Annotated in this window: 47 protein-coding genes and 8 tRNA genes (1 of these 55 cut by a window edge); 13 read left to right on the top strand and 42 right to left on the bottom strand. The window is 60.4% G+C overall.

Annotated features, from left to right (window positions below; translation table 11 throughout):
• From QMK54_RS10270 to QMK54_RS10250, 5 genes are all read right to left on the bottom strand, one after another.
• Positions 1 to 609, bottom strand: partial view of an XdhC family protein gene (locus tag QMK54_RS10270; protein WP_320402447.1) — the 5' portion only. 363 nt of this gene lie to the left of the window's left edge; 609 of the gene's 972 nt are visible here — the first part of the coding sequence; the start codon lies at positions 607 to 609; its stop codon lies off the left edge, out of view.
• A gap of 1 nt (position 610) precedes the next feature.
• Entirely contained in the window at positions 611 to 1,849 is a 1,239-nt protein-coding gene (locus QMK54_RS10265; RefSeq protein ID WP_320402446.1) for a cytochrome c, read from the bottom strand.
• A gap of 2 nt (positions 1,850 to 1,851) precedes the next feature.
• Positions 1,852 to 2,391, bottom strand: coding sequence for a (2Fe-2S)-binding protein (locus tag QMK54_RS10260; protein WP_007982256.1), 540 nt, complete (start codon positions 2,389 to 2,391; stop codon positions 1,852 to 1,854).
• Positions 2,384 to 5,215, bottom strand: a complete 2,832-nt coding sequence (locus QMK54_RS10255; protein WP_320402445.1) for a xanthine dehydrogenase family protein molybdopterin-binding subunit — start codon at positions 5,213 to 5,215, stop codon at positions 2,384 to 2,386. The genes QMK54_RS10260 and QMK54_RS10255 overlap by 8 nt, the downstream gene beginning before the upstream one ends.
• A gap of 176 nt (positions 5,216 to 5,391) precedes the next feature.
• Positions 5,392 to 6,333 carry a LysR family transcriptional regulator gene (locus QMK54_RS10250; RefSeq protein WP_320402444.1) on the bottom strand — a complete coding sequence of 314 codons (942 nt, stop codon included), beginning with the start codon at positions 6,331 to 6,333 and terminating at the stop codon, positions 5,392 to 5,394.
• A gap of 126 nt (positions 6,334 to 6,459) precedes the next feature.
• Between QMK54_RS10250 and QMK54_RS10245 the strand changes: the two genes are divergently transcribed.
• Genes QMK54_RS10245 through aldA form a run of 4 tightly spaced genes read left to right on the top strand, consistent with a single transcriptional unit; the run spans position 6,460 to position 11,241 of the window.
• Positions 6,460 to 7,755, top strand: coding sequence for an MFS transporter (locus QMK54_RS10245; RefSeq protein WP_110656694.1), 1,296 nt, complete (start codon positions 6,460 to 6,462; stop codon positions 7,753 to 7,755).
• A gap of 33 nt (positions 7,756 to 7,788) precedes the next feature.
• Positions 7,789 to 8,973 carry an L-rhamnonate dehydratase gene (rhmD, locus tag QMK54_RS10240; RefSeq protein ID WP_008067008.1) on the top strand — a complete coding sequence of 395 codons (1,185 nt, stop codon included), beginning with the start codon at positions 7,789 to 7,791 and terminating at the stop codon, positions 8,971 to 8,973.
• A gap of 14 nt (positions 8,974 to 8,987) precedes the next feature.
• A complete protein-coding gene (locus QMK54_RS10235; RefSeq protein WP_320402443.1) occupies positions 8,988 to 9,788 on the top strand; it encodes an HpcH/HpaI aldolase/citrate lyase family protein in 801 nt (266 codons plus the stop codon).
• Between the two features lie 19 nt (positions 9,789 to 9,807).
• Entirely contained in the window at positions 9,808 to 11,241 is a 1,434-nt protein-coding gene (gene aldA / locus QMK54_RS10230; protein WP_320402442.1) for an aldehyde dehydrogenase, read from the top strand.
• Between the two features lie 180 nt (positions 11,242 to 11,421).
• Here aldA and QMK54_RS10225 read toward each other — a convergent pair.
• The 19 genes from QMK54_RS10225 to leuC form a co-directional block, all read right to left on the bottom strand.
• Positions 11,422 to 11,498, bottom strand: a tRNA-Asp gene (locus tag QMK54_RS10225).
• 94 nt (positions 11,499 to 11,592) lie between these two features.
• Positions 11,593 to 11,669: transfer RNA gene (locus QMK54_RS10220), tRNA-Asp, on the bottom strand.
• Between the two features lie 53 nt (positions 11,670 to 11,722).
• Positions 11,723 to 11,798: transfer RNA gene (locus QMK54_RS10215), tRNA-Val, on the bottom strand.
• A gap of 232 nt (positions 11,799 to 12,030) precedes the next feature.
• Positions 12,031 to 12,807 carry an SDR family oxidoreductase gene (locus tag QMK54_RS10210; RefSeq protein ID WP_110662772.1) on the bottom strand — a complete coding sequence of 259 codons (777 nt, stop codon included), beginning with the start codon at positions 12,805 to 12,807 and terminating at the stop codon, positions 12,031 to 12,033.
• Positions 12,804 to 14,015 (bottom strand): O-succinylhomoserine sulfhydrylase, encoded by a 1,212-nt coding sequence (locus QMK54_RS10205; RefSeq protein WP_150715390.1) that lies wholly within the window; start codon positions 14,013 to 14,015, stop codon positions 12,804 to 12,806. The genes QMK54_RS10210 and QMK54_RS10205 overlap by 4 nt, the downstream gene beginning before the upstream one ends.
• 73 nt (positions 14,016 to 14,088) lie before the next feature.
• A complete protein-coding gene (gene purF, locus QMK54_RS10200) occupies positions 14,089 to 15,594 on the bottom strand; it encodes an amidophosphoribosyltransferase (protein WP_095943671.1) in 1,506 nt (501 codons plus the stop codon).
• A gap of 41 nt (positions 15,595 to 15,635) precedes the next feature.
• Entirely contained in the window at positions 15,636 to 16,196 is a 561-nt protein-coding gene (locus QMK54_RS10195; protein WP_150727110.1) for a CvpA family protein, read from the bottom strand.
• 98 nt (positions 16,197 to 16,294) lie between these two features.
• Complete coding sequence (locus QMK54_RS10190) at positions 16,295 to 16,948, bottom strand: SPOR domain-containing protein (RefSeq protein WP_320402441.1); 654 nt, start codon at positions 16,946 to 16,948, stop codon at positions 16,295 to 16,297.
• On the bottom strand, positions 16,932 to 18,239 hold the full coding sequence (gene folC, locus QMK54_RS10185; RefSeq protein ID WP_223592906.1) for a bifunctional tetrahydrofolate synthase/dihydrofolate synthase: 1,308 nt from the start codon (positions 18,237 to 18,239) through the stop codon (positions 16,932 to 16,934). Before folC ends, QMK54_RS10190 begins: the two co-directional genes overlap by 17 nt.
• A complete protein-coding gene (gene accD / locus QMK54_RS10180; protein WP_110661806.1) occupies positions 18,236 to 19,156 on the bottom strand; it encodes an acetyl-CoA carboxylase, carboxyltransferase subunit beta in 921 nt (306 codons plus the stop codon). Before accD ends, folC begins: the two co-directional genes overlap by 4 nt.
• 217 nt (positions 19,157 to 19,373) lie before the next feature.
• A complete protein-coding gene (locus tag QMK54_RS10175) occupies positions 19,374 to 20,000 on the bottom strand; it encodes a phosphoribosylanthranilate isomerase (RefSeq protein WP_110661807.1) in 627 nt (208 codons plus the stop codon).
• A gap of 63 nt (positions 20,001 to 20,063) precedes the next feature.
• Entirely contained in the window at positions 20,064 to 20,888 is an 825-nt protein-coding gene (gene truA, locus QMK54_RS10170) for a tRNA pseudouridine(38-40) synthase TruA (protein ID WP_223593067.1), read from the bottom strand.
• Between the two features lie 281 nt (positions 20,889 to 21,169).
• Positions 21,170 to 23,806 (bottom strand): FimV/HubP family polar landmark protein, encoded by a 2,637-nt coding sequence (locus tag QMK54_RS10165; protein WP_320402440.1) that lies wholly within the window; start codon positions 23,804 to 23,806, stop codon positions 21,170 to 21,172.
• A 205-nt stretch (positions 23,807 to 24,011) separates the two neighbouring features.
• Positions 24,012 to 25,022: an aspartate-semialdehyde dehydrogenase gene (locus QMK54_RS10160; protein WP_110662243.1), complete on the bottom strand. Its 1,011-nt coding sequence runs from the start codon at positions 25,020 to 25,022 to the stop codon at positions 24,012 to 24,014.
• 247 nt (positions 25,023 to 25,269) lie between these two features.
• The gene (asd, locus tag QMK54_RS10155) at positions 25,270 to 26,382 is read right to left on the bottom strand and encodes an aspartate-semialdehyde dehydrogenase (protein WP_110662242.1); all 1,113 of its coding nucleotides are present in this window, start codon (positions 26,380 to 26,382) and stop codon (positions 25,270 to 25,272) included.
• 66 nt (positions 26,383 to 26,448) lie between these two features.
• Entirely contained in the window at positions 26,449 to 27,531 is a 1,083-nt protein-coding gene (gene leuB, locus QMK54_RS10150) for a 3-isopropylmalate dehydrogenase (protein ID WP_320402439.1), read from the bottom strand.
• Positions 27,532 to 27,596: 65 nt separating this feature from the next.
• Complete coding sequence (locus tag QMK54_RS10145; RefSeq protein ID WP_223592901.1) at positions 27,597 to 28,364, bottom strand: class I SAM-dependent methyltransferase; 768 nt, start codon at positions 28,362 to 28,364, stop codon at positions 27,597 to 27,599.
• Positions 28,365 to 28,521: 157 nt separating this feature from the next.
• Positions 28,522 to 29,166 carry a 3-isopropylmalate dehydratase small subunit gene (gene leuD, locus QMK54_RS10140; RefSeq protein ID WP_110659883.1) on the bottom strand — a complete coding sequence of 215 codons (645 nt, stop codon included), beginning with the start codon at positions 29,164 to 29,166 and terminating at the stop codon, positions 28,522 to 28,524.
• A 2-nt stretch (positions 29,167 to 29,168) separates the two neighbouring features.
• Entirely contained in the window at positions 29,169 to 30,599 is a 1,431-nt protein-coding gene (gene leuC / locus QMK54_RS10135; protein WP_110659882.1) for a 3-isopropylmalate dehydratase large subunit, read from the bottom strand.
• Positions 30,600 to 30,746: 147 nt separating this feature from the next.
• Here leuC and QMK54_RS10130 point away from each other — a divergent pair, with 147 nt between their 5' ends.
• Positions 30,747 to 31,637, top strand: coding sequence for a LysR family transcriptional regulator (locus QMK54_RS10130; RefSeq protein WP_110659881.1), 891 nt, complete (start codon positions 30,747 to 30,749; stop codon positions 31,635 to 31,637).
• A 65-nt stretch (positions 31,638 to 31,702) separates the two neighbouring features.
• Positions 31,703 to 34,981, top strand: a complete 3,279-nt coding sequence (locus tag QMK54_RS10125) for a PAS domain S-box protein (protein WP_320402438.1) — start codon at positions 31,703 to 31,705, stop codon at positions 34,979 to 34,981.
• A 54-nt stretch (positions 34,982 to 35,035) separates the two neighbouring features.
• Here QMK54_RS10125 and QMK54_RS10120 read toward each other — a convergent pair whose 3' ends face one another.
• The 10 genes from QMK54_RS10120 to gltX form a co-directional block, all read right to left on the bottom strand.
• The gene (locus QMK54_RS10120; RefSeq protein WP_223592896.1) at positions 35,036 to 35,482 is read right to left on the bottom strand and encodes an Hsp20 family protein; all 447 of its coding nucleotides are present in this window, start codon (positions 35,480 to 35,482) and stop codon (positions 35,036 to 35,038) included.
• A 130-nt stretch (positions 35,483 to 35,612) separates the two neighbouring features.
• Complete coding sequence (locus QMK54_RS10115; protein WP_007997541.1) at positions 35,613 to 36,572, bottom strand: tRNA dihydrouridine synthase; 960 nt, start codon at positions 36,570 to 36,572, stop codon at positions 35,613 to 35,615.
• Between the two features lie 169 nt (positions 36,573 to 36,741).
• A complete protein-coding gene (locus QMK54_RS10110) occupies positions 36,742 to 37,191 on the bottom strand; it encodes an acyl-CoA thioesterase (RefSeq protein ID WP_110659877.1) in 450 nt (149 codons plus the stop codon).
• A 48-nt stretch (positions 37,192 to 37,239) separates the two neighbouring features.
• Positions 37,240 to 38,073, bottom strand: coding sequence for an alpha/beta fold hydrolase (locus tag QMK54_RS10105; RefSeq protein ID WP_110659876.1), 834 nt, complete (start codon positions 38,071 to 38,073; stop codon positions 37,240 to 37,242).
• 29 nt (positions 38,074 to 38,102) lie between these two features.
• Positions 38,103 to 38,642: a TetR/AcrR family transcriptional regulator gene (locus QMK54_RS10100; protein ID WP_110659875.1), complete on the bottom strand. Its 540-nt coding sequence runs from the start codon at positions 38,640 to 38,642 to the stop codon at positions 38,103 to 38,105.
• Positions 38,643 to 38,828: 186 nt separating this feature from the next.
• Positions 38,829 to 38,904 (bottom strand) — tRNA-Glu (locus QMK54_RS10095).
• 80 nt (positions 38,905 to 38,984) lie between these two features.
• Positions 38,985 to 39,060: transfer RNA gene (locus QMK54_RS10090), tRNA-Ala, on the bottom strand.
• A 53-nt stretch (positions 39,061 to 39,113) separates the two neighbouring features.
• Positions 39,114 to 39,189, bottom strand: a tRNA-Glu gene (locus tag QMK54_RS10085).
• 79 nt (positions 39,190 to 39,268) lie between these two features.
• Positions 39,269 to 39,344: transfer RNA gene (locus tag QMK54_RS10080), tRNA-Ala, on the bottom strand.
• 259 nt (positions 39,345 to 39,603) lie between these two features.
• Complete coding sequence (gene gltX / locus QMK54_RS10075; RefSeq protein WP_223592884.1) at positions 39,604 to 41,085, bottom strand: glutamate--tRNA ligase; 1,482 nt, start codon at positions 41,083 to 41,085, stop codon at positions 39,604 to 39,606.
• Positions 41,086 to 41,328: 243 nt separating this feature from the next.
• Between gltX and QMK54_RS10070 the strand changes: the two genes are divergently transcribed.
• Both QMK54_RS10070 and QMK54_RS10065 read left to right on the top strand, forming a co-directional pair.
• Positions 41,329 to 42,417: an HlyD family secretion protein gene (locus QMK54_RS10070; RefSeq protein ID WP_223592882.1), complete on the top strand. Its 1,089-nt coding sequence runs from the start codon at positions 41,329 to 41,331 to the stop codon at positions 42,415 to 42,417.
• Between the two features lie 49 nt (positions 42,418 to 42,466).
• Positions 42,467 to 43,957, top strand: a complete 1,491-nt coding sequence (locus QMK54_RS10065) for an MDR family MFS transporter (protein ID WP_223593065.1) — start codon at positions 42,467 to 42,469, stop codon at positions 43,955 to 43,957.
• 119 nt (positions 43,958 to 44,076) lie between these two features.
• Here the strand turns inward: QMK54_RS10065 and uvrB are convergent, their stop codons facing one another.
• The gene (gene uvrB / locus QMK54_RS10060) at positions 44,077 to 46,092 is read right to left on the bottom strand and encodes an excinuclease ABC subunit UvrB (protein ID WP_110659574.1); all 2,016 of its coding nucleotides are present in this window, start codon (positions 46,090 to 46,092) and stop codon (positions 44,077 to 44,079) included.
• A gap of 318 nt (positions 46,093 to 46,410) precedes the next feature.
• Between uvrB and QMK54_RS10055 the strand changes: the two genes are divergently transcribed.
• Together QMK54_RS10055 and QMK54_RS10050 are read left to right on the top strand one after the other, a co-directional pair.
• A complete protein-coding gene (locus QMK54_RS10055; protein WP_150717016.1) occupies positions 46,411 to 47,607 on the top strand; it encodes an amino acid aminotransferase in 1,197 nt (398 codons plus the stop codon).
• Positions 47,608 to 47,843: 236 nt separating this feature from the next.
• The gene (locus QMK54_RS10050) at positions 47,844 to 48,044 is read left to right on the top strand and encodes a hypothetical protein (RefSeq protein WP_110659572.1); all 201 of its coding nucleotides are present in this window, start codon (positions 47,844 to 47,846) and stop codon (positions 48,042 to 48,044) included.
• On the opposite strand, the gene QMK54_RS10045 is transcribed toward QMK54_RS10050, so the two are convergent.
• Positions 48,041 to 48,271: a hypothetical protein gene (locus tag QMK54_RS10045; protein WP_110659571.1), complete on the bottom strand. Its 231-nt coding sequence runs from the start codon at positions 48,269 to 48,271 to the stop codon at positions 48,041 to 48,043. The two genes, QMK54_RS10050 and QMK54_RS10045, sit on opposite strands and share 4 nt — an antisense overlap.
• Positions 48,272 to 48,499: 228 nt before the next feature.
• On the opposite strand from QMK54_RS10045, the gene QMK54_RS10040 reads away from it, so the two are divergent.
• Positions 48,500 to 48,575, top strand: a tRNA-Asn gene (locus tag QMK54_RS10040).
• 116 nt (positions 48,576 to 48,691) lie between these two features.
• On the opposite strand, the gene QMK54_RS10035 is transcribed toward QMK54_RS10040, so the two are convergent.
• From QMK54_RS10035 to QMK54_RS10015, 5 genes are all read right to left on the bottom strand, one after another.
• Positions 48,692 to 49,711, bottom strand: coding sequence for an alpha-xenorhabdolysin family binary toxin subunit B (locus QMK54_RS10035; protein ID WP_110659570.1), 1,020 nt, complete (start codon positions 49,709 to 49,711; stop codon positions 48,692 to 48,694).
• The gene (locus QMK54_RS10030) at positions 49,708 to 50,919 is read right to left on the bottom strand and encodes an alpha-xenorhabdolysin family binary toxin subunit A (RefSeq protein ID WP_320402437.1); all 1,212 of its coding nucleotides are present in this window, start codon (positions 50,917 to 50,919) and stop codon (positions 49,708 to 49,710) included. Before QMK54_RS10030 ends, QMK54_RS10035 begins: the two co-directional genes overlap by 4 nt.
• Before the next feature lie 353 nt (positions 50,920 to 51,272).
• A complete protein-coding gene (locus tag QMK54_RS10025) occupies positions 51,273 to 52,790 on the bottom strand; it encodes a nucleobase:cation symporter-2 family protein (protein ID WP_223592671.1) in 1,518 nt (505 codons plus the stop codon).
• A gap of 476 nt (positions 52,791 to 53,266) precedes the next feature.
• Positions 53,267 to 54,097 (bottom strand): arylamine N-acetyltransferase family protein, encoded by an 831-nt coding sequence (locus QMK54_RS10020; RefSeq protein WP_223592669.1) that lies wholly within the window; start codon positions 54,095 to 54,097, stop codon positions 53,267 to 53,269.
• Between the two features lie 114 nt (positions 54,098 to 54,211).
• The gene (locus tag QMK54_RS10015; RefSeq protein WP_223592667.1) at positions 54,212 to 55,006 is read right to left on the bottom strand and encodes an exodeoxyribonuclease III; all 795 of its coding nucleotides are present in this window, start codon (positions 55,004 to 55,006) and stop codon (positions 54,212 to 54,214) included.
• A 129-nt stretch (positions 55,007 to 55,135) separates the two neighbouring features.
• Here QMK54_RS10015 and QMK54_RS10010 point away from each other — a divergent pair, with 129 nt between their 5' ends.
• Both QMK54_RS10010 and QMK54_RS10005 read left to right on the top strand, forming a co-directional pair.
• Entirely contained in the window at positions 55,136 to 55,723 is a 588-nt protein-coding gene (locus QMK54_RS10010) for a GNAT family protein (RefSeq protein WP_320402436.1), read from the top strand.
• 155 nt (positions 55,724 to 55,878) lie between these two features.
• On the top strand, positions 55,879 to 56,205 hold the full coding sequence (locus QMK54_RS10005; protein WP_223592665.1) for a hypothetical protein: 327 nt from the start codon (positions 55,879 to 55,881) through the stop codon (positions 56,203 to 56,205).
• Positions 56,206 to 56,240: 35 nt separating this feature from the next.
• Here QMK54_RS10005 and QMK54_RS10000 read toward each other — a convergent pair whose 3' ends face one another.
• A complete protein-coding gene (locus tag QMK54_RS10000; protein ID WP_320402435.1) occupies positions 56,241 to 57,647 on the bottom strand; it encodes a DUF1254 domain-containing protein in 1,407 nt (468 codons plus the stop codon).
• Positions 57,648 to 57,671: the final 24 nt, after the last annotated feature.

Genomic DNA, 57,671 nt, shown 5'->3' with positions numbered 1-57,671 from the left:
TTCCAGCACTTCGTCCCGCGGATCACACAGAATCACCTCGAAACCCAGGCCCACGGCAAACTCCGCACAGGCCTGGGCGACACTGGAGTAGCCGGCCAGCAGCAAGCGCTGGGCCGCACCGACGCGCACGCGCACCCGGTCGATTTCGCGCTCGATACGCACACCCTGCTCACGATCATCGAACAGACTGCGCGCACCACTTTGCAGATCGACTTCACGGATCAACCGACGCCGGCCCAACAGTGCCGACTCCAGCTCGCGCAGATGCGCTTGTACGTCACATTCGGCCTCCAGCTGCTCGACCAGCACATCGAGCACCCCGCCGCATGGCAGGCTGACGCGCGAGCGTGGGTCGTCGCCTTCGCCGTAACGAACAACGCTGACTGGCTGCTCAAACGCGCCCTCGGCGACTCGCTCGAGAAAGTCTTCCTCGACACAGCCGCCAGACAGCGAGCCAATCCAGTGCCCCTGCGTGTTCACCGCCAGCAGCGAACCCGGTGCGCGCGGCGCCGAGCCGTAAGTGGCCAGCACCGTACACAGCCAGATGCGCTGACCGGCCACCGACCACTCCAGCGCCCGGCGCACCACTTGCAGATCGAGATGCTGCATATCAGTGGGCCTTGTGCTCGAGCGGCGGCGCATCGACCCGCAACTTCTGCACGTCATTCACAGCCAGATCATTCGGCTGACCGCCCCAGCCCTGACGCAGGTAGTTCAGCAGATCCGTGAGTTGCCCGTCGCTCAGCTTCTGGGCGAAGCCAGGCATCGGTTGCATGTGCTCGAACCCGGAGAATTTCTGCTCACCGATACCGTCGTCGATGACCCGTACCAGGTTGCGCGGGTCTTCCAGGCGCAGCGTGGTATTGCCACGCATGGCCACGGCGATGTGCGGCTTGCCTTCGCCACCTGGAGCGTGGCAACCGGCGCAGACATTCAAATATTCCTGACGGCCGCGCTGGGCGCTCGGGCTCAGCTTGTCCACAGGCACTTCGGTGAGCACTTTCGCCGCCGGTGGCTGATCGCCGAGCAGGAAGGTCGCCATCGCGGCCAGGTCCGGATCGCTGAGGCCCTGGGTGCTGTTGTGGAACACCGGGAACATTTCGTTGAACATCGTGCCCTGGGCGCTCATGCCGTGTTTGAGGAACGAGCTCAGGTCCTGATGATTCCAGCCACGGGCCGCCAGGTCAGTGGCCAGCAGGCTCGGCGCCAGGTAGCCATTGAGAATGCCACCGGTCATGCGCTTGTCCTGCTGCATCGCACCCGGCAAGCCGCGTGGGGTGTGACACTCGCCACAGTGACCGAGCACGTCGACCATGTACTGGCCGCGCTTCCAGGCTTCGCTCTTGCCTTCGGCAGGCGCAAGCTTCACGTCCTTGCCGTACATCATGTTCCAGCCCATCAGGCCCAGGCGCACGTTGAACGGGAAGCTCAGGCTGGTGACCGGCGCGGCGCGCTCGATCGGCTCAACGGTTTTCAGGTAGGCATGAATCGCGTCGGAATCTGCTCGCGGCATCAGGTGATACGAGGTGTAGGGCATCGCCGGATACAGGTTCGCGCCATCGCGGCGCTTGCCTTCAGTCAATGCGGCGAAAAACTCGTCATCGCTGTACAGGCCGATGCCGTGCTCTTCGCTCGGGGTGATGTTGGTGCCGTAGATCGTGCCGAACGGCGAAACGATCGGCAGACCACCCGCATAGGGCGCGCCGCCCGGTGCGGTGTGGCAGGCCATGCAGTCGGCAGCGCGGGCGAGGTATTGGCCTTGCTTGACCTGCGCATCATCGGCGTGAGCCGCCACCACAGGCGCAGCCAGACCAACCGCCAACGCCAGGCGGCTAAGTAGAAGCTTCATGCTTAACCCTCCTTGACCAGGCCGAGATCGGTCAGCACGTTGCGGGTGGCGCTGTAGTAGCGCACGTACCCGGTGCAACGGCAGATGTGATGACCCAGGCTGTCCTCGATGACTTTTTCCAGCTGGCTTTTGACGATCGGCTGACGCTGCAGCTTTTCCACCAGCACGGTCGCGGCATTGACGAAACCCGGCGCGCAGTAGCTGCACTGGAAGGCGAATTCGTCGACGAAGCGCTGCTGGATCGGATTCAGCTCGGTGACCTTACCCTGCTCGTCGCGGGTCGCATGGCCTTCGATGGTCCGTACTTTCTTGCCTTCGAAATAGTGCGCGCCGGTGATGCAGGTGCGCACTTCTTCGCTGGTGCCGTCCGGGTTGTCGACGATCACCACGCAGGCGTGGCAGATGCCCTGGCCGCAGCCCAGGCGCGAACCGGTGAGGTTCTTGTATTCGTGCAGGTAGTCGATCATCGGCAGGTCATCAGGGATGTCCACCGGGCCGACGGATTGACCGTTGAGGGTCAGTTGAAGCGGACGGTTAGCCATTGAGGGCCTCCTTGATGCGTGCAGAAGTGATAGGCAGGTCGCGGACACGTTTACCGATGGCATGGGCCACGGCGTTGCCGATGGCGCCGACCACCGGGATCATCACCACCTCGGCGATGCCCTTGGACGGATCGCTTGGCGACAGTGGCGGCAGGATCTCCGCCGTCTGTTTCCACACGGCAACGTGACGCGCCATCGGCAGGCGATAACGATTGAAGTTCCAGTCACCCTCCCCCGGCCCGCCTTCGTACAGCGGCATCTCTTCCATCAGCGCATGACCGATGCCCATGGCGATGCCGCCTTCGAGCTGACCCTTGACCAGTTCTTCCACCAGCACCCGACCGCACTCGACCCACGAGTGGTGGTTGAGCACCGACACTTCGTTCGAACCCTTGTTGACCTTCACTTCCACCAGCGTCGCGACCGGGCTGTAGTAAGTCACCGCCGCGTTGTTCAACTGGGTCGCCGGGTAGGCGATGCCCTGGCGGTCCAGCAGATGGAAACCGGCGCTGTTCATCTGCGCCTTCTTCGCACTCGGGGCACCGTCGCCGTACTTCACGGCCAGGCCGTCGAGCGGCAGACGCTCACGCACGCCGTCGATGCTGAACTCGGCCTCGGCCCAGCTCCAGCGGTTGAAACCGTGCACGGTGGCGCCGCTCACCAGGCCACGCTCGTGAACGCGCTTGGCCAACATGGCAAACGGCAGTGGCTCCATACCGTTGGCGGTGAGCTTGCCGTCGACCCAATGGGCGTCTTCGCGGCGCACCACGTAGGGGTTGGCCTGGCCGCCGTAAGGGCCTTGTCGCCAGATTTCCATGGCCGCCGGCCACAAGCCGTGGTTGAACAGCACACGCGCCGCTTCACGGGTGGCGTGGCTGAAGTAGTACGCCGAGTTGGTGGCCGACGAAGCCGAAGCCACCTTGCCGACCCAGCGCGGATTGCGCAGGAAGTTGTCCTGCTCGGCCTGGCTCATGATGTACGGGTTGCCGCCACTGATCAGCTGCAACTCTTTCCATTCGGTTTCGCCGGTCTTCACTTCGTGCGCCGGGAGACCGAGGAAATCGGCCACGACCATGGCTTGCGAGGTGGACATGCCGGTGCCGATTTCGATGCCGATGTGGCGCAGGCTGATGCGACCTTCGGCGGTGAATTCAATGCTGGCCATCGGCGCTTCGGAACCGGTGCCGAAGTCTTTCTGGCAGATGGCGAAACCAATGCCGTACCAGTTGTCCGGATCGGCGGCTTCGCGCTGTTGCTTGATCGCAGCGCGGTTTTTCCAGGTGTCGTGGACGGCCGCCTTGTCGAGAATCTCGTGCAGGCGCAAGGCACCGGCCGGGATCGCGCCCTGGGTGTTTTTCATGCCCGAGCGCAGTGCGTTCTTGCGGCGCAGTTCGATGGCATCGACACCGAGGCGATCGGCGATTTCGTCGACCATCATTTCGGTCGACGCCATGCTCTGCAGGGTGCCGTAGCCACGCATCGACCCGGCTTCAACGGCGCGGGAATGATAAGCCGTGACCTGCAGGTCGTTCTGCGGCATGTAGTAGATCGATTGCGCGGCCGTGGCGCCCACCGCAGCCACCGACGGGCTGTAGTTGATGCGCCCGCCACCGTCGACGCTCATTTCAGCGCGGAAGATCTTGAAGCTGTAGTCGTTCTTGTCCACCGCCAATTGGTAGCGAATGTCGAACGGGTGACGCTTGATGCCGCTCTGGAACTGCTCGTAGCGGTCGTTGGCCAGGCGCACCGGCACACCGGCACCGTACAACGCCGCCAATGCTGCGTAGTAGACGAAAATGTTGTGGTCTTTCGAGCCGTAACCGACGGTGTAACCCGGGTGCATGTTCAGGTTGGCCAGGCCGAAACGCGACGGCGCGATCATCTTCGCGGTTTCGGTCGCGGCTTCCAGCGGGCACTGGGTGGCGACAACGAAATGCAGGGTCTTGGTGGCCGGGTCGTACCAGCCGTTGCCGTTGTCCGGCTCCAGGGCGGCCGGTTCGATCGACGGGGTCTTGTAGCGCTCGTCGAACACCAGCCAGTTATCCGGCGGCGTATCGATCTGCTGCTTCATGCGGTCGGCGTAGAACAACCCGCGCTCGGTCAGATTGCCGTGCAGGTTCGGTTGGGAGTTCCAAACCGGACGACGGTTTTTCAGCATCGGGAACAGGATCGAGTCCTTGAGGCTGGCGAACTCGTCTTCGTCGGCCGAGGTCGCACCGCCGACGCGCACGTAGCGGAAGCTGCCGTAGGGATCGCCTTCGTAGAACGGCACTTTCTCGCCGTAGCGGATTGCCTTGTCATTGAACTTGAGTTGGTTCTTGGCCTGACGGAAGCGCTCGAAGTCGTTCCAGATCAGGATCGCCACCGGATGACCGATGAACATCGGCACCTTGCCGGCCGGCAGCAGTGGATCCGGGGCGTGCTCCTCAGGGAACACGATACCGTCCTTGACCAGGTCTTCGGCGGTGACGATGCGGTCCGGCTGCAACCCGGCATCGAGCCACGACAGGTCGATGCCGGCAAAAATGTGGTCGGCCTTGATGGTTTTCAGCAGCATGGCGTGGCCTTGCTGCTCTGGCCAGCCCGGCATGTCCTTGGCGCGGATATCGCGGGCAAAGACCTTGCTGCCGCAGACCTTGGACAAGGCATCGTTACGGGCGCGCGCCTTGCCATTGTTGCCGAGCCACTGCTCGGACGGCACGGTCACGCTGTTCTCCATCAAGGCGGCCAGCGCCTGGCTGCTCAATGGCGTGAGCGTCACGCTCACACCCGCTACCAGCCCGCCCTGAAGGAACGAGCGCCGGGATATATCACGGTTGGACATGGATCATCCTCTGGGCGGTTATGGGGTCCGCCCTTCTGGTTATGTTCTGGAAATCTCGAGTCTTGCAGAGGCCCTTTTCGACGATGCAAAGGGCTGTTGTTGACCGTGCAAAGCTGACCGAAAGGTTAAGTTTATAGGCTTATGCCTTTGCGGAAAACTAAAAACTGACCAAGGAATCAAAAAACCGCGACTTTTCGACGCAGCAGATCGATGAACAACCCCAACTCCCGGCTGATGTGCTCGCCCTTGCGCAACAGCAGCCCGAAGGGTGCCATTTGCACATCCAGCTCCACCGGCAGCGCCACCACCAAGCCCATTTTAAGATAGTCGCGCAATGCGGTTTCCGACAGGACCATGATCGCGTCGGTCAGTTGAATCAGTTGCTGCATGGAGTACACCGAACTGCACTCGATGATGTCCGCCGGCAACGGCAACGCCAGGCGTTGCAACGCCTGATCCAGACCGATGCGCGCCGGGCTGGTTTCCGGTTGCAGGATCCACGGCCAGTCGTTGACCAACTCGGCCATGTCCAGTTTTTTGTGCCGTGCCAGCGGGTGGCCGGCATGCACCACCACCAGCAGGCGCTCATTGCCCAGTTGCTCGAAGACATAATGCTCACTGTCGGTGGCGGCATTGCGCCGGGCGATGGCGAGGTCGATGCGCCCCTGCTCCAACAACTGGATCACCTGGTCACTGGTGTCGCCCATGATGCGAATCCGCAACTGCGGATTGAGCGACTTGATTTCGGCGATCGAATCCATCACCAGCCCCGGCGCCGCGCCCATGATGGTGCCGATGGACAGATAGCCGTAGCCACCCTGCTGCCGCGCCATCAGGTCCTCGGCGCAGCGGTCGAGGCCACTGATGGCCGCCTCGGCGAAGCGAATCAGTTCCTGGCCCAGCGCCGTCGGGCGCATGCCCCGAGGCAAACGTTCGAACAGGTCGCAACCAAACATGTCTTCAATCTCATGGAGCATGCGGGTTGCCGCCGGTTGCGACATGTTCAGGCTTTGCGAAGCGCGATGCAGGTTCTGGCTGGTGCTGAGCGTCACCAACATGTGCAGATGCTTGTAGCGCAGGCGATTGAGCAGGCTGCGAGAGATGGTCGGCGTGGTCATGGCGGGCCTTTTTTTATCGATACCCTGAAGGTATCAGTTGTGAGCTAGATTCGATTTGTAACGCATCGATCAGCGGCCGTACAGTCTTCCCCATAAGAACAAATGCCCTACCAAAGGAAAACTGCGATGAAGACTCTACCCGCGCCTCTGCTCGCCAAAATTTCCTGGCGGCTGCTGCCGTTTCTCCTGCTGATGTACATCATGGCCTTCCTCGACCGCGCCAACGTCGGGTTCGCCAAGCAAGCCTTCCAGGCCGATACCAACATCAGCGACGCCGCCTTTGCCTTCGGCGCCGGCGTGTTCTTCGTCGGTTACGCACTGCTCGAAGTGCCAAGCAACCTGATCCTGCACCGCGTCGGCGCGCGCCTGTGGATGTGCCGCATCATGGTCACCTGGGGCCTGGTCTCCGCCGCCATGGTCTTCGCCCACAGCGAAACCAGCTTCTACGTCCTGCGTTTCCTGCTGGGCGTGGCCGAAGCCGGCTTCTTCCCCGGCGTGATCCTCTACCTCACCTACTGGTTCCCCAGCGCCGTGCGCGGCAAGGCCATGGGTTTCTTCTACTTCGGTGCGCCGCTGGCGTTCATCTTCGGCAGTCCGCTGTCCGGCCTGCTGCTGGAACTGGATGGCTTTGCCGGTTTCCATGGCTGGCAGTGGCTGTTCGCTGTTGAAGGCTTGATGGCCACGGCGGTGGGCATCTGGGCCTACTGGTACCTGGACAATCGCCCGGCCGATGCCAAGTGGCTGACCGTCGAGGAACGCCAGCAAGTACAGAGCCTGCTCGATCAGGAAGACAGCCATAAACAGAACCACGGCCGTAGCCTGCTCAACGTGATTTGCCAACCCTCGGTGCTGTACCTGTGCCTGATTTATCTGCTGATCCAGGCCAGCGTCTACGGTGTGGTGTTTTACCTGCCGACTCAAGTTGGCGGATTGCTCGGCACCAAGGTCGGCTTGATGGTCGGACTGGTCACCGCGATTCCATGGATTTGCGCATTGATCGCCGCCTACCTGATCCCCGGCTACAGCGACCGCACCGGCGAACGTCGCCGCACTGCCTGCCTGACCTTGCTCATGGCCGCCGCCGGGATCGCCTGCTCGGTGACCTTCAGCAACCCGCTGCTGGGGATCATCGCCCTGTGCTTTGCCGCCTCCGGCTTCATCGCCGTGCAACCGGTGTTCTGGACCTTCCCCTCCAGCTACCTCGCCGGCAGCGCCGCTGCAGCCGGGATTGCCCTGATCAACTCGTTCGGCGCCCTCGGTGGCTTCATCGCCCCGGTGCTGAAGAACTGGGCCGAAGGCGCCTTCCATTCCCCGGCAGCAGGCCTGTACGTGCTGTCCGCTACCACCGTCATCGCCGCGTTGCTGGTGCTGGGCATACGCGCGCCCGGCCATAAAGCCTCGAACAAACCGGCCACCGTTTAAACCTGACCGCCGTTTAACAAAAGGAATCACACCATGGGCATTCCAACCATCAAACACGTCCGCGCTTTCACTCTGCGAGGCGGCGGCGCGGATTATCACGACCAAGCCGACGGCCACTGGATCGACGATCACATTGCCACGCCAATGAGCAAATACCCGGAGTACCGCCAGAGTCGCCGCACCTTCGGCATCAACGTGCTCGGCACCCTGGTGGTGGAAATCGAAGCCAGCGACGGCACCGTCGGCTTTGCCGTGACCACGGGCGGCGAGCCTGCCGCCTACATCGTCGAGAAGCATCTGGCGCGCTTCCTCGAAGGTGCTCGTGTCACCGACATCGAAAAAATCTGGGACCAGATGTACCAGTCGACCCTGTATTACGGGCGCAAGGGCATCGTCATCAACACAATCTCAGGCGTCGACCTGGCGCTCTGGGACTTGCTCGGCAAGATCCGCCAGGAGCCCGTGCACCAGTTGCTCGGCGGTGCGGTGCGCGACGAATTGCAGTTCTACGCCACCGGCGCCCGCCCGGACCTGGCGCAGAAAATGGGCTTCATCGGCGGCAAGATGCCACTGCACCACGGCCCGGCCGAAGGCGAGGAAGGCCTGCGCAAGAACCTCGAAGAACTGGCGACCATGCGCGAACGCGTCGGCCCGGACTTCTGGCTGATGCTCGATTGCTGGATGAGCCTGGACCTCAACTACGCCACCAAACTGGCGGTCGGCGCCCACGAATACGGTTTGAAGTGGATCGAGGAAGCCCTGCCGCCTGACGATTACTGGGGCTACGCGGCCCTGCGCAACAACGTACCCAAGGGCATGCTGGTGACCACAGGCGAACACGAAGCCACGCGCTGGGGCTTTCGCATGCTGCTGGAGATGGGTTGCTGCGACATCATCCAGCCGGATGTCGGCTGGTGCGGCGGGATCACTGAACTGGTGAAGATCTCCGCCCTGGCCGACGCCCACAACGCGCTGGTCATCCCTCACGGTTCGTCGGTGTACAGCTACCACTTCGTCGCCACCCGGCATAACAGCCCGTTCGCCGAGTTCCTGATGATGGCGCCGAAGGCCGACGAAGTGGTGCCGATGTTCCATCCGCAATTGCTCGGCGAACCGGTGCCGGTCAATGGCCGCATGCGCCTGTCGGCACTCGACCAGCCAGGTTTCGGCGTGACCCTCAACCCGGAATGCCAACTGCATCGGCCGTACAACCGCTGAGAAAGGAGTTCGACATGAACATGCCGCAAAACGCGTTTAAAGCCGCGCTGAACAACAGCGAAACCCGGTACGGAATCTGGGCCGGGTTCGCCACCGGCTACGCCGCCGAGATCGTCGCCACCACCGGTTACGACTGGATGCTGATCGATGGTGAGCACGCGCCAAATACAGTGCCCGGCGTACTCGCTCAGTTGCAGGCCGTGGCGCCTTACTCGACCGCGCCGGTGGTGCGCGCGGTGAATGGTGACGCCAACCTGATCAAGCAATTGCTGGATGTCGGCGCACAGACGCTGATGATCCCGATGGTCGAAACCGCCGAGCAGGCACAGGCACTGGTGCGCGCCATGCGCTACCCGCCCCACGGCATTCGCGGAGTCGGCGGTGGCCTGACCCGCGCCACCCGCTGGGACGGCGTGCCGGACTATCTCAATACCGCTCACGAACAACTGTGCCTGATCGTGCAGGTGGAATCGCGCACCGGCGTGGAAAACGTCGCAGCGATCGCCGCCGTCGAGGGCGTGGATGCGGTGTTTATCGGGCCGGCGGATTTGTCGATCGGCCTGGGCCATGCCGGCAACCCCGGCCACCCGCAAGTCCAGGAGCGGATTCAACATGCCGTGAACGCCACGCTGGCGGCGGGCAAGGCCTGCGGGATTCTCGCCCCCAACGAAGAAGACGCACGCCGCTACCAGCGCTGGGGCTGCCAGTTCATTGCGGTGGCCATCGACATCAGCCTGCTGCGCCAAGGCGCCATGGCCACCCTCGCCCGCTATCGCGAACCCGCCAGCGCTCAAGCACCGTCACGCACTTACTGATCTGCCAAGGAGTCGCACCATGCCGTCCGTGCCTGTTTACGAAAACTTCATCAACGGCCAGTTCGTGGCCAGCGCTGCCCACCTCGATGTGATCAACCCGGCCACCGGAGCCGTGCTGTCGAAAGTCCCGGCTTCGACCGCCGAAGACGTCGACCGCGCCCTCGCTGCCGCCCGCTCCGCGCAAAAAGACTGGACACGCAAACCGGCGAACGAGCGCGCCGGTTACTTGCGCCGCATTGCGGCCAAGCTGCGGGAAAACGTTGCGCACCTCGCGCGCACCATCACCCTGGAACAAGGCAAGATCAGTGGCCTGGCGGAAGTCGAGGTGAACTTCACCGCCGACTACCTGGACTACATGGCCGAATGGGCCCGGCGCATCGAAGGCGAAATCATCACCAGCGACCGCCAGAACGAAAACATCTTCCTGTTCCGCAAACCGTTGGGCGTGGTGGCCGGGATCCTGCCGTGGAATTTCCCCTTCTTCCTGATCGCCCGCAAGATGGCCCCGGCCCTGCTGACCGGCAACACCATCGTCATCAAGCCCAGCGAAGAAACCCCGAACAATTGTTTCGAATTCGCCCGACTGGTGGCCGAAACCGACTTGCCGGCCGGCGTATTCAACGTGGTTTGCGGTGACGGTCGAGTGGGCTCGGCACTGAGCGCGCACAAAGGTGTGGACATGATCAGCTTCACCGGCAGCGTCGACACCGGCTCGCGGATCATGGCCGCTGCCGCGCCAAACATCACCAAGCTCAATCTGGAGCTGGGCGGCAAGGCGCCGGCCATTGTGCTGGCGGATGCAAACCTCGACCTTGCGGTGAGGGCGATCCGCGATTCGCGGATCATCAACAGCGGGCAGGTGTGCAACTGCGCCGAGCGGGTGTACGTCGAGCGCAAGGTGGCGGATCAATTTATCGAGCGCATCGCCGCGGCCATGAGCGCGACCCGCTACGGCGATCCGATTGCGCAGCCTGATGTCGAAATGGGTCCGCTGATCAATCGCCAGGGCCTGGACAGCGTCAACCGCAAGGTCCGCAACGCGTTGAGCCAGGGCGCCAGCCTGATCAGCGGTGGACAGATTGCCGACCTGCCCTATGGCTTCCATTTCCAGCCCACCGTATTGGCCGGTTGCCGTGCCGACATGGAGATCATGCGCGAAGAAATTTTCGGTCCGGTGTTGCCGATCCAAATCGTCGATGACCTGGACGAAGCCATCGCCATGGCCAACGACTGCGAATATGGCCTGACTTCGTCGATCTACACCCGCGACCTGAGCAAAACCATGCAGGCGATGCGTGAGCTGGATTTTGGCGAAACCTACGTCAATCGCGAAAATTTCGAAGCGATGCAGGGTTTCCATGCCGGCGTGCGCAAATCGGGGATTGGTGGTGCGGATGGTAAGCATGGGTTGTATGAGTACACCCATACTCATGCGGTGTATTTGCAAGGCTGATTGCCGGATACCAACAACCGTGCAGGAGCGCGCTTGCTCGCTCCTGCAGAACGGGTCGCAAAAACTTAAATCGCAGAAACAAAAAACCCCGGTCTTTCGACCAGGGTCTTTGCTATCGACTCGAAGTAACCAGCGGTTTCTTCGTAGCTCCAAGGCGTTCAGTGGGCCTCGGGGCAGATATGGCGCAGCGGACGGGACTCGAACCCGCGACCCCCGGCGTGACAGGCCGGTATTCTAACCGACTGAACTACCGCTGCGTATCGCTTTGGACTTTCGTCCAAGTAACTCGTGTGATTGAAAGCTTCGGTGCTTTTCAATCGCGAACCAGATCGAAATCTGCTTCGTAAATAATGGCGCAGCGGACGGGACTCGAACCCGCGACCCCCGGCGTGACAGGCCGGTATTCTAACCGACTGAACTACCGCTGCGCGTCGGTGGAGGCATTTCAGCCTACCTCTTGCTTTCGCAAGTATCTCGGAAGTGGTGGGTGATGACGGGATCGAACCGCCGACATTCTGCTTGTAAGGCAGACGCTCTCCCAGCTGAGCTAATCACCCGTTTGCATCTCCGAGGCCGCGAAATTTACGCAGGTAGCGAACCTAAGTCAATAGCAGGATTGAAGTTTTTCTGAAAAAGACAAAATCAAGTCAATCGCAACAGCATCAGCAACAGTCAAACCGCTTTCGCGAGCAAGCCCGTTCCCACAGTGGATCGCATTTCAATGTGGGAGCGGGCTTGCTCGCGAAGACGGCGGTGCATTCAACATCAATGCCTGAGGAAAGAACCGATCTACTCGCTGTAAATCATCTTCTTGGTCATGCCGCCGTCGACCACGAATTCCTGGCCAGTGACAAATCCGGCATTCCTCGACAGCAGCCAGGCCACCATCGCCGCCACATCCTCGACCGTCCCTACCCTGCCCGCCGGATGCTGGGCATGATCGGCTTCGGTCAACGGTTCGGCACGCCGCACCGAGGGGTCGCGCGCATCGATCCAGCCAGGGCTGACCGCGTTGACCCGGATCTCCGGGCCAAGGCTGATGGCCAATGCGTGAGTCAGGGCCAACAAACCGCCCTTGCTCGCCGCATAGGCCTCGGTGTCGGGCTCCGACTGCCCGGCCCGGGTCGAGGCCAGGTTGACGATGGCACCGCTGTGAGCGCGCAGGTACGGCGCACAGTGTTTGGCCAGCAACATCGGCCCACTGAGGTTCACCGCCAACACCCGATTCCAGTGCGCCAGATCCAGGCTTTCCAGGGTGATGTTGTGCGGGTCGGCCACCGCGGCATTGCAGACCAGCGCATCCAGGCGCCCGAACTGGCCGAGCACCTCGGCCACGCCCAGCGCGACCTGCCCTTCATTCGAGACATCCATGGCGATGAACCAGGCGCTATCGCCCAGCACTTTCGCCACTTTCGAACCGCGCTCCCGATCCAGGTCCGTCAGCACGACTTGCCAGCCTTCGCTGATCAGCCAGGCCGAGATCCCCAGGCCGATACCGCGCGCAGCACCGGTCACCAGGGCTACACGGCCATTCGAACCGGTGGCCGGCACCGACAACTCGATCACAACGCAGCCAGACCGCGCGCCAGATCGGCTTGCAGGTCCGCCACGTCTTCCAGGCCAACCGCAACGCGGATCAGGCTGTCGCGAATGCCCGCCGCTTCACGCTCTTGCGGTGCCAAACGACCATGGGACGTGGTGCTCGGATGGGTGATGGTGGTTTTGCTGTCACCCAGGTTGGCGGTGATCGAAATCAGCCGCGTGGCATCGATAAAGCGCCAGGCGCCCTCTTTACCACCCTTCACTTCAAAACTGACGACCGCACCGAAGCCCTTCTGCTGGCGCAGTGCCAGTTCGTGCTGCGGATGGCTCTTGAGGCCAGCGTAATGGACTTTCTCGATACCGTCCTGCTGCTCCAGCCACTCGGCCAGTTGCTGGGCGTTGGCGCAATGCGCCTTCATCCGCAGGTTCAGGGTTTCCAGGCCCTTGAGGAAGATCCAGGCGTTGAACGGGCTCAGGGTCGGCCCTGCGGTACGCAGGAAACCCACCACTTCTTTCATCTGCTCGCTGCGACCGGCGACCACGCCGCCCATGCAACGACCCTGGCCGTCGATGAACTTGGTGGCCGAGTGCACGACGATGTCCGCACCCATTTTCAGCGGTTGTTGCAATGCCGGGGTGCAGAAGCAGTTGTCGACCACCAGCATCGCGCCTTTGGCGTGAGCGATTTTCGCCAGTTCGGCGATGTCGACCAGCTCAGCCAGCGGGTTGGACGGCGACTCGACGAACAGCAGCTTGGTGTTGGCCTTGATCGCCGCGTCCCAGCCGGACAAATCCGCCAGGGCCACGTAATCGACCTCAATGCCGAAACGCTTGAAGTACTTCTCGAACAGGCTGATGGTCGAGCCGAACACGCTGCGCGACACCAATACGTGATCGCCAGCACTGCACAGGCTCATCACCACGGCCATGATGGCCGCCATGCCGGTTGCGGTGGCCACGGCTTGCTCGGCGCTTTCCAGCGCGGCAATGCGCTCTTCGAAGGCGCGCACGGTCGGGTTGGTGTAGCGCGAGTAAACGTTGCCCGGTACTTCCCCGGCAAAACGCGCGGCGGCGTCGGCAGCGGTGCGGAATACATAGCTGGAAGTGAAGAACATCGGATCACCGTGTTCACCTTCCGGCGTACGGTGCTGACCGGCACGTACGGCCAGGGTATCGAACGCTACGCCTTCGAGGTCGCTGTCCAACCGACCGGCATCCCAATCCTGACTCATGCTGTCACCCCTTTCCCTATTCTCGTAAATTAAAAGCCGGATACAAAACCGGCCCCTCAGGGCCGGTAATTACTCAGTTGTTGTACAGGTCGATGATCGCACTGACTGCCTGCGTCTTGACCTTAGAGGCATCGTTGCGTGCCTGTTCGATCTTGTTCAGGTAAGCCTCGTCGACGTCGCCGGTGACGTACTGGCCGTCGAACACCGCACAATCGAACTTGTCGATCTTGATCTTGCCGCCACCGACCGCCTCGATCAAGTCAGGCAGGTCCTGATAGATCAGCCAGTCGGCGCCGATCAGGTCAGCCACGTCCTGGGTCGAACGATTGTGGGCGATCAGTTCGTGAGCGCTCGGCATGTCGATGCCGTAGACGTTCGGGTAGCGAACCGCTGGCGCCGCGGAGCAGAAGTAGACGTTCTTGGCACCGGCTTCGCGGGCCATCTGGATGATCTGCTTGCACGTGGTACCGCGAACGATGGAGTCATCCACCAGCATCACGTTCTTGCCGCGGAATTCCAGCTCGATGGCGTTGAGTTTCTGCCGTACGGATTTCTTGCGCGCAGCCTGGCCCGGCATGATGAAGGTCCGGCCGATGTAGCGGTTCTTCACGAAGCCTTCGCGGAACTTCACGCCCAGGTGGTTCGCCAGTTCCAGCGCGGCGGTGCGGCTGGTGTCCGGAATCGGGATGACCACGTCGATATCGTGATCCGGACGCTCGCGCTGGATCTTCTCGGCCAGTTTCTCACCCATGCGCAGGCGGGCCTTGTAGACCGATACGCCGTCGATGATCGAATCCGGACGCGCCAGGTAGACGTGTTCGAAGATGCACGGGGTCAGGGACGGGTTGGTCGCGCACTGACGTGTGTACAGCTTGCCCTCTTCAGTGATGTAGACCGCTTCGCCTGGCGCCAGGTCGCGAATCAGGGTGAAGCCGAGCACGTCCAGGGAAACGCTTTCCGAGGCGATCATGTACTCGACGCCTTCATCGGTGTGACGCTGGCCGAACACGATCGGGCGGATGCCGTGCGGGTCGCGGAAACCGACGATGCCGTAGCCGGTGATCATCGCCACGACGGCGTAGCCACCGACGCAACGGTTGTGCACGTCGGTGACCGCTGCAAACACATCTTCCTCGGTCGGCTGCAACTTGCCGCGCTGGGCCAGTTCGTGGGCGAACACGTTGAGCAGCACTTCCGAATCGGAGCTGGTGTTGACGTGGCGCAGGTCAGATTCGTAAATCTCCTTGGCCAGCTGTTCAACGTTGGTCAGGTTACCGTTGTGCGCCAGGGTGATGCCGTAAGGCGAGTTGACGTAAAACGGTTGAGCTTCGGCCGAGGTCGAGCTGCCCGCGGTCGGATAACGCACATGGCCGATGCCCATGTGACCGACCAGGCGCTGCATGTGACGCTGCTGGAACACGTCACGCACCAGGCCGTTGTCCTTGCGCAGGAATAACCGGCCATCATGACTGGTCACGATACCGGCAGCGTCCTGGCCGCGGTGCTGGAGGACGGTTAGCGCGTCATACAGCGCCTGATTGACGTTCGACTTACCGACGATACCGACGATGCCACACATGCGACGCAACCCCTACTTAATGGATCTGAACTGAGCACCACTCACTGAGGCGTTTTGGCCATCGGCAAGAGTTGCTCCTTGAACGGAATATCAGCGGGTACGCTGATTCCGCTGGCAAGCCACTGACTGCTCCACCCGAGGATCAGGTTTTTGGACCAGTCGGCGACCAATAGAAATTTTGGCACGAGCTGTGACTCTTTCCACCACCCGTCCTGCTGTACCGGCCCCAGGCTCAACAGCCCGACGGCAATGACCACCAGCAACCCGCCACGCGCGGCGCCGAAGGCCATGCCGAGGAATCGGTCGGTCCCGGAGAGCCCGGTGACGCGAACCAGTTCGCCGATAAGATAATTGATCATGGCGCCTACGATTAAAGTGGCGACAAACATGATGGCACAGCCCGTGATTATACGGGCTGATGGCGTTTGAATGTACCCACCGAGGTACTCGGACAGTGAACCACCGAACATCCAGGCAACGACCCCTGCGATGATCCAGGTCAGCAGCGACAGTGCTTCTGTGACGAAGCCGCGGCTCAGACTGATCAATGCGGAGATGGCGACGATTGCTACGATCGCCCAGTCAACCCAGGTAAATGGCACAGTGCAGCCTACAGACGGATAAGGCGGCGCATTTTAGCAGAGCCCATGCTTATCGGTAAGCTGCGATTGTCAGTGCATTGCATATCGGGGCGATAGTTTTAGCCACGCTCCGGTTGAAAGCGCACGACAAAGCCCTTGAGGTTCTGCTGGCGGTTCAGCAAGTCACGCAGCCGGTCGGCTTCGGCGCGCTCGATCAGCGGCCCGACAAACACCCGGTTTTTGCCGTCGGCGGTACGGATGTAGGCGTTGTAACCCTGGCTGCGCAGGGTTTTCTGAAGTTTTTCCGCGCTTTCACGATTCGCCAGGCTGGCCAGTTGCACCGACCAGCTGACAGACAGGCCATTGGCGTCGACACGGCTTTGCGTGGTGTCCGGCTTGCCCGGTGCCGCGGTGATCGGCTGGGCAGGCGCTGTTGCAGGTTTGGCCGCCAGAGCCGGGACCGGCGCGGGTGCAGGCGGTTTGGCTGCTGGCACTGCAGCCACCGGCGCAGCTGGCACCGCCGATTCCTGCTGGGCGATTTCGTCATCGCTCGGCACGGGTTCCTGAGGCAAGGCTTGTGGCTCGGGCACCACCACGGGCTCGACCTGCACCTGGGGCATCGCAGGCGCCTGCGGAGCCGCAGGCGCTTCGACCGTCACCTGGCGCTGTTCGTCCTGGCGGGAAAACAGCATCGGCAGAAAAATCACCGCCAGCGCGACCAACACCAGGGCGCCAACCATGCGCTGTTTGTATGCCTTATCCAGCAATGCCATTTGCCGCGTCCTCCGTGGAGCGCCGGGCCAGCCATTCAAGGGCCTCGGCGACACAATAAAATGATCCGAACAACAGGATTTCGTCGTCGCTCGTAGCCTGTGCGCACTGCCCTTCCAGGGCAGCCGCCACACTTTCGTATGACGTGACCGAAGCACCAAGACCTTGCAACACATCGTGCAGGTCCGTAACCGGACGCGCCCGAGGCGAATCCAGTGGTGCGACAGCCCAGTGCTGGACACTAGCATTCAATTCGCCGACAACACCATCCAGATCCTTGTCCGCCAACAGTCCGAACACCGCCAGACGCTTGCCGACCGGTGGGCGGCTGGCCAGGCGACGGGCCAGGTACTCCGCCGCATGTGGGTTATGCCCCACATCCAGCAATAAATTCAAACGCTTGCCTTGCCACTCGATCTCGCGACGATCCAGGCGACCGACCACCTTCGTAGCCCGCAGCGCTTCGATAATCTGCGCATCCACCCAAGTCAGCCCGAGCAGCAGGTAAGCCTGCAACGCCAGCGCTGCGTTTTCCATCGGCAGATCAAGCAGCGGCAGGTCGCGCAACTCGACCACACGCCCTTGCGCATCGACACCGCGCCACTGCCAGTGGTGATCAGTCACACCAAGGTCAAAATCGCGCCCACGCAGGAAAAACGGGCAATTGAGCTCGCGCGCCTTGTCCAGCAGGGGTTGTGGAGGATTCAGATCGCCGCAGAGCGCCGGAGCGCCCTGACGGAAAATACCGGCCTTCTCGAAAGCCACGGACTCTCGGGTATCACCCAGGTAATCCGCATGGTCGACGCCAATACTGGTGACCAGCGCCATGTCGGCATCCACCACATTGACCGTATCCAGGCGACCGCCCAGACCGACTTCCAGCACCACCGCATCGAGGCCCGAGCGCTGGAACAGCCAGAATGCCGCCAGGGTGCCCATTTCGAAGTACGTGAGGGAAGTATCCCCGCGCCCGGCCTCTACCGCGGCAAAGGCCTCGCACAGCTCGGCATCCGTGGCTTCGACGCCATTGACCGTTACCCGCTCGTTGTAACGCAGCAGGTGCGGGGAGTTGTAAACCCCGACTTTCAAGCCCTGGGCCCGCAGCAAGGACGCCACGAACGCACAGGTGGAACCCTTGCCGTTGGTCCCGGTGACCGTGATCACCCGAGGCGCCGGCTTGCCCAGTCCCATGCGGGACGCTACCTGCTGCGACCGCTCCAGCCCCATGTCGATGGCTGAAGGGTGCAACTGCTCAAGGTAGGCGAGCCATTCGCCAAGGGTACGTTGGATCATAGGCTGGCAGGTACCGGTGGAACCACGATCGGCTCGATGGGTGCAGCCACGAACTTCGGCGTCGGCAGACCCATCATTTGCGCCAGCAGGTTGCCCAGGCGCGGACGCAGCTCCTGACGGTCGATGATCAGGTCGATGGCACCGTGCTCCAGCAGGAACTCGCTGCGCTGGAAGCCTTCCGGCAGTTTTTCGCGCACGGTTTGCTCGATCACACGCGGACCGGCAAAACCGATCAACGCCTTCGGCTCGCCGACAATCACGTCGCCCAGCATCGCCAGACTGGCGGAAACGCCGCCGTAGACCGGGTCGGTCAGCACGGAGATGAACGGGATGCCCTCTTCACGCAGGCGCGCCAGCACCGCGGAAGTCTTGGCCATCTGCATCAGGGAGATCAGCGCTTCCTGCATCCGCGCACCACCGGAGGCGGAGAAGCAGACCATCGGGCAACGTTTTTCCAGGGCGTAGTTGGCGGCGCGAACAAAGCGCTCACCGACGATCGCGCCCATCGAACCACCCATGAAGGAGAATTCGAACGCCGACACCACGATCGGCATGCCCAGCAAAGTACCGCTCATGGAAACCAGCGCGTCTTTCTCACCGGTCTGCTTTTGTGCAGCGGTCAGGCGATCCTTGTACTTCTTGCCGTCGCGGAACTTCAGACGGTCGACCGGCTCCAGGTCTGCACCCAGTTCGGTACGGCCTTCAACGTCGAGGAAGATGTCGATGCGGGCGCGAGCGCCGATACGCATGTGATGGTTGCACTTGGGGCAAACGTCCAGGGTCTTTTCCAACTCCGGACGATACAGCACAGCCTCGCAAGACGGGCATTTGTGCCAAAGACCTTCAGGCACCGAGCTCTTCTTGACCTCGGAACGCATGATCGAAGGGATCAGTTTGTCTACTAACCAGTTGCTCATGCTTTCTTTCTCCAGTACCGGCGGCCCGAACGCTCTGGTTCGCAGCCCCGTGTATGCCCTAGCGCTAAATTCATGTGTGCGGCGACGGTCGATGGACTGCCACGGTCAGCGCGAAACATGACCTGCGTGCAACCACAAACCCCCGGATCTGCCTGCAGTGTGCAGTGCATCCGCTTTGTACAGTGCAGTGGACGGCGGCAGTCTGCCAGCCGTCACATCAACAGGTGCTACCGCGCACCGCTTTGATAAATGCCTGAATCTTTGCGTGATCCTTGATGCCCTTGCTCGCCTCTACCCCGCCGCTGACATCCACGGCATAAGGCCGAACGCGCGCAACCGCTTCGGCGACGTTATCCGGTGTCAGACCGCCGGCCAGAATGATCGGCTTGCTCAAGCCTTGCGGTATCAATGACCAGTCAAAGGCCTCACCGGTTCCTCCTGGAACGCCTTCGACATAGGTATCAAGCAAGATTCCGCTGGCACTTGCATAGGCATCACAGGCCGCGGCGATATCATCACCCGCCTTGACCCGCAGCGCCTTGATGTACGGGCGGTGCCAACTTTCACAATCCGCCGCGCTTTCATCGCCGTGAAATTGCAGCAGGTCCAGGGGCACCGCATCGAGCAGTTCACCCAATTCGCAGCGGCTGGCGTTGACGAACAGGCCCACGGTGGTCACGAACGGCGGCAGCGCCTTGATGATCGAGCGCGCCTGCTGGAACGTCACCGCACGGGGGCTTTTGGCGTAGAACACAAATCCGATGGCATCCGCCCCGGCCTCGACGGCTGCCAACGCATCTTCTATGCGGGTAATCCCACAGATCTTGCTGCGAACGGCTGACATGTCGACACAACTCCAAGACAAATCCGGGGAAGTCCCGGATGGTAACAAAAGCATTCGAGGGCGTCAGCCGCCAAGTTCCGAGAAGCCGGTCAGGAAGTGTGGACCGATGTAACGCTCGGGCAATTCGAACTCGTCACGGTACTCGACCTGCACCAGATACAGACCGAACGGATGCGCCGTCACGCCACCGGTGCGGCGAATGCGGCTCTCCAGCACCTCTTTCATCCACTCCACGGGACGCTCACCGGCGCCAATGGTCATCAGCACGCCGGCAATGTTGCGCACCATGTGATGCAGGAAAGCGCTGGCGCGAATATCCAGCACGATCATCTTGCCGTGGCGGGTGACGCGCAGGTGGTGCAGTTCCTTGATCGGCGACTTGGCCTGGCACTGGCCGGCGCGGAATGCGCTGAAATCATGGGTGCCGAGCAGATACCGGGCGGCCTCGGCCATGCGCTCGACGTCCAGCGGACGGTGGTTCCAGGTCACTTCTTCGTTCAGGTGCGCCGGGCGGATCTGATCGTTGTAGATCACGTAGCGATAACGCCGGGCAATGGCCTTGAACCGCGCATGGAAATGCCCTGGCATGACTTTGGCCCAGCTGACGCTGACGTCGTGGGGCAAGTTGATGTTCGCGCCCATGGTCCAGGCCTTCATCGAGCGCTCGACCTGGGTGTCGAAATGCACCACCTGTCCGCAGGCATGCACCCCGGCGTCGGTACGCCCGGCGCACATCAGCGAAACGGGTGAGTCGGCGACTTTGGACAAGGCGTTTTCGAGGGTTTCCTGCACGGTGAGGACCCCGGACGCCTGGCGCTGCCAGCCGCGATAGCGCGAGCCTTTGTATTCGACGCCCAGCGCGATCCGGAAAAAGCCGTCGGCTGCCATTTCGGCGGCCGGGTTATCTATATTTGCCAAGGAGGGACAGCCTGCTGATGTACCAAAGGCGGGCATTATAAGGCCGCCGGGCGGGGATGCCAGAGGGATCTCCATTGACTGTTCCGGCCTCATCGCGGGCGAGCCCGCTCCTACAGTGATTTATGTCGCCCACATAACCTGTAGGAGCGGGCTTGCCCGCGATAGCAATTTCGCAGACACCAACGCATCACCGGCCAAACAAAAACGGCAGCCTCAATGGGCTGCCGCTTTTTTTACAACCTACCGATCACTCAACCCAGGCGCGAAAGCATTTCCCGGGCTTCGCTCTTCTGCTCGGCATTACCTTCACTCACGACCTCATTGAGGATGTCGCGGGCACCATCGCTGTCGCCCATGTCGATATAGGCCTGAGCCAGGTCGAGCTTGGTAGCGGCCTCGTCAGTCCCCGAGAGGAAGTCGAAGCCATCATCGCCATCGAGGGCGGCGTCAGCCTCGGTAAAGGTCGGCTCACCGATGCTGTTGGACAAGCTTTCCAGCTCGGCGTTGACATCATCCAGCTCTGCCGCGAACGTGTCCGACACATCCGGCGTGTGCATTTCCTCGGCCAGCGACAAATCGAAATCGGCTGGCAACTCCAGATCATCCAGCGCAACCTCGGGAACGGCCGGGGCTTCAGCGACCGGAAAATCCTTCACACCCTCATCCAGATCCAGCAGGAAATCGTCTTCAGCCAGTATCGCCGGCGACGGCTCTGCACCAAGATCCAGATCCAGATCGAAGTCCGACAGATCGTCGAGGTTTTCCTTGATTTCAGTCTGTTGCTGCAACACCGAGCCGAAACTCAGATCGTCATCCAGCGGGAACTCGTCCAGATCCGCCAGCGCTGTCACTTCGGGCTCAGGTGCTGGCGCAGGCGTCACAGGCGTAATCGCATCCAGATCATCCAGGCTCAGGTCGAAGGCGCTGTCGAGGTCGTCTTCGAACGGTGCTGGTTCTGGTGCCGGCGCCGGTGCTGGCGGCTCGTCAAGCAGCAGATCCTTGACGTATTGCGCGTCCAGCTCGGCAGCAGCGGCGGCTGCGGCGATGCCACCAGCAGCCACCAGCGCCATGGCCGGGAAGCGGCTCTTGAGTTTTTCAACCTGGGCGTAGTTGTCGCCATTGGCCACCAACTTACGCTCCTGACCGACGAACGCATCGCGATCGCCTTGCTGGCCGTAGACTTCCATCAGTTTCAGGCGCAAGTCGCTGCGCTGCGGCTCTCGCTTGACGCCGTCTTCGAGCAACGCGGCAGCCTGGTTCAAACGACCGGCATCGATGTGCGACTGAGCCTGGCCCAGCACGTCGTCGGAACGCTCGGCAGCCGGCGCCACCAATGGCGCGGCAATCGGCGTGGTCATCACCACCGGAGCAATGACCGGCGCCGGTGCGGGGGCTGGCGCTGGTGCCATTGCCGGTGCTGTCGCCAGCTTCACGCTCGGTGCCGGGACTTCCAGGCCTTCGAAACTGCTTTCCGGCAGGTCGAGATCCGTCGAGAACGGCTGCTCTTCAGCCAGGGCACGCGCCATGCGCAGATGCTTCTCGGCTTCTTGCTGGGCCTTGCGACGACGCGCCAGCAACAGCAGCAGGAGCAGCAGAATCACCGCGCCGCCACCCACCAGGCCCAGCAGTACCGGATTGGTCAGCAACTCATTGAATTTCCGATCGTCGGATGCCGCAGGTGTCGCCTCGACGGGTTTCTCGGCCGGTGCCGGAGTTGCCTCGGGCGCTGGCGCCACCGCTGCAGCGTCTGCCGGAGCAGGCGTTGCCGGGTTGGGTGTCAGCTCGGCCGACATTGCTGGCGCTGCCGCAACCGCTGGTGCGCCATTTGCGCCCTCGGTTTGCAACTTGGCCAGTTGATTGTTCTTCAGTTCGATCAGGCGCTGCAGCTTGTCCATCTGGCTTTGCAGATCGGCCACGCGGCTTTTCAGTTCAGCGTTATCTCGACGACTGGTATCGAGACTCTCCTGGGTCACCGCCAGCTTGTTGCTCAGGGCCTTGGCATCGCCGGCAACCCCTTTGCCACGGTTCTTGCCGGATTCGGCAGACACCAGGCTCAGCTTGTCGCTGGTCGCTTGAGTCGGAGCGGCATCGGTACGAGCGCGATTGGTCGCGTCGAGCTGTTGCTGCCCTGCCCCGGGTTTCGCCACATACCGGCGACCCTGACGCCAGGCCTTGTTCTGTGCGGCCACTTCGGCAATGGCCTTCGGTTGCGGCAGGCCGGTGCTCTGCACCTGGTCCGGCATGCGCAACACCTGGCCGGTTTTCAGGCGGTTGATGTTGCCGTCAATGAAGGCGTCCGGGTTCAGCGCCTGGATGGCGAGCATGGTTTGCTGGATCGAACCGCCATTACGCGCCTTCGCGGCGATTTCCCACAGGGTATCGCGCGGCGTGGTGGTGTACTGGGACGGCTTGGTCGCACCGGTAACCGGCGCAGCGACGGTCGAATTCGGTGCGGGCTGCGCGGCCGCCTCGGCGGTTTGCGAGGAGAATTTCGATGGATCGAGCAGCACACTGTAGTCGCGCAGCAAACGGCCATTGGGCCACATGACCTGAACCAGGAACTTCACCATGGGTTCGGAGAGTGGCTTGCTGGAGGTCACGCGCAGGATGCTTTTGCCGCTGGCGTTCAGCACCGGGGTGAAGGTCAAGTCATTGAGAAACGCCTGGCGGTCGACACCGGCCTTGGCGAAATCTTCCGGCGAAGCCAGGCTCGGTACCAGTTCGGCAGCCGTGAGATCCTTGACATCGAGCAGCTCGATTTCCGCCACCAACGGCTGGTTGAGCGTCGATTTCAGGGTCAACTCCCCGAGCCCGAGGGCATGCGCCATACCGGAGGACAGCGCCGAGGCGGCCGCTATTGCTAACACCAGTTTGCGAACTTGAACCATTAGCTCATCCTTAGTTTGAACATTCCTCGGCCAGCGAGAAGGTATTGATAGCCGCTGCCGTAAGGCATTGCGCGCAACGGCGAGGGTCGTCGCGCGCGGTCATTTCATTGATGCCCGGCAAAGCCCCGCAAAGCGGCTCGCCTTCGGCACTGCGGCAAGCATAGGCTCGCCCGGAATCATTCGACAAATTGTTGCAAAGTATCTTTTACAGCAGGTCTTTTATCAACAACTCGGCCAGCTGCACAGCGTTGAGCGCCGCGCCTTTGCGTACGTTATCTGACGTCAGCCACAAATTAAGTTCCGACAGGTCGTCGATCCCATGGCGAACCCGACCGACGTAGACCACATCCTGCCCCACCGCATCGCCCACCGGCGTCGGGTAATCGCCAGCTTCCACCAGCTCGATGCCGGGTGCGTCTTCCAGGGCCGCATTGATTTTCGCCAGGTCGATTTCACTCGCGGACTGCAGGGTCACGCTATAGCTATCGCCAAAAAACACCGGGGCTTGAATGCAGGTGACGGAAATCTTCAACGAAGGTCGCGCCATGACCTGGCGCAGTTCGCGCACCAGGCGTTTTTCCAGCAGGGTATGACCTTGCTCATCCGGCGTGCCGACCTGGGCCAGCAGGTTGAAGGCCATCTGCCGGTCAAAGAATTTCGGCTCCAGCGGCCTCACATTCAGCAACTCGGCAGTTTGCCGGGCGAGCTCACTCACCGCTTCGCGGCCCTGGGCCGATACCGCCAGGCTGGCGGTCAGGCTGATGCGCTGCAGATCGAGCAAATCCATCAATGGCGCGAGCACTACCGCCAGCGCGGTGGCCGACGGGCTTGGACTGCTGACCTGAAAGGGCTTTTTCAAGCCGGCCAGCACCTGGGCGTTGGCCTCAGGCACGACCTGCGGCGCCTTTTCCGCCGACAAGGCACCGGAAAGATCGATCACCGAGCAACCAGCGTCTGTCGCGCGGGAAGCAAAACTCAAGGAAACCGCCGGGCCGGCGGCAAAGAATGCTAGTTGCACCTTGCTGAAGTCGAACTCATCGACTTCCCGCACCCGTACGTTCTTGCCGCGAAACGGCACCGAACTGCCGGCTGATTCGCTGCTGGCCAGCAGGTGCAGGGTGCCGATCGGGAAATCGCGCTCTTCGAGAATCTGCACGAGTGTCTCGCCGACAGTACCGGTGGCGCCGATCACGGCAATATCAATGGACTGGCTCATGGTTTGACCTCTGGCGAAACGGGGGGAGCGGCACTTTACCGGGTGAGTGACACACAGGCAATTTCTGCAGGGGGTTATGCGGCGCCGATGAGATCGCCTTCGCCAGCAAGCCGGCTCCTACACGTGTGAGTAATTTCATCATTGCAGGAGCCGGCTTGCTGGCGATGGCGACCTGACTGGCGACACAACTCCCATAAAAAAACCCGCACCTCTTTCAAGGCACGGGTTCTTTCATTGCATCAATCGATCAACGCTCGAGCAGGATCCGCAGCATGCGACGCAGCGGTTCGGCCGCGCCCCACAGCAATTGGTCGCCGACAGTAAACGCGCCGACGAATTGCGAACCCATGTTCAGCTTGCGCAGACGGCCAACCGGGATGTTCAGGGTGCCGGTGACCTTGTTCGGGCTCAGTTCCTGAATGCTGGTCTCGCGGCTGTTCGGCACCAGCTTGACCCAAGGGTTGTGCTGGCTGATCAGCCCTTCAATATCAGCGATCGGCACGTCTTTGTTCAACTTGATGGTCAGCGCCTGGCTGTGGCAGCGCATGGCGCCGATGCGCACGCAGATGCCATCGACCGGGATCGGGCTCTTGAAGCGACCAAGGATCTTGTTGGTCTCGGCCTGGGCCTTCCACTCTTCGCGGCTCTGGCCGTTCGGCAGTTCCTTGTCGATCCACGGGATCAGGCTGCCGGCCAGTGGTACGCCGAAGTTTTCAGTCGGGTACGCGTCGCTGCGCATGGCTTCGGCCACACGACGGTCGATGTCGAGGATCGCGCTGGCCGGGTCGGCCAGTTGATCAGCGACAGAGGCGTGGGTCGCGCCCATCTGCTTGATCAGTTCACGCATGTTCTGCGCGCCGGCACCGGAGGCCGCCTGATACGTCATGGCGCTCATCCACTCCACCAGGCCAGCTTCGAACAGGCCACCGAGGCCCATCAGCATCAGGCTGACGGTGCAGTTGCCGCCGATGTAGTTCTTGGTGCCCGCGTCCAGCTGCTGGTCGATGACCTTGCGGTTGACCGGATCCAGGACGATGACCGCGTCATCCTGCATGCGCAGGCTGGAAGCGGCGTCGATCCAGTAACCCTGCCAGCCGGCTTCGCGCAGCTTGGGGAAGACTTCGCTGGTGTAGTCGCCACCCTGGCAGGTCAGAATCACGTCGAGGGTTTTCAGCTCTTCAATGCTGTAAGCGTCCTTGAGCGGAGCAATGTCCTTGCCCACGGACGGGCCTTGGCCACCGACATTGGAAGTGGTGAAAAACACCGGCTCGATAAGATCGAAATCCTGCTCTTCCAGCATCCGCTGCATGAGCACGGAACCGACCATGCCGCGCCAACCGATCAGACCTACACGTTTCATCGCAACTACACCTTCTTGAAATGTGGGCCGCTACCTTGTCTTGAATTTGGTAGCGGGCCCGAGAGATTACAGATTCCGCAGCGCGGCGACTACTGCGTCACCCATTTCCTGCGTACCGACTTTAGTGCAACCGGCCGACCAGATGTCGCCGGTGCGCAAGCCCTGATCCAGCACCAGGCTGACGGCTTTCTCGATGGCATCGGCCGCGGTCTGTTGGTTGAAGCTGTAACGCAGCATCATCGACACCGACAAAATGGTCGCCAGCGGGTTGGCAATGCCCTTGCCCGCGATGTCCGGCGCCGAACCGTGGCACGGCTCGTACATGCCCTTGTTGTTGGTGTCCAGGGACGCCGACGGCAGCATGCCGATGGAACCGGTGAGCATCGAGGCCTGGTCGGACAGGATGTCGCCGAACATGTTGTCGGTGACGATCACGTCGAACTGCTTCGGTGCGCGCACCAGTTGCATGGCGGCGTTGTCGACGTACATGTGGCTCAGTTCGACTTGTGGGTAATCCTTGGCCACTTCCTCGACGATTTCACGCCACAGCTGGCTGGACGCCAGTACGTTGGCCTTGTCCACCGAGCACAGCTTCTTGCCGCGGACCATGGCCATGTCGAAACCGACACGGGCGATACGGCGGATTTCGCTTTCGCTGTACGGCAGCGTGTCGTAGGACTGACGCTCGCCGTTTTCCAGGGTACGGGTGCCACGTGGCGCGCCGAAATAGATGCCGCCGGTCAGTTCGCGCACGATCAGGATGTCCAGGCCGGAAACGATTTCCGCTTTCAGGCTGGAAGCCTCGGCCAGTTGCGGGTACAGGATCGCCGGACGCAGGTTGCCGAACAGGCCCAGTTGCGCGCGGATTTTCAACAGGCCGCGCTCAGGGCGGATGTCACGTTCGATCGCGTCCCATTTCGGGCCGCCAACGGCACCCAGCAGCACGGCGTCGGCCGCGCGGGCACGTTCCAGGGTCTCGTCAGCCAGCGGCACGCCGTGCTTGTCGATGGCGGCGCCACCGATTACGTCGTGGCTCAGTTCGAAACCCAATGCGAACTTGTCGCTGGCCAATTCCAGAACCTTGACCGCTTCGGCCATGATTTCCGGGCCAATACCGTCACCTGGGAGAATCAGAATCTGCTTGCTCATGCTTTCCTCATGTCATCAGTCGGTGCGCGCTTGGGCGCTCCCGGAAAAAATCCAGCGCTCAGCGCTTATCGTTCAGCCATCAGGACCAGTACATCGGTACTGAACGAGCCATCGGCTTCAATCTCAAAATATTCGCGTACTTCATTGCCCATCGACTGCTGCAACGCACGGATCGCGGCGCGCATCACTTCAGGTGTGCGCATGCGCTCGACCCAACTGGTGTACTCCAGGCGCAAACGCTGGCGGGTGGTGCTGCGCGTGTGCAGCCCCGCCTCGCTGACCTGGCGCAACCACTCGCCGGCGGAATAATCGCGCACATGGCTGGTATCGCGCAGCACTTCGACGCTTTGCAGGTAAGTGTCGAACAGCGGGCTACCCGGTGACAACACATCGATGAATGCCGCCACGCCGCCCGGTTTCAACACCCGGCGCACTTCCCGCAACGCCACGCCGAGATCGCTCCAATGGTGCGCCGAATAGCGGCTGAAGACGAAATCGAACTCGCCATCGGCGAACGGCAGGCGCTCGGCGGCACCGTTGACCGTGGAAACGTTGCTCAAGCCACGGTCGACGGCAGCAGCGGTCACTACATCGAGCATCTGCTGCGACAGGTCGTAAGCCACCACTTCCTTGACCAACGGCGCCACATGAAAACTCACGTGACCGGCGCCGCAGCCCAGGTCCAGCACCCGTGCCTCGCCCTGCCCGGCCACCTCAGCCTGTAGCAGCGCGAATTCAGTGCCTTGAGCGTGTACGGCGCTGCTCAGGTAGGCCGAAGCCTGTTCACCGAATTGCTTCTGGACTACCTGGGTGTGCTGGGCGGTGCTGGTCATGGGGACTTCCTTTTTGGGGTTTAGCCTTGTGTCGTCTGAGCTGCCGTCTTCGCGAGCAAGCCCGCTCCCACAGGGGTTGTGTATACGCCACAAATCCAATGTGGGAGCGGGCTTGCTCGCGAAGAGACCGGCCCTGTCTACCGAAATATCGGATCAATCACGCGTCGCGAAACAACCACGGCTGGCTCGCGCGATGCTTGGCTTCAAACGTCGCAATCGCATCGCCGTCCTGCAAGGTCAGGCCGATATCGTCCAGGCCGTTGAGCAGGCAGTGCTTGCGAAAGGCATCGATATCAAAGCTCAACACCTTGCCGTCAGGGCGGGTCACGGTCTGGGCTTGCAGATCAACCTGCAACTGATAGCCCGGATTGGCCTCGACCTGCTGGAACAGCTCATCGACTTCGGCATCGCTCAAGATGATCGGCAGCAAGCCGTTCTTGAAGCTGTTGTTGAAGAAGATGTCGGCATAGCTCGGCGCGATAATGCTGCGGAAACCGTACTCTTCCAGCGCCCATGGCGCGTGTTCGCGACTGGAGCCACAACCGAAGTTTTCACGGGCCAGCAATACGCTGGCGCCTTGGTAACGCTCGGCGTTGAGGACGAAGTCCTTGTTCAGCGGACGCTTGGAGTTGTCCTGGTACGGCTGCCCCACATCCAGGTAACGCCATTCATCGAACAGGTTCGGACCGAAACCGGTGCGCTTGATCGACTTCAAGAACTGCTTCGGGATGATCTGGTCGGTGTCGACGTTGGCACGATCCAAAGGCGCGACAAGACCAGTATGTTGGGTAAATGCTCTCATGCTTACTGCGCTCCCTGGATCAATTCACGGACGTCGATGAAACGACCGTTCACGGCGGCGGCGGCGGCCATGGCCGGGCTGACGAGGTGAGTACGGCCACCGGCACCCTGACGGCCTTCGAAGTTACGGTTGGAAGTCGACGCGCAATGCTCGCCACTTTCCAAACGGTCCGGGTTCATCGCCAGGCACATCGAGCAGCCCGGCTCACGCCATTCGAAACCGGCTTCGAGGAAAATCTTGTCCAGGCCTTCCGATTCGGCCTGCGCCTTCACCAGACCCGAGCCCGGCACCACGATCGCCTGCTTGATGGTCGAGGCCACTTTGCGGCCCTTGGCGATCACCGCAGCAGCACGCAGGTCTTCGATCCGCGAGTTGGTGCAGGAACCGATGAACACACGGTCGAGCTGAATGTCGGTGATCGCCTGGTTGGCGGTCAAACCCATGTATTTCAAGGCGCGGACGATGGAGTCGCGCTTGACCAGGTCCATTTCCTTCGCAGGATCCGGCACGTTCTGATCGACCGCCAAAACCATTTCCGGCGAGGTGCCCCAGCTGACTTGCGGCTTGATTTGCGCGGCATCGAGCTCAACCACGGTATCAAACGCGGCATCAGCGTCAGTCACCAGGTCTTTCCAGGCCTCGACGGCCAGGTCCCATTCCGCGCCTTTCGGAGCGAACGGACGGCCCTTGACGTATTCCACGGTTTTTTCGTCCGCAGCCACCAAGCCTACCCGAGCGCCGGCTTCGATGGACATGTTGCAGATGGTCATGCGGCCTTCCACGGACAGCTCGCGAATCGCGCTGCCGGCGAATTCGATGGCGTGGCCGTTACCGCCGGCGGTGCCGATCTTGCCGATCACGGCGAGCACGATGTCCTTGGCGGTCACACCGAAAGGCAATTGGCCTTCGACCGCTACCCGCATGTTTTTCATTTTCTTGGCGACCAGGCACTGGGTGGCGAGCACGTGCTCGACCTCGGAAGTGCCGATACCGTGAGCCAATGCGCCGAATGCGCCGTGGGTCGAGGTGTGGGAGTCGCCGCAGACCACGGTCATGCCCGGCAAGGTGGCGCCCTGCTCCGGGCCGATGACGTGGACGATGCCCTGGCGGATGTCGTTCATCTTGAATTCGACGATGCCGTATTCATCGCAGTTGTCATCGAGGGTCTGAACTTGCAGGCGCGAGACCTGGTCGACGATGGCATCGATGCCACCCTTGCGCTCCGGCGTGGTCGGTACGTTGTGGTCCGGGGTCGCGATGTTGGCATCGATACGCCATGGCTTGCGCCCGGCCAGGCGCAGGCCTTCGAAGGCTTGCGGCGAGGTCACTTCGTGGATGATGTGACGATCGATGTAGATCAGCGCAGAGCCATCGTCGCGCTGCTTGACCAAATGCGAATCCCAGAGCTTGTCGTAGAGCGTTTTGCCGGCCATCAGACGGTTCCTCATCAGCTTGTTTCTATGCCCCGGGTCTTGAAGTATTCAATAACCCTTTGGCTTGTGAGGCTGATCCTATGGGGTTACATTAAATAACTCAAATTCATATTTTTTATGCTTTGGATAACCAACTGGAATACGACCATGGACCTGGCCAACCTCAATGCTTTTATTGCCATCGCCGAGACCGGGAGCTTCTCCGGCGCTGGCGAACGGCTGCACCTGACCCAGCCCGCCATCAGCAAACGCATCGCCGGGCTGGAGCAGCAATTGAAGGTGCGACTGTTCGATCGCCTGGGTCGTGAAGTGGGCTTGACGGAGGCCGGGCGCGCCCTGCTGCCGCGGGCCTACCAGATTCTGAATGTCCTCGATGATACGCGCCGCGCCCTGACCAACCTCACCGGCGAGGTGACCGGTCGTCTGACCCTGGCCACCAGTCACCACATCGGCCTGCACCGCTTGCCTCCTTTATTAAGGGAGTTCACCCGCCGCTATCCCGAGGTGGCGCTGGATATCCAGTTTCTCGATTCGGAAGTCGCCTACGAGGAAATACTCCATGGCCGCGCCGAACTGGCGGTCATCACCCTGGCACCGGAACCCCATGCACTGGTCAAGGCCACCCCGGTGTGGGACGACCCGCTGGATTTCGTGGTCGCCCCGGAGCACTCACTGCTCAACAATGGCAAGGTCAGCCTGGCGGACATCGCCCGACACCCGGCGGTCTTCCCCGGCGGCAATACCTTTACCCACCATATTGTGCAGCGCCTGTTTGAAGCCCAGGGCCTGACGCCAAACATCGCCATGAGCACCAACTACCTGGAAACCATCAAGATGATGGTCTCGATCGGCCTGGCCTGGAGTGTTTTGCCGCGCACCATGCTCGACGATCAGGTGGCGCGCATACCTTTGCCAGGCATACAGCTCACTCGCCAGCTAGGCTATATCCTGCACACGGAAAGGACGCTGTCGAATGCTGCCCGGGCTTTCATGGCCCTGCTGGACGCTCAACTCGATCCGCCAGGGACTCAAGGCTAACTTGTGCTACTCCTATAGAGCCGCGAAACCCTGTACAAAACGCCCATTCAGCCTAAGGCTTGCCAATGCCCAAATCTGTTGACCGTATTCCGCCAATGCCGCGCATACAGGCACTTGACCCGAAAAACTCCGAACAGAGCTGGGAGAGTGCCTCGCAATTGTTGGCCGCGCTCAACGGCGCGCGCCTGGGCGCCTGGTATTGGGACATCGAGCGCGGGCAGATCAGCTGGTCCCGGGGTACGCAGGCGCTGTTCGGCTTCGACCCCCGCAAACCATTGCCAGCGGATCTGGAGTACCTCGACCTGCTGCCCCCGGAAGATCGCGCGAAAACCGTTCGCGCGTTCCATGCGGTCATCGCTGGCGCGCCGCTGGAGCAAGCGATGCACCACCGCATCCGCTGGCCCGATGGCAGCCTGCACTGGCTGGAGATCAGCGGCAGCCTGTTGCCGGACAAGCACGGCAGGCCACGGATGATCGGTGTGATCCGCGAGATCACTCACCAGCGCCAGCGTGAACAGGCGCTGAGCAGCTCGGAAAAACGCTTTGCCACCCTGTTTCACCTGTGCCCGAACATGGTCCTGCTGACCCGTCAGGAAGATGGCCTGATCACCGAAGCCAACCAGTATTTCGAAAGCCTGTTCGGTTGGCCGGTGCAAAATGCGATTGGCCGCACCACCCTGGAACTGGGGCTGTGGGTGCACCCCGAGCAACGGGCCGACCTGGTCAAGGCGACCAAAGCCAAAGGCGACCTGGTCAGCATGGAAGTGCAGTTTCGCGCCAGCAATGGCCAGATCCACGATGGCATCCTCAGTGCGCAAAAGGTCGAGCTCGAAGGCCAGCCCTATCTACTGAGCACCTTCCTCGACACCACCGAACGCAAAGTCGCCGAGCACGCACTCAAGGACAGCCAGGAACGCCTCGACCTGGCCCTGGACTCGGCGCAACTGGGTACCTGGGACTGGCACATTCCCAGCGGCATGCTCTACGGATCGGCACGGGCCGCCCAATTGCATGGCCTGGACGCCAAACCCTTCCACGAGTCCTTCGACGAATTCTTCGAAGGCGTGCCCGACGAAGAACGCGACACCATGCGCGATGCCTACCGCAGCCTGCGTGAAGGCCCGGCCGGCAACTACCAATTGACCTACCGCGTGCAATTGGCCGACGGCAGCTCGCGCTACCTGGAAAGCCGCGCCCGCCTCTACCGCGATGACAACGGCGTGCCGGTGCGCATGGCCGGCACATTGCTCGACATCACCGACCAGGTGGAGCGCGAACAACGGCTGGTGGCCTCCGAAGAAAAATTCGCCACGCTGTTCCAGGTCAGCCCCGATCCGATCTGCGTCACCCACCAGGACTCCGGCCAGTTCATTGAAATCAACTCCAGCTTCTCCCAGACCTTCGGCTGGAGCACCGCCGATGTGATCGGCCGCAGCGCCGATGAAATAGGCCTGTGGGACGCTTCGGCGAAAAGCCTGCGACGGATCGAACAAGTGATCCGCGAACAAGGCCTGAACAACGTGGCCATTCTCGTCCAGCACAAGGACGGACAGGTCCTGACCTGCGTAATTTCCAGCCGCCAGATCAGCGTCGGCGACCAGCCCTGTATCGTCACCACGCTGCGCGATATCACCCAGCAACAGCGCTCGGAAGCGGCGCTCAAGGCCAGTGAAGAGAAATTCGCCAAGGCCTTCCACTCCAGCCCCGACGCCATCACCATCACCGAGCGCGACACCGGACGCTACCTGGAGGTCAACGACGGTTTCTGCCGCCTGACCGGTTACCGCGCCGAAGAAGTGGTGGGCCGTACGGTGTACCAGGTCGGGATCTGGGCCGAAGAAAAACAACGCTCGGCGCTGCTGGCGGAATTGCAGATCAAGGGGCGGGTTCATCACCAGGAAATGCTCGGGCGCAACAAGCGCGGCGAACTGCTCACCGTCGAAGTGTCGGTGGAGCCGATCACCCTCAACGAAACAGCCTGCCTGCTGCTGACCGCACGAGACGTCAGCCTGCTGAAAAACGCCGAAGCGCAGATTCGCCACCTGGCCTACCACGACCCCCTGACCAACCTGCCCAACCGCGCCCTGCTGATGGATCGCCTGAGCCAGCAGATCGCCCTGCTCAAGCGGCATAACCTGCGCGGCGCGCTGATGTTTCTCGACCTCGACCATTTCAAGCACATCAACGACTCCCTCGGGCACCCGGTGGGCGATACGGTGCTGAAAATCATCACCGCGCGCCTGGAGGCCAGCGTGCGCATGGAGGACACCGTTGCGCGCCTGGGCGGTGACGAATTCGTGGTGCTGCTCAGCGGCCTCGAAGGCACGCGCAGCGAGGTCAGCGATCAGGTTCGCGAAGTGGCCGACACCATCCGCGAACTGCTGTCCGAACCGATGTTCCTCGACGGCCAGCGCCTGCAAGTGACGCCCAGCATCGGCATTGCACTGATTCCCGATCACGGCTCGACCCCGACCGACCTGCTCAAGCGCGCCGACATTGCGCTCTATCGCGCCAAGGACTCGGGCCGCAATACCGCGCAGATGTACCACAACACCATGCAGAAGGCCGCGAGCGAACGCCTGCGCATGGAGACCGATCTGCGCCTGGCCCTTTCCCGGGGCGAGTTTCGCGTGCATTACCAACCCCAGGTCGACGCCCGGGGCGATCGCATCGTCGGCGCCGAGGCCCTGGTGCGCTGGAATCACCCAGACCTCGGCGCGCAATCACCCACCGAGTTCATCAAGGTACTGGAAGACAGCGGACTGATTCTGGAGGTGGGCACCTGGATCCTCGACGAAGCCTGCCAGGCCTTCAAACAACTGATCGACGACGGCCTGGTGAATCCGTACAAATTCAGCCTGTGCGTGAACATCAGCCCGCGCCAGTTCCGCCAGAACGATTTCGTCGAACGGGTCGAAAACAGCCTCGCCACCTACGGACTGCCCTGTACTTTGCTGAAACTGGAAATCACCGAAGGCATCGTGATCCAGAACCTGGAAGACACCATCAGCAAAATGCGCCGCCTGAAAAAACTCGGCGTGAGCTTCGCCATGGACGACTTCGGCACCGGCTATTCCTCGCTGACCTACCTCAAGCGCCTGCCGGTCGACACCCTGAAAATCGACCAGTCGTTCATCCGCGACGCCACCAGCGACCCGAACGACGCCGAGATCATCCGCGCCATCGTCGCCATGGCCCACAGCCTGGATTTGAAAGTGATTGCCGAAGGGGTGGAAACAGCGGAGCAGCTGGAGTTCTTGCAGGGGTTGGACTGTCACTTCTACCAGGGGTATTTACATAGCCGGCCATTGCCGGTGGAGGAGTTTCAAAAACTGCTGAAGTAGCGCTTTAGAGGCACAAAAAAGGGCGCCATTAGCGCCCTTTTTTCTTGCTCCGACTCAATGTTGCAGAGCCGGTTTTTGCGCCCCGTTGATCGGGATGCGCTTGGCTTTCGCCTCTTCCGGAATCACCCGCAGCAGGTCGATGCTCAACAGACCGTTGCGCAGGTCAGCAGCCTTGATCTCGATGTGGTCCGCCAGACGGAAGGACAACTTGAACGCACGCTGGGCAATGCCCTGGTGCAGGAAGGTCACGCCCTCGTTGGCGTCACGTTTGCCACCACTGATGGTCAGCACACCCTTCTCGACTTGCAGTTCCAGGTCATCTTCCTGGAAACCGGCGGCGGCTACGACGATGCGGTATTGATCGTCACCGTGTTTTTCCACGTTGTAGGGTGGGTAGGTGCTGCCTGGTTCATTGCGCAGGGCGGTTTCGAACAGGTCGTTGAAACGGTCGAAACCTACCGAGGAACGGAACAGTGGGGCCAGGGAAAAAGCAGTACTCATGGTTCAAATCTCCTGAAAACAATCAGCAAGGTTTTTTGTCTCCGCGACCCGAATTCGGCATCGCGTAACCCTTAGATAGGGACCGCTGATTGCATTTCAAGAGATTATTTTCTGTTTTTTTTTGGGAACTTCAGGCCGCTTCCGCCACCGGCAGCCCCAGCAAGCGCGAGACGTTATCCAGTTCGGTCTCACGCCGCAGGACGGTAAAGAGCTCTACCGCCTCGGGATAATTGCGGGTCAGCATTGCCAGCCATTGCTTCAGGCGACCCGGTGACTGGCGTGGCGTCATTTGCGCCTTGGCCTGCAACCAGAAGTCCTGGATCAGTGGCAGCAGCTCGTTCCAGGTCATCTCCACGACCTCTTCACCGGCCCGGGCAGCGGCGATCTGCCTGGCCAGATCGGGGCGTGAAACCAGGCCACGACCGAGCATGATGTCTTCCACGCCGCTGATCTCGCGGCAACGACGCCAGTCTTCGACGCTCCAGATATCACCATTGGCGAACACCGGCACCTTGACCACGTCCTGCACCCGCGGAATCCACTCCCAGTGCGCCGGCGGCTTGTAGCCGTCCACTTTGGTCCGAGCATGGACCACGATATGTTCCGCACCGCCTTCGGCCAGGGCCGTGGCACACACCAGCGAACCATCCGGGCTGTCGAAGCCCAGGCGCATCTTGGCGGTGACCGGAATGTGCGCGGGGACGGCACGACGGACGTGCTCGACGATCTGGTTGAGCAGCTCGGGTTCCTTGAGCAATACCGCGCCACCCCGGGATTTGTTGACGGTCTTGGCCGGGCAGCCGAAGTTCAGGTCGATCACTTCGGAACCCAGCTCGCAAGCCAGCGCGGCATTTTCCGCCAGGCACACCGGATCGGAACCGAGCAGTTGCACACGCAGCGGCACACCGGAGGCCGTCCGGGCACCGTTGAGCAACTCCGGGCCGAACTTGTGGAAATAGGCAGGTGTCAGCAACTGGTCGTTGACCCGAATGAACTCGGTCACGCACCAGTCAATACCACCCACGCGGGTCAACACATCGCGCAGGATGTCGTCGACCAACCCCTCCATGGGCGCCAAAGCAATTTGCATGAAAAACACACTCGAGGAAAAACGTGCGGCAGTTTACTGGGTTCAGAGAAAATCTGCAGAACATCGCAGATCCATTGTGGGAGCGGGCTTGCTCGCGAAGGCGGTGGATCAGCCAACATCACCGTTGATGACAGACCGCTTTCGCGAGCAAGCCCGCTCCCACATGAGCTCAGGGTTGTACCAACTCCTGCGCCCGGATCGCCGGGCCATAGCCCTCGATGAACTCCGTCGGCATACGCTTGGGCTTGCCGCTGGACAGCTCGATGCAGACGAACGTGGTTTGCGCACGCAGCAGCGTTGCATTGTCGCTGGGGCGGATCAGCTGGAAGTGCCGGGTCATTCTCAGGCGCTGATCCCAATCGACGATCCAGGTCGCCAATTGCAACTCATCGCCCTCATAGGCTGCCGCCAGGTAATCGATCTCGTGACGCACCACCGCCATCGCCCGGTCCAGCCGCCGATATTCGACCAGGTCCAGGCCAAGGCGTTGTGAGTGGCGCCAGGCACAGCGTTCGAGCCAGGTCACGTAGACCGCATTGTTCGCGTGCCCCAGCCCGTCAATGTCCTCGGCGTCCACTTGCAGATCAATGATAAATGGCGTTTCCCGATCCCAGCCCATGCCCCACTCCCGGTCATTTCGATTCGACCGGGGCAGTGTAACGGAAGCTCAGGCCGATTGGCGCGATTGCAGTCGGCGACCGGCCAGCAGTGATAACACGCCTTCGATCACCCGAGGGTCAGCCAGCACCCGCTGATGTCCACCGTCTTCCAGGCGCAGCAAACGGCTGTCGAACCAGGCTTCGTGGATCAGCTGAGACTCCTTGACCGATACCATCCGGTCATCTTCGGCGTGGACGACCAGGCCGGGCATATCGAGCTGATAGTGGGCGACATCCAGCGTCGAGGCGCGCATGCCGACGTCTTTCTCGACCTGGCGAATGAACGCCGAGCGGGCTTTGGGTGGCAGCCCGACATAACGCGCGAACCCACGCAACACACCCAGAATTCGCGCCGGGGCGGCAATGGTGACCAGGGTTTCCGTGCGCAGGCCCAACTGCACCGCAAGCATGGCACTGGCACCCCCCATGGAGTGGCCGATGACCGCTTGCAGGGGTGGCAGTTCAGCGGCCGCTTCAAGCATGGCCCGAGCAAAGAGCACCACATTCGCCTCGCTGCCCGGTGAGCGACCATGGGCCGGACCATCCAGGGCCACGACCGAGTAACCGGCATCGACCAGCGCGGTGATCAGGCTGGCGAACTGCGTTGGCCGCCCTTCCCAACCGTGCATCAGCAACACTGCCGGACCCTGCCCCCAACGCAACGCCGAGAGGCCGAAGCGCAAGGTGATCCGCTCGGACCTCGCCAACAGCGGCAGTTCCCAGTCACGGGGCGGCAGATCCCGCGGTGTCATGAAGGCCAGTCGCATTTTGCTAGCGACCAGTTTCGGGGCAAACCAGCCCAAGGTGCCATTAACGCCACGAACCCACTTTAACGCGCTCATCGCATTCTCCTCAGGCCGCAGCCTTCAGGTCAACGCACTGCCGATTTGGCGGCGCGCAGTAATCGATCGGACAACTCTCCCGGCCCAAGCGCCCGCGCCAGAGCCAGCCCACCCACCATCAAGGCCATATCGGCCAGGGCTTTATCGGTTTCTTCAGGACTGGACGCCAACTGCGCGACCATCATTTCCACATGCTCATTCAGCGCGACACGAAACGCGTCCGGCAGCCGCCCCAATTCGCCGACCGAAGCCGGGATCGGACAGGCCGATTCGGAGGAATCACGATGCTTGCGCGACAGGTAAAACGCGGCCACCAGAGCGCGGCGCTCTTCGCCGGTCAACTGCGCGTCCATGTCGGCAATCAGGTCGCGGCGATGACCGAGCAATTGCCTGAACGCCTCGAGCATCATCGCGTCCTTGCTTTCGAAGTGTGCGTAGAAGCCGCCGACCGTCAGGCCCGCCGCGCCCATCACTTCGCCCACGCTTGGCTCGGCCGGGCCGCGCTGAATCAGCGCGGCGCTGGCAGCCTTGAGGATGCGTTCGCGGGTCTGAGCTTTTTTATCGTTCATCGTTGCCTCCGAATATTACGATTGAAATATTATTCTCATAATAAATTTTAGCAAGTCATGGCTGTGACCGCTGGTCTGAAGAACAGTTTTTTTGAAATGGGGGGGAATTTGGCCAAACGCCAGACAAACAAAAGGGCCATTCAATAATTGAATGACCCTTATAAAATCCCGCAGAGCGGGTAATCGTGGCGTCCCCTAGGGGACTCGAACCCCTGTTACCGCCGTGAAAGGGCGGTGTCCTAGGCCACTAGACGAAGGGGACACAAACCCTTCTATACAACTGATCAGTGCTGAGTGCTGATCGATTCAAGGCCGGTGTGGCCAGACCTTGAACTGTAAAATTGGTGGAGCTTAGCGGGATCGAACCGCTGACCTCCTGCATGCCATGCAGGCGCTCTCCCAGCTGAGCTAAAGCCCCGGATTTTTCGCCTCGCGGCGGAGTGACATCTTGCAACATCACTTCTGTAAAACTGGCGTCCCCTAGGGGACTCGAACCCCTGTTACCGCCGTGAAAGGGCGGTGTCCTAGGCCACTAGACGAAGGGGACGCAAACCCTTCTATACAACTGATCAACGCTGAGTGTTGATCGCTTCAAGGCCGGTGTGGCCAGGCCTTGAAGTGTAAATTGGTGGAGCTAAACGGGATCGAACCGTTGACCTCTTGCATGCCATGCAAGCGCTCTCCCAGCTGAGCTATAGCCCCTCATCGTTGATGCATCTTCGATGTCATCGCTGAGGACGGGGCGAATCTTAAGGGCGTATCGAAAGTCTGTCAAACTTATTTTTGAAATTTTTCAAAATTTTTTGCCGACATAACAATCACTTACCGCCCTTCCCCCGAAAAAACGGGGTTTTCCCCACCTGTAGGAGCTGGCTTGCCAGCGATAGCAGCCGCAAGATTGATGCAGGCTGCAAGGTCGCTTCGCCAGCAAGCCGGCTCCTACAGGTCCGACCCAGCGGGATCAGGCAATAGCGCCCAACAGCTTTTCCCACTCTTTGTTTTCTTTCTTCGACACACCGCCCAGCAGGTCGATCGCCTGGCGCAGACGGAAACGGGTCAGGTCCGGTCCGAGGATTTCCATCGCATCGAGCACCGAGACCGAGCTGGCCTGGCCCGTGATCGCGGCGAACATCAACGGCATGGCGTCACGCAGCTTCAGCTCCAGGGACTCGACCACCGCCTGGATGGTCGCGGTGATGCTGTCCTTCTCCCACTGGCGCAGGCTTTCCAGTTTCCACAGGATCAACTGCATCAACTGGCGAACCTGATCGCCCGAGAGTTTCTTCGATTCGAACAGCTTGGCATCCGGGTTCACGCCACCGGCAAAGAAGAACCCGGCCAGCGGTGCGACCTGGCTGAAAGTTTCGACCCGGCCCTGTACGTGCGGCGCGATCTTCATCATGTATTCGGAATTGAGCGCCCACTTCTGCACACGTGCGGCGAACTCTTCCACGGGCAGGTCACGCAGCCACTGGCCGTTGAGCCACGACAGTTTTTCGATGTCGAAGATCGGCCCGCCGAGGGACACGCGCTTGAGATCGAAGTTGTCGACCATTTCCTGCAACGAGAACTTCTCGCGCTCGTCCGGCATCGACCAACCCATGCGGCCCAGGTAGTTGAGCATCGCTTCGGGCATGAAGCCCATGCGCTCGTAGAACGTCACCGAGGTCGGGTTCTTGCGCTTGGACAGCTTGCTCTTGTCCGGGTTGCGCAGCAGCGGCATGTAGCACAGCTCCGGTTGTTCCCAGCCGAAGTACTCGTAAAGCAGGATCAGCTTCGGGGCCGATGGCAGCCACTCTTCGCCGCGCAATACGTGGGTGATGCCCATCAGGTGATCATCGACCACGTTGGCCAGGAAGTACGTCGGCAGGCCGTCGGTCTTCATCAGGACTTGCATGTCCATGCGGTCCCACGGGATCTCGACGTCGCCGCGCAGCATGTCCGGCACCACGCAGACGCCTTCGCTCGGCACCTTCATGCGGATCACGTGTGGTTCGCCAGCGGCCAGGCGACGGGCGACTTCGTCCTTCGACAGCAGCAGCGCGCGGCCGTCGTAACGCGGGGTTTCGCCACGGGCCATCTGCTCGGCGCGCATCTGGTCCAGCTCTTCGGCGGTGCAGAAGCACGGGAAGGCATGACCGAGCTCTACCAGCTGCTGGCAATACTTCTGATAAATATCGCCACGCTCGCTTTGACGGTACGGACCGTGCGGGCCGCCAACGTCCGGACCTTCGCTCCACTCGATCCCCAGCCAACGCAGGGCGTCGAAGATCTGCTGTTCGGACTCGCGGGTCGAACGCAGTTGGTCGGTGTCTTCGATCCGCAGGATGAACTCACCGCCGTGCTGCTTGGCAAAGCAGTAGTTGAACAAGGCGATGTAGGCGGTGCCTACGTGGGGATCCCCGGTAGGCGATGGCGCGATGCGAGTGCGGACGGTGGTCATGGCATGTCTCGAAAAGAATAAAAAGCGAAGTTCAAACAGAACATCAAACAAGAGCGGAATGGTAACAGGCGACACCCGCCCCGCTCCAGTGAACAGGGCATTTAAGCCAAGGTTGCGTCTGGAACACCCGTATGAGGGGGTGAATGGGCGAATATCAGCCGATGGCATTTACCGTTTATCGGCTGTATGCCAGATTTGCCTGCTGATACCTTCCCTTACAATTTCTCGACTACAGTTTGCCCCATGCCTGCCCAACTCAAGCGCCGCCTCTTCACGTTCCTGATGATTGTCCTGCTGATTGCCGGGGGCCTGTTTGCCCATTGGTTCTTCAAGGGGCGCTTTTATGAAAGCACCGACAACGCTTATGTCCAGGGCGAGATCACCCGCGTGTCGAGCCAATTGGGCGCGCGCATCGATCAGGTGATGGTGCAGGACAACCAGCATGTCGAGAAGGGTCAGTTGCTGATCAAACTCGAAGGCGATGACTTCCACCTCGCTGTCGACCGTGCCAATGCGACCCTCGCCACCCGCGAAGCCGAACGCCTGCAAGCCCAGAGCAAACTGACCCAGCAAGCCAGCCTGATTGCCTCCAGCGAAGCGCAAGTAGCGTCAAGCCAGGCCAGCCTGGGCCGTTCGCAGATTGATTTGACCCGTGCCGAGACCTTGCGCAAGCCGGGTTATGTCTCGGAAGAACGGGTGACCACCCTCTCCGCCGACAACCACATTGCCCGTTCGCAACTGGTCAAGGCCCAGGCGGATGCCCAGGGCCAGCGCCAGCAAGTCAACGCGCTGACCGCCGAGATCAAGCGCCTCGACGCGCAGATCGCCAATGCCAAGGCCGACCTGGCGCAAGCCGAGCTGAACCTGACCCGCATTGAAATCCACTCGCCCATCAGCGGCCTGATCGGCCAGCGTGCCGCCCGCGAAGGCCAGGTTGTGCAGGCCGGCGCGTATTTGCTGTCGATCGTTCCGGACCAGGACATCTGGATTCAGGCCAACTTCAAGGAAACCCAAATCGGCCACATGCAACCCGGGCAGAAAGCCGAACTGACCTTCGACGCCTACAGCGACACACCGATCCAGGCCCGGGTCGACAGCCTGTTTGCCGCCTCGGGCGCGCAGTTCAGCCTGTTGCCGCCAGACAATGCCACGGGCAACTTCACCAAGGTCGTGCAGCGGATTCCGGTAAAACTGACCTTCGCCGCCGACAACCCGCTGCGCGGCAAGATCCGCCCGGGCATGTCGGTGACCGCCAAGGTGAACATCAAGGACGCCCCTGAAGAAGTCACCACCAAAGTGAGCAGCAAAGACGCCGCTGACGATGGCCGGTGATCAACTGATCCGCCCGGTCGGCGAACCGACCCGGCGGGACTGGATCGCGGTGATGAGCGTGATGCTCGGCGCCTTCATGGCGGTGCTCGACATCCAGATCACCAACTCCTCGCTCAAGGATATCCAGGGCGCGCTGTCGGCAACCCTGGAAGAAGGCTCGTGGATTTCCACCTCGTACCTGGTGGCGGAAATCATCATGATCCCCCTCACCGCCTGGCTGGTGCAGTTGCTTTCGGCACGACGCCTGGCAGTGTGGGTGTCCCTCGGATTCCTCTTCGCGTCCCTGCTCTGCTCCATGGCGTGGAGCCTGGAGAGCATGATCGTGTTCCGCGCCCTGCAAGGGTTTACCGGTGGCGCGCTGATTCCGCTGGCATTCACCCTGACCCTGATCAAACTGCCGGAACACCACCGCGCCAAGGGCATGGCCATGTTCGCCATGACCGCCACTTTCGCCCCCTCCATCGGCCCGACACTCGGCGGCTGGCTGACGGAAAACTGGGGCTGGGAGTACATCTTCTACATCAACATCCCGCCCGGCCTGATCATGATCGCCGGCCTGATGTACGGCCTGGAGAAGAAAGAAGCGCACTGGGAACTGCTGAAAAGCACCGACTACACCGGCATTCTCACCCTCGGCGTCGGGCTTGGCTGTTTGCAGGTGTTTCTCGAGGAAGGCCATCGCAAGGACTGGCTGGAATCGAACCTGATCGTGACCCTTGGCAGCATCGCGCTGGTCAGCCTGATCACCTTTGTGATCGTGCAGTTTTCCAAGCCCAACCCTCTGATCAATCTTGGCATCCTCGGCAACCGCAACTTCGGGTTATCCAGTATTTCCAGCGTCGGGATGGGGGTCGGGCTGTACGGTTCGATCTATCTGTTGCCGCTGTACCTGGCGCAGATCCAGAACTACAACGCCTTGCAGATTGGCGAAGTGATCATGTGGATGGGCGTGCCCCAGCTGTTTCTGATTCCGCTGGTGCCCAAGCTGATGAAGTTCATCTCGCCGAAATGGCTGTGCACCCTGGGATTCGGCTTGTTCGGGTTGGCGAGTTTCTCTTCAGGGGTGCTGAACCCGGACTTTGCCGGGCCGCAGTTCAATCAGATCCAGATCATCCGCGCACTGGGCCAGCCGCTGATCATGGTGACCATCTCGCTGATCGCCACCTCCTATATCCTGCCCCAGGATGCGGGATCGGCATCGAGCCTGTTCAATATCCTGCGCAACCTCGGCGGCGCCATCGGCATCGCCCTACTCGCCACGCTGCTGGATGCGCGGACCAAGGTTTACTTTGACTACTTGCGCGAAGCCATCGTGCCAAGCAATCCGCAGGTGGCTGAACGGATCGCCTCGCTGGCTGACCGACTGGGCAACGAAACGGCGGCACTGGGCAAGCTCAGCGAGATCGCCCACCAACAGGCGTCGATCATGGCCTACAACGATGCGTTTCACTTTGTCGGGATTGCGCTGGGGATCAGCATGGTGGCGGTGTTGCTGACCAAGAAGCTGCCGGAGGGGTTGAAGGCGGGTGAGGCGCACTAGTCAAAAATTGCGGCGCCAATACTGCCCCCTTCGCGAGCAAGCCCGCTCCCACAAAGTTCAGTGTGATCCCTGTGGGAGCGGGCTTGCTCGCGAAGAGGCCCGCACACCCACCGCAAAGTTCAGACCGTCAGCAGGCGCTCGCGCATCTTGGCAATCTCGTCGCGCATCTGCGCCGCCGCTTCGAACTCCAGGTCACGAGCGAGCTGGTACATCTTCTCTTCCAGCGCCTTGATACGCTTGGCGATCTCGCCCGGCGAGCGTAGTTCGGCCTCGTACCGGGCGTTTTCCTCGGCGGCCTTGGCCATGCCCTTGCGCTTCTTGCTCCGCGAACCGGGCACGGTGGCGCCTTCCATGATGTCGGCAACGTCCTTGAACACGCCTTTTGGCGTGATGCCGTTGGCCAGGTTGAAGGCAATCTGCTTGTCACGACGACGCTCGGTTTCCCCGATCGCGCGCTCCATGGAGCCGGTGATGCGGTCGGCATACAGAATCGCCCGGCCATTGAGGTTACGCGCCGCGCGGCCGATGGTCTGGATCAGCGAGCGCTCGGATCGCAGGAAACCCTCCTTGTCGGCATCGAGGATCGCCACCAGCGACACTTCCGGCATGTCCAGGCCTTCGCGCAGCAGGTTGATCCCCACCAAAACATCGAAAGTACCGAGGCGCAGATCGCGGATGATCTCGACCCGCTCCACGGTGTCGATGTCCGAGTGCAGGTAGCGCACGCGCACGCCGTGATCCGCCAGATAATCAGTCAAGTCTTCGGCCATGCGTTTGGTCAGCGTGGTCACCAGCACCCGCTCCTCCAGAGCGACGCGCTTGGTGATTTCCGACAGCAAGTCGTCGACCTGGGTCAGTGCCGGGCGGATCTCGATTTGTGGATCCACCAGCCCGGTCGGACGTACCACCATGTCAATGACGCGCCCGGCGTGCTCGGCTTCGTAGTTTCCGGGAGTCGCCGAGACGAAAATCGTCTGCGGGCTGATGCTTTCCCATTCATCGAAACGCATCGGCCGGTTGTCCAGGGCCGAAGGCAGGCGGAAACCGTACTCGACCAGGGTTTCCTTGCGCGAGCGGTCGCCTTTGTACATGGCGCCAACCTGCGGCACGCTGACGTGGGATTCGTCGATCACCAGCAAGGCATCGGCCGGCAGATAGTCATAAAGCGTCGGCGGCGGCGCGCCGGCTTCGCGACCGGACAGATAGCGCGAGTAGTTTTCGATGCCGTTGCAGTAGCCCAGTTCGAGGATCATCTCCAGGTCGAAACGGGTGCGCTGCTCCAGGCGTTGGGCTTCCACCAGTTTGTTGTTGGAGCGCAGGTATTCCAGGCGCTCCTTCAATTCCTCCTTGATCCCTTCCACGGCACCCATCAGGGTTTCTCGAGGCGTCACGTAGTGGCTCTTCGGGTAGAAGGTGAAGCGCGGCAGTTTGCGAATGACTTCGCCAGTCAGCGGATCGAACGCCGACAGGCTTTCCACCTCATCGTCGAAGAGCTCGATGCGGATCGCCTCGAAATCGGATTCCGCCGGGTGGATATCGATCACATCGCCCCGCACGCGGAAAGTCGCACGGGCAAAATCCATGTCGTTGCGGGTGTATTGCAGGTCGGCCAGGCGTCGCAGCAACTCACGCTGATCGAGCCGGTCGCCGCGATCCACGTGCAAGACCATTTTCAGATAGGTTTCCGGGCTGCCCAGACCGTAGATGCACGACACCGTGGTGACGATGATCGCGTCCTTGCGCTCAAGCAATGCCTTGGTCGCCGACAGACGCATCTGCTCGATGTGGTCGTTGATCGAGGCGTCTTTCTCGATGAAGGTGTCCGAGGACGGCACGTAGGCTTCAGGCTGATAGTAGTCGTAGTAGGAAACGAAATATTCCACCGCGTTGTTCGGAAAGAACGCCTTGAACTCCCCGTACAACTGCGCCGCCAGGGTCTTGTTCGGCGCCAGCACCAGGGTTGGGCGCTGCACCTGGGCGATCACGTTGGCGATGCTGAAGGTCTTGCCCGAACCGGTCACACCAAGCAGCGTCTGGTGCGCCAGCCCGGCCTCGATGCCCTCGACCATCAGGCGGATGGCTTCCGGCTGGTCGCCGGCGGGCTCGAAACGGGTGACTAGCTGGAATTCAGACATGAAAAACCTCTGGATCAGGCACGAACGAGAAAGACCGCAAACGACCGATGTCTCCCGAGGAAAAAACTGGATTGTGCTCAATGTGGAGCCGATTGCCAGCCCTTTCAAGGTAAACGTCCTACATCGCGCAAAACCTTTGCCGACGCCATTCGACTAACGGTCGAAAAATAATCGGAAAAACATACCTTAAAAGCCGAATCGCCTGTCGCCATTGATCGCGGATGGCCTCTATACTAGCTCCCCGTTTGTGCACCGCTCTAGTGCATTCGGCTGGAGCGCGACACGTCCCTCCACTCTCCATTCAGAGCCGCCGCAATAATGAGCCTGTTCTCCGCTGTCGAAATGGCACCACGCGATCCAATCCTGGGCCTCAACGAAGCATTCAACGCCGATACCCGTACCAACAAGGTCAACCTGGGGGTCGGTGTTTACTGCAACGAGGAGGGGCGAATTCCACTCCTGCGCGCCGTTGTCGAAGCCGAAACGATTCGCGCCGCTCAACACGTTTCCCGTGGCTACCTGCCTATCGACGGCATCGCCGCCTACGACCAGGCTGTGCAGAAATTGCTGTTCGGCAATGATTCGCCACTGCTCGCCGCTGGCCGCGTCATCACCACTCAGGCTGTCGGCGGTACCGGCGCTCTGAAAATCGGTGCCGACTTCCTCAAGCAGCTGCTGCCGAACGCCGTTGTGGCGATCAGCGACCCAAGCTGGGAAAACCACCGCGCGCTGTTCGAAACCGCCGGTTTCCCGGTGCAGAACTACCGCTACTACGATGCCGCGACCCACGACGTGAATCGTACCGGCATGCTGGAAGACCTGAACGCGCTGCCAAACGGCTCGATCATTGTGCTGCACGCCTGCTGCCACAACCCGACCGGCGTGGACCTGAGCCCGGCGGACTGGAAAAACGTCCTGGAAGTCGTCAAAAACAAAGGCCACGTGCCATTCCTCGACATGGCGTATCAAGGTTTCGGTGATGGCATCGACGAAGACGCCGCCGCCGTGCGCCTGTTCGCCGAGTCGGGCCTGACCTTCTTCGCCTCCAGCTCGTTCTCCAAATCGTTCTCGCTGTACGGCGAGCGCGTCGGCGCCCTGTCGATCGTCAGCGAATCGAAAGAAGAAAGCGCGCGCGTGCTGTCGCAAGTCAAACGCGTGATCCGTACCAACTACTCCAACCCGCCGACTCACGGTGCCAGCGTTGTTGCTGCAGTGCTGAACAGCCCGGAACTGCGCGCCCAGTGGGAAGCCGAACTGGCCGAAATGCGCCTGCGCATTCGTGGCATGCGTACCCAGATGGTCGACCTGCTGGCCAAAAAAGCGCCTCAGCGCGATTTCAGCTTCGTCGGTCGTCAGTGCGGCATGTTCTCCTACTCCGGCCTGACGGTTGAGCAAGTTCACCGTCTGCGCAACGAGTTCGGCATCTACGCCCTGGACACCGGCCGCATCTGCGTGGCTGCGCTGAACCAGAGCAACATCGAGGTGGTGACGGACGCTATCGTCCAGGTCATCTGATCCGGCCTTGAAATGAAAAACGGGAAGCCATGTGGCTTCCCGTTTTTCATTCGCTTCAGATAATTTTCAAAGCAACGACGCAGCCCTCTAAACTCCACACAAGTCAAAATGTGGGAGCGGGCTTGCTCGCGAAGACAATCTGTCTGTGACATTGATGCCGAATGTGCCACCGCTTTCGCGAGCAAGCCCGCTCCCACAGGTTATGCGTACACTCTGTAATTCCGATGAGAACTCAAATGAAAAACGATGACCTACGCGCCGACCGCGATGAGCTGGACCATTTCGTCCCGCGCACCCCGGCCAAACGCGGCAACAACCTGGTGATGCAAGTGGCCGCCGGTGTATTCCTCGGCGGCCTGGCCCTGTGGCTGGTGCAACTGGGAGCCACGATGCTGTATGCCAAACTGATGCTTGGCACGATTACCTTCGGCGGTTAAGCCAGCTCATTCGCACGCTGGCTGGCCGCATCGTCATAAGCGACGTAGAGCGATTCGGCGATCTGGCTCTTGATCGCCTTGGTGCTTTCCAGCCCGAGAACGAAGCCTTCAGCCTTGCCGCCCGCGCGGTTCAGTTCTTCAACGGTGCTGGCCTGGGTGATGGCGTCGAACAACTTTTCGGCATGGGGGCCGACACCTTTGGGCAGGCTGATCTGAGCGACGCTCATGGGTGCACCGCGGAATGTCGAGGTGTGAGTTTCAAATGATTCATGGCGCGTACCTTTTCGGCGTAGTGGCCGGCAGCGCGTGTCACCACTTCCGGGCGGCCATGGTAGACCTCTGGTGCGATTCTGGTAACCGCCAATGACCACTAAACCACCGCCCGCCCCCATGAATCCGTCAAATTGCCATTCGGTGCTTGACTTCTCTTTTTGAATCAGTAACATAGGCGCCATTCCGCGATAGCTCAGTTGGTAGAGCAAGTGACTGTTAATCACTGGGTCCCTGGTTCGAGTCCAGGTCGTGGAGCCAGACAGCAACATCAAAAAGCCCCTGAGTCGAAAGACTCAGGGGCTTTTTTGTGGACGATGAATCGCCGGTTATTCACGCACTCCGACCATCTGGCTCGGCATTCGCTATGGCGCCTCTTAGGTTCGCCAGGCCGAGGCAATTGGCTCAAGGGTTTTGGACAAGCTGACAGCGGCGTCGGTGATCACCTTCAAATTGTCGATCGTGGTCTGTGGAGCAAGATCAAAAAGGCTTGCATAGTTGTTGATGTTACGGAGAAACGTATTGGCTTCATACAAATAATCGACTTTCAGGCCTTCTATCGATTTTACCTGCCGCAAGGTATCAACTCTGATCTCGTGATCTGCCTGCAGTTTCTGGTACTCATTTTTTTGTTCAAAATAATGCGCACGCTTAATCCGCAAACCGTCTCGGGCCCGCACCATCTCGGTGTACCTTATATATTCAGAAGCCTGTTCAAGGAGCTTGCGCAGCAGTTCCAATCCTTTTTTCACTAGCTCAGCCTGCGGAGCAGATATCTCAAAACTCTTGAAAAAATTGCCATCCGGAATCCATGGCAACAGGTGATCGATCAGGTTTTTATCATCTATCACACTGATCAAATCATCTAAAATCCTGCATTGCACCTCAACCTCTTCAAGCCGCCTGTCCAGATCACTGAGCGCCTTCACAATATCCTCATCGAATCCAAGCAAAATACTTGAGTCACTTTGCCCCTCCCCCAGGATATCGATATCGTCCAGACTAATGAGATGAGCATTCACTGCAAGCGCGAACCCTCGAATTTTCCCCGCATCGGCATTCACACTTTTTATATAATCAGCTTTAAGACCTTCCAGGGTCTTCATTCGCAAATCACCCGACAAATCCGGCTCATTGCTCAACCGCTGAAATTCGATCATGAAACTCTTGAAATTAGCCTCCCTCAACATAGGCATTACTGCCACTGCCACTCCAAAGATATTTGCATGCGTATCATTGATCGCATGATCAAGCCGTCCAAGCTTTGCTTTCAAATAATCGGAAAAATCCAGATTCAGTTGAGCAACAATTTTATTGATAGCCTTTTTATTAACCTTCATCAACGAATAATCCGGCATGCGCTGCTCATGAGTCATCACTGCACCGTCCATATTCATACCACCCCCTCTTCCTGAAGAGTACTCTGCTCATTAAAACCCTTGATCGCCTTCCTCAGGGAGCTCAGCAGTGCATCAGCCACATTCTGAACTTCACTCCAAGGGGAAATACCGCGATTGAAACTCTGCTTAAATCGGATCAGACTGACGCCATCCTCTATCAGTGAAAATTCAGTGGCCGACCTGTCGATCTCGGCCACGATGGAATTCCAAACTAACACCAACGCGTTCGACGCCCTTGCGGCAGCCGCCATGTGAGCGGATAGATTGTCCAGCGACTTGCTGTGAGAAAGAATCAACCCAGGCAACTTCTCCTGACCGTCAATTTGGCTCAACAGCCTCTGTTTTTCCATGATGAAACTGTTGAGCTTTTCCTGGCTCTCAAGGAACGCCTTACCCAGGACTGCCTCTTCAGGACTGGAGAAAAGCGTATTCAAAAGCAGCCCAAGAACATAGAACCCCTTCACAATTTGCATCGCACTATGCTTAACCAACTCCTTGTTTGTCTGATCGATATTTTTTTCAACACGATCAAGTTCCGCACGAAACTTGTCAAGATCAATCGCAAAATCAACGGTATCGAGCCTGGCGACCTTCTCACTTATCAATGGAATGAGCTTATCATTCAATACTCTGTTGAAATTTTCGATTTCAACTTTCAATTCCAATGTTGGCTTACTGGCAACAACCACACTTCCTTTAAGATCTTCGAACACCAACCCAAGCTGCGCATGAATAGCCACATCGCTCTGGTCAAATGCCATGAATGGCGCGCTCTCGACCTCCAGATCATTATATGGCTTGAGGCGCTCGACAATGGGCATCTGCTCAATGTCGCGGACCAGATTCTGACTAAAATTAACCAGATCCTTTGCTAATCCGCTCAATCCACTACCGACCTGAATCAATCCATTTTCTATAGAAGGCCACCCAGCAGCGTGATCTTTTACTTTTACATTCAAATCCTGAACTTCCAACCACCCAAAATTCGGATGATCAATGACCCCTCCCAGGTTTTTCTCTATTTCTTCTCGCTCAGTCGGTAGCGCTCGCCCAAGCCGTACATACTGCTTTATTTCCAGCAACTGCTCTGGCGTGACTACTAGCCTTGGTTGATAAACCGACTCCTCACGCTTCCCTGAATTCACGTCAATCGAAGGTTGAGCGCCCTCATGACTGGCCGGACTATAAATTTCGATATCTTCCATGATTATTCCACGTCCAAGTTATTACATTCAATTTCGAGAGGAGCTATCAACTTTTTGAGAGCAGACCTTGAAAACTGCCAGACAATGCTAACCACTTAAAAGAAACAGCGAAATGTAATTATTCAACTCCGCACGTAGGAAACCAGACTTAATAGCTGCAATTTTTTTTACACAATCCGAAGCAACACATTAATACAAAGAGCATTAAATCAAGTCTGCCTGCGAAACACTCGGTATACCCAGGTGACATTCTTATTCTGGTTAACAACCAGCGATACCGATGCATTTCCCGAATACAAAAAAAAGGCCGATCTACCTGTTGGTAAATCGGCCTCGTTCATCAAGCCTTGTTGTCAGACATGCTCACTATTTTTCGCATGCACCGCGCGTGGCTCGCCATGCCCGTGGTCCGCCTCAACCACCGGAATCTCCTTGCCGTCGCAATCGTGCAGTTTACCTTCGCTGAAGTAGTCCCCTTCACGCAACGCCGCCAGATCCTGATAACGCAGCACCCGCTCGGTTCCGGCCGCAAACACCGATTGCTGATCGGAGTTGCCGGCGGTGAGATGGTTGAAGGTCAGGTTCAGCACGATGGCCATGATCGCCGACGAGCTGATGCCCGAATGGAAAATGGTCGCGAACCAGCTTGGGAAGTGATCGTAGAAGTTTGGCGCAGCGATCGGGATCATGCCGAAGCCGATGGAGGTGGCGACAATGATCAGATTGACGTTGTTACGGTAGTCGACCTTGGACAAGGTCCGAATGCCGCTGGCCGCGACAGTGCCGAACAGCACGATGCCGGCGCCACCCAGTACCGAGGTCGGCACGGCGGCGATGACCCGGCCCATGAATGGCAGCAGGCCGAGGAGCACCAGGAACGCACCGCCAGTGGCCACCACGTAGCGGCTCTTGATGCCAGTCACCGCCACCAGCCCGACGTTCTGGGCGAAGGCGCTCTGGGTGAAGGAACCGAAGATCGGCGCGAACATGCTCGACAGCATGTCGGCGCGCAGGCCGTTGCCCAGGCGTTTGGAGTCAACCTTGGTGCCGATGATCTCACCAACAGCCAGGATGTCCGCCGAGGTTTCCACCAGCGTCACCATCACCACGATGCACATCGACAGGATCGCAGCGAAGTGGAAAGTCGGCATGCCGAAGTGGAACGGTGTCGGGAAGCCGAACATCGGGCCCTGGGTCACGGACGAGAAATCCGCCATGCCAAGGAACACCGCGATCACCGTACCGACGACCATAGCCAGCAGAATCGACAGGCGAGAGATGGTCGCACTGCCGATCTTGCTCAGCAGCAGCACCAGCACCAGCGTTACCGCCGCCAGACCGATGTTCGCCATGCTGCCGAAATCCGGTGCGTGGCTGTTGCCGCCCATGGCCCAGCGCGCGGCTACCGGCATCAGCGTCAGGCCGATGGTGGTAATCACGATGCCGGTCACCAACGGCGGGAAGAACTTGGTGATACGCGAGAACACCGGGGTTATCAGCAATCCGATCAGAGACGCCGCTATCACCGCCCCCAGCACCGACTGAAACCCGCCCTCCCCGCCACTGCTGACAATCGCCACCATGGTCGCGACGCCGGAGAAGGATACGCCCTGTACCAGCGGCAATTGACAACCAAAAAACGGTAGACCCAGGGTTTGCAGCAGCGTCGCCAGCCCCCCCGCAAACAATGAAGCAGCAATCAACAAACCGATGTCCGCCGGCGAGAGACCGGCCGCCTGGCCGATGATCAATGGCACCGCGACGATACCGCCATACATGGTCAGAACATGTTGCAGGCCATAAGCCATATTCGCGCCGATCCCTAGGTTTTCGTCCTCGGGCCGTTGGTGTGAAACATGGGGCGTTTTCATGGTAGGGGGTTCCCTGGTTTTTGTTATGCGCACACTGTATTCAATAGTCAGGACAAATGTCTATAGAGTTGTATACAACTTATCAGTCACATAATGGCCGAACGGCCATTCAGCCCAGCGCCAGCGGGCAATCACGTCTTGAAAAACCTTTAAACATGTCACTCCATTGCCTGCTTTTTTGCATACGAATCCATGGATTTCCTGACGACCGGCGCAGCGTTGCCAGAAACGCCAATCACAAGGCAAAAAACGCGCCGCTATTGGCTGGCATGGACAATTGAATGCAGTACAGGACGCCGGAGATGATCGACTAAATGCCGTAACCACCAGCAATGACAGGGGTCTTCCGCTTGTTTGCATCATCGGAACGACTGGAGCGTCGGTGAAGACGGTGGCTATTTTTCAGCACCATACTGAAAACAAAAACGGGGCCGATCGATACGTTCGGCCCCGTTACAGTGCATACAATGAAAGACCTACTTTGGCTCTGAAACCAAGCGTTCGAGCACGCAGTTCAACTGCCCATGCTCCGGAACCTGAATGCCAAACTCACGGTGCAGCAGTTCAATCAGCGATTGCACATCCGCCACCTGCCGCCGCTCGCTGTCATGGCCAATGCGGTGGATCGCGAAACTGCCGTTGTTGAGCGTACGGCGCCACCCCTCCCCGGTGCGTGCCACCATCAGTTGCTTGACGAAAGACGACTCGGGATGGGTCGAGACGTACCAGTTACCGACTGCAAAATCGATATCTTCCTGGCGTTGCAGGTCGAAGATGTACATCGCTCGCCATTCGCCCGCAACGTTGGCCCGCAGGGTAAAGCCGTCGACATGCAGGTCGATGCGATACGGTTCGTGCGGGGTGAGTTGTTCGGCGCGGGAATCGAGCAGCAGTGGCGCGGTCGGCACCATGCCACCGAAGCCGACGTCGGTGATGTAGCGCACGTCGTCGATGATCACCAGGCTCAGGCGATGGGTACGGGCGGTCCAGGCGCCTTCCGGCTGGCCCATTACTACCCGGCCGCTGATGGCTCGAGCGTCGAAACCCAGCTCTTGCAGCAAGGCCAGAAACAGGTTGTTGAGTTCGTAGCAGTAACCGCCACGGCCATCGTGCAAGACCTTGCGCTCGATGGACGGCAAGTCGATCAGCACCGGTTCGCCGGATAACGTGGTGAGGTTTTCAAACGGGAAGACGCCGGTATGGCGCAGTTGCAGTTGGCGCAGGGTTTCCAGGGTCGGTGCCGGGGGTGCATCGAAGCCCAGGCGGCGCAGATACAAAGCACGGTCGGTCAGACGTGGCTCGCTCATCGTTCAATCCTTTTGCACGCAAGCGGCGGATTGCTCCGCCAGTGGCCGTTATGTATACGGGATCAGGCACTGCCGCCGACAATTGATTTAGCCAATCACCCGGCATAAAAATACTCAACGCCGCTTGCGAGAAGCCAATTGAATCCAGGTCGGCGCGTGGTCACTGGCGTGGGGCTCGTTACGCACCCAGGCATCCACCCCGGCGTCTTGCAGATACGGACTCAGGGCCGGGTTGAGCAGCAGATGGTCGATGCGCAGTCCCGAGTTTTTCTGCCAGTGTTGGCGGAAGTAATCCCAGAAGGTGTAGAGCCGATCCTGCGGATACAAATGCCGCAATGAATCGGTCCAGCCCTGGTCCAGCAACCGCTGGTAGCACTCGCGACTTTCCGGTTGCAGCAAGGCGTCCTTGAGCCACGAGCGCGGGTTGTAGATGTCCAGGTCGGTAGGCACCACGTTGTAGTCGCCCGCCAGCACCACCGGATGTTCGCTGCCTTGAAGCGTCTGCGCGTGACGGATCAGCCGCTCGAACCACGCCAGCTTGTACTCGAACTTCGGCCCCGGCTGAGGATTGCCGTTGGGCAAGTACAGGCAACCCACCAGAACCCCGTGGACGGCGGCTTCCAGATAACGACTCTGACTGTCGCTGTCATCGCCAGGTAACCCGCGCCGACTTTCCAGCGGCTGCGCATCCCGTGCCAGGATCGCCACCCCATTCCATGACGCCTGACCCTGCCAGATCGCGCCGTAGCCGGCCGCATCAAGTTCTGCCGCCGGGAATGCGCTGTCCACCGCCTTCAACTCCTGCAGGCAGGCGATGTGCGGTTTTTCCCGCTCAAGCCAGGCCAGCAGATTCGGCAGCCGTGCGCGCAGGCCATTGACGTTGAATGTGGCGATCCGCAGCTTCTTCATGAACGGACACTCCTGGGGACGAGGTGCCTGACGTGTGACACCTGCACGTGCCGGTGGTTGCGTCGGTGGTCCCGGGTGCGGCGTAATAGACGCCCCACATCCGCCCGCCCTACCGAGAACATCAACCTCATGGATACTCCCCTGGAAGGCAGCCGGATCGGCTTGCGCCCGCTGCAATACGCCGACGCCGACGCGCTGGTCCAGGCCGCCGCCGAGGGCGAACTGTGGAACCTGCAGGTCACCATCGTACCCTCTGCCGACACCGTCGACGCCTACCTGAAAAAAGCCCTCGATGGCCGCGAAACCGGTACGGTCATGCCCTTCGTCATCGTGCTCAAGGATACCGGTGAGGTCATTGGTTCGACGCGCTTCTGGAAAATTGACCGAATCAATCGCAAACTTGAAATAGGCAGTAGCTGGATTGCGACGCGCTGGCAGAAAACCTTCGTCAACACCGAGGCCAAGTACCTGATGCTGCGCTACGCCTTCGAGGTGCTCGATTGCGTGCGGGTGCAATTCACCACCGACGAAAACAACCAGACATCGCGCAACGCGATCCTGCGCCTCGGCGCACAGCAGGAAGGCATCGTGCGTCACGAGCGGATCATGCCCGACGGACGCAAGCGCAACTCCGTGCGCTTCAGCATCATCGACGATGAGTGGCCGCAGGTGCGGCACAACCTTGAGCAGAAGCTGGGCGGTGACGGGATTCGCTGACGCTGAGACCTATGTGGGAGCGGTCTTGCTGGCGAAGGCGAAGTGTCAGTCGACATCACTTTTGAATGACCAACCGCTTTCGCGAGCAAGCCCGCTCCCACAGGGTTCGTGACCCACTGCGGTCATCAGGTAACGACTCACCCCTGGAGACGACCATGATGAACATCAGAATGACTTCGCTGCTTTTGGCGGGATTGTTATCGACGCTGCCCCTGGCCACCTTGGCGGCGTCCGGCGATGGCACTGTCACGACGGGGACGACATCGGGCGCCACCCGCAACTCAACCATGCATCCAGACAACAACAGGCCCAGCGAACCCTCGGGTAACGACAGCAGCAGTCGTGGCCCCAGCTCGTCAATCGGCAGCACCGGCGTCAATGGTCCGGGCAGCGGCGCGGGCGGTGGCACTGGCGCCCCCGGAGGTGGAACAGGTGGCGCTGGCGGCGGGACGGGCAGCTGGACAAACAAAAGCAGCCGATGACACTCCGTCGCTGGCTGCCTTTTGTCGTCCGGGGTTTACAGCCGCTTGATCGCCGGTGGGTTCCACTTGCCATTCAGCGCCTCGGCTTTCGGGCCATACAAACGCATGGTCAGATTGAATGAGCCTTTAGGCGCCGGCAGCCAGTTGGCCTCCAGATCCTTGCCGGGGCTTTCGTTCTGGAAATACAGGTCCAGCGAGCCATCGGCGTTGCTCTTGAACGGCATCCAGCTACTGACCGCAAAACGATTGAGCGAGTTACCGACCTGGAAACCTTCCGGGTCATACAGGGTGACCGACCAGAAGGCACTCACCGGCGGCGTCTCGCCCTTGCTGAAATGCAGCACGTACTTGTTCGCGCCATCGAGTGGCTTGCCATTGCTGTCGCCGATGTTCAGCGGATAAATCGCGTCCTCGGGCAGGTTGGCGCCGAGTCCCACCTGCGTAACGATGGCGCGCTTGAGGTAGTAGTTGCCGTAGACGCCCATGGTGTCGGTGTTCATCGACCAGCCATTGACCTCCCGCGCCAGGGTCGGCACTTTCCAGGTCATCAGGGCCTGCGCATCCTGCGGCACCGTTTGCAGCGCGGCCTGGATCTGCGGGTCCAGCGCGTCCATGTTGAACGGCTTGCCGGCTTCGATGCCAAGACGCTTGATCTGCGCCAGCATCGGCTGGTCAGTGCTATGCGGCGGATTGACCTTCAGCAACTCGGCAGCGTAAGTGAAGTAGTTGGCCGCCGACATGGAGTCGGCCTGAATCTTCGGTGGCGTTTTCATGTCCACCGCCGGGTCGATTTTCACGCTGACGGCTTCAGGCTCCTTGCCCAGCCGGGACAACGGCGTCACCGTGTAGCCGGCCTGGATCTTGTGCACCGCGGCGTAATCCGCCGCGCCGTCGGTCTTGGTCCGGCCGATCACCCAGACGAAGGGCGTTGGCGCCGGCAGATGACTCATCCCGGCAGGCACCGTGCCGGTCCACCCCGGCGGCGTCACCAGAAATTGCCCGGCCTCGGTGCCCGTGGTGCGCCAGCCCGGCGACGCGAACACGTCGGTCCACATGTCGAGCATCGGCAGCAGGTAGAAACGCCCGTCGGTATCCGGGGCGGCGATCACCAGCGGCTCCTTGGTCAAATCCAGCCAGGCAATCGAATATAAAGTGTCGAAGTTGGAGCGCACCACCCCTTTGAAATCAGCTGGCGGGTACTGCGGCACACTGACAAACATGTTCATCGGGCCCTTGCCGAATTCCTTGCCCGGCTCGATGTTGGTGAATTGCTTGCGGGTGATGTCCATGCTCAGCAGCGGGTAAAAATAGATGTAGGCATCTACGCCAATGGCATGCGCTTCTTCGGCGGTGATTTTCGATTGCGCGTGGCTGGACAGCGGGAATAAGGCAGCGGCTGCAACGGTCAAAGCAACGGCTGTCAATGTTGGTGGTAGCAACATGTTGGCGATCATCCGTGCGTAAGG

The sequence above is a fragment of the Pseudomonas sp. P5_109 genome (genome assembly GCF_034009455.1).
GTDB lineage: Bacteria > Pseudomonadota > Gammaproteobacteria > Pseudomonadales > Pseudomonadaceae > Aquipseudomonas.
The sequence above is the reverse complement of the archived record's forward strand: the minus strand, read 5'-3'. Positions and strand labels throughout refer to the sequence as shown.

Coding starts and splice junctions, on each gene's coding strand:
- truA (WP_223593067.1), bottom strand. CDS start 20,888: ATGGCAGCCGACGGCTTTTTCCGGATCGCGCTGGGCGTCGAATACAAA.
- gltX (WP_223592884.1), bottom strand. CDS start 41,085: ATGACCACCGTCCGCACTCGCATCGCGCCATCGCCTACCGGGGATCCC.
- QMK54_RS10110 (WP_110659877.1), bottom strand. CDS start 37,191: ATGGGCTGGGATCGGGAAACGCCATTTATCATTGATCTGCAAGTGGAC.
- QMK54_RS10125 (WP_320402438.1), top strand. CDS start 31,703: ATGCCCAAATCTGTTGACCGTATTCCGCCAATGCCGCGCATACAGGCA.
- QMK54_RS10160 (WP_110662243.1), bottom strand. CDS start 25,022: ATGAGCCAGTCCATTGATATTGCCGTGATCGGCGCCACCGGTACTGTC.
- QMK54_RS10030 (WP_320402437.1), bottom strand. CDS start 50,919: ATGGAAGATATCGAAATTTATAGTCCGGCCAGTCATGAGGGCGCTCAA.
- QMK54_RS10025 (WP_223592671.1), bottom strand. CDS start 52,790: ATGAAAACGCCCCATGTTTCACACCAACGGCCCGAGGACGAAAACCTA.
- QMK54_RS10175 (WP_110661807.1), bottom strand. CDS start 20,000: ATGTCAGCCGTTCGCAGCAAGATCTGTGGGATTACCCGCATAGAAGAT.
- QMK54_RS10045 (WP_110659571.1), bottom strand. CDS start 48,271: ATGAGCGTCGCTCAGATCAGCCTGCCCAAAGGTGTCGGCCCCCATGCC.
- QMK54_RS10130 (WP_110659881.1), top strand. CDS start 30,747: ATGGACCTGGCCAACCTCAATGCTTTTATTGCCATCGCCGAGACCGGG.
- folC (WP_223592906.1), bottom strand. CDS start 18,239: ATGATCCAACGTACCCTTGGCGAATGGCTCGCCTACCTTGAGCAGTTG.
- QMK54_RS10260 (WP_007982256.1), bottom strand. CDS start 2,391: ATGGCTAACCGTCCGCTTCAACTGACCCTCAACGGTCAATCCGTCGGC.
- QMK54_RS10145 (WP_223592901.1), bottom strand. CDS start 28,364: ATGACCAGCACCGCCCAGCACACCCAGGTAGTCCAGAAGCAATTCGGT.
- QMK54_RS10250 (WP_320402444.1), bottom strand. CDS start 6,333: ATGACCACGCCGACCATCTCTCGCAGCCTGCTCAATCGCCTGCGCTAC.
- QMK54_RS10165 (WP_320402440.1), bottom strand. CDS start 23,806: ATGGTTCAAGTTCGCAAACTGGTGTTAGCAATAGCGGCCGCCTCGGCG.
- QMK54_RS10055 (WP_150717016.1), top strand. CDS start 46,411: ATGAGCCTGTTCTCCGCTGTCGAAATGGCACCACGCGATCCAATCCTG.
- leuC (WP_110659882.1), bottom strand. CDS start 30,599: ATGGCCGGCAAAACGCTCTACGACAAGCTCTGGGATTCGCATTTGGTC.
- aldA (WP_320402442.1), top strand. CDS start 9,808: ATGCCGTCCGTGCCTGTTTACGAAAACTTCATCAACGGCCAGTTCGTG.
- leuD (WP_110659883.1), bottom strand. CDS start 29,166: ATGAGAGCATTTACCCAACATACTGGTCTTGTCGCGCCTTTGGATCGT.
- rhmD (WP_008067008.1), top strand. CDS start 7,789: ATGGGCATTCCAACCATCAAACACGTCCGCGCTTTCACTCTGCGAGGC.
- QMK54_RS10015 (WP_223592667.1), bottom strand. CDS start 55,006: ATGAAGAAGCTGCGGATCGCCACATTCAACGTCAATGGCCTGCGCGCA.
- QMK54_RS10255 (WP_320402445.1), bottom strand. CDS start 5,215: ATGTCCAACCGTGATATATCCCGGCGCTCGTTCCTTCAGGGCGGGCTG.
- QMK54_RS10070 (WP_223592882.1), top strand. CDS start 41,329: ATGCCTGCCCAACTCAAGCGCCGCCTCTTCACGTTCCTGATGATTGTC.
- QMK54_RS10120 (WP_223592896.1), bottom strand. CDS start 35,482: ATGAGTACTGCTTTTTCCCTGGCCCCACTGTTCCGTTCCTCGGTAGGT.
- purF (WP_095943671.1), bottom strand. CDS start 15,594: ATGTGTGGCATCGTCGGTATCGTCGGTAAGTCGAACGTCAATCAGGCG.
- asd (WP_110662242.1), bottom strand. CDS start 26,382: ATGAAACGTGTAGGTCTGATCGGTTGGCGCGGCATGGTCGGTTCCGTG.
- QMK54_RS10235 (WP_320402443.1), top strand. CDS start 8,988: ATGAACATGCCGCAAAACGCGTTTAAAGCCGCGCTGAACAACAGCGAA.
- QMK54_RS10115 (WP_007997541.1), bottom strand. CDS start 36,572: ATGCAAATTGCTTTGGCGCCCATGGAGGGGTTGGTCGACGACATCCTG.
- QMK54_RS10190 (WP_320402441.1), bottom strand. CDS start 16,948: ATGGCATTGCTGGATAAGGCATACAAACAGCGCATGGTTGGCGCCCTG.
- QMK54_RS10005 (WP_223592665.1), top strand. CDS start 55,879: ATGATGAACATCAGAATGACTTCGCTGCTTTTGGCGGGATTGTTATCG.
- uvrB (WP_110659574.1), bottom strand. CDS start 46,092: ATGTCTGAATTCCAGCTAGTCACCCGTTTCGAGCCCGCCGGCGACCAG.
- QMK54_RS10010 (WP_320402436.1), top strand. CDS start 55,136: ATGGATACTCCCCTGGAAGGCAGCCGGATCGGCTTGCGCCCGCTGCAA.
- QMK54_RS10205 (WP_150715390.1), bottom strand. CDS start 14,015: ATGAGTCAGGATTGGGATGCCGGTCGGTTGGACAGCGACCTCGAAGGC.
- QMK54_RS10050 (WP_110659572.1), top strand. CDS start 47,844: ATGAAAAACGATGACCTACGCGCCGACCGCGATGAGCTGGACCATTTC.
- QMK54_RS10020 (WP_223592669.1), bottom strand. CDS start 54,097: ATGAGCGAGCCACGTCTGACCGACCGTGCTTTGTATCTGCGCCGCCTG.
- QMK54_RS10035 (WP_110659570.1), bottom strand. CDS start 49,711: ATGAATATGGACGGTGCAGTGATGACTCATGAGCAGCGCATGCCGGAT.
- QMK54_RS10100 (WP_110659875.1), bottom strand. CDS start 38,642: ATGAACGATAAAAAAGCTCAGACCCGCGAACGCATCCTCAAGGCTGCC.
- QMK54_RS10105 (WP_110659876.1), bottom strand. CDS start 38,073: ATGAGCGCGTTAAAGTGGGTTCGTGGCGTTAATGGCACCTTGGGCTGG.
- QMK54_RS10245 (WP_110656694.1), top strand. CDS start 6,460: ATGAAGACTCTACCCGCGCCTCTGCTCGCCAAAATTTCCTGGCGGCTG.
- QMK54_RS10000 (WP_320402435.1), bottom strand. CDS start 57,647: ATGTTGCTACCACCAACATTGACAGCCGTTGCTTTGACCGTTGCAGCC.
- leuB (WP_320402439.1), bottom strand. CDS start 27,531: ATGAGCAAGCAGATTCTGATTCTCCCAGGTGACGGTATTGGCCCGGAA.
- QMK54_RS10265 (WP_320402446.1), bottom strand. CDS start 1,849: ATGAAGCTTCTACTTAGCCGCCTGGCGTTGGCGGTTGGTCTGGCTGCG.
- accD (WP_110661806.1), bottom strand. CDS start 19,156: ATGAGCAACTGGTTAGTAGACAAACTGATCCCTTCGATCATGCGTTCC.